The 56,721-nt window shown below is 69.0% G+C and carries 52 protein-coding genes and 5 pseudogenes (2 of these 57 running past the window's edge); 23 read left to right on the forward strand and 34 right to left on the reverse strand.

What is annotated here, in order from left to right:
• On the forward strand, positions 1–141 hold the 3' portion of the coding sequence (locus OG381_RS46890) for a hypothetical protein (protein ID WP_327722099.1). 129 nt of this gene lie to the left of the window's left edge; only the last 141 of its 270 coding nucleotides appear in the window; the start codon falls outside the window, past its left edge; its stop codon occupies positions 139–141.
• Positions 138–212 (forward strand): DUF6233 domain-containing protein, encoded by a 75-nt coding sequence (locus tag OG381_RS46895; protein WP_327722746.1) that lies wholly within the window; start codon positions 138–140, stop codon positions 210–212. The genes OG381_RS46890 and OG381_RS46895 overlap by 4 nt, the downstream gene beginning before the upstream one ends.
• Before the next feature lie 657 nt (positions 213–869).
• On the opposite strand, the gene OG381_RS46900 is transcribed toward OG381_RS46895, so the two are convergent.
• Positions 870–2,114 (reverse strand): IS256 family transposase, encoded by a 1,245-nt coding sequence (locus OG381_RS46900; RefSeq protein ID WP_327722100.1) that lies wholly within the window; start codon positions 2,112–2,114, stop codon positions 870–872.
• A 356-nt stretch (positions 2,115–2,470) separates the two neighbouring features.
• The gene (locus OG381_RS46905; protein WP_327722101.1) at positions 2,471–3,484 is read right to left on the reverse strand and encodes a LacI family DNA-binding transcriptional regulator; all 1,014 of its coding nucleotides are present in this window, start codon (positions 3,482–3,484) and stop codon (positions 2,471–2,473) included.
• A gap of 215 nt (positions 3,485–3,699) precedes the next feature.
• On the opposite strand from OG381_RS46905, the gene OG381_RS46910 reads away from it, so the two are divergent.
• Positions 3,700–4,665, forward strand: coding sequence for a glycoside hydrolase family 6 protein (locus tag OG381_RS46910; protein WP_327722102.1), 966 nt, complete (start codon positions 3,700–3,702; stop codon positions 4,663–4,665).
• Between the two features lie 123 nt (positions 4,666–4,788).
• On the opposite strand, the gene OG381_RS46915 is transcribed toward OG381_RS46910, so the two are convergent.
• From OG381_RS46915 to OG381_RS46955, 9 genes are all read right to left on the reverse strand, one after another.
• A complete protein-coding gene (locus tag OG381_RS46915) occupies positions 4,789–5,205 on the reverse strand; it encodes a hypothetical protein (protein WP_327722103.1) in 417 nt (138 codons plus the stop codon).
• Positions 5,206–5,799: 594 nt separating this feature from the next.
• On the reverse strand, positions 5,800–6,123 hold the full coding sequence (locus OG381_RS46920) for a 2Fe-2S iron-sulfur cluster-binding protein (protein ID WP_327722104.1): 324 nt from the start codon (positions 6,121–6,123) through the stop codon (positions 5,800–5,802).
• Position 6,124: 1 nt separating this feature from the next.
• A complete protein-coding gene (locus OG381_RS46925) occupies positions 6,125–7,432 on the reverse strand; it encodes an NAD(P)/FAD-dependent oxidoreductase (RefSeq protein ID WP_327722105.1) in 1,308 nt (435 codons plus the stop codon).
• On the reverse strand, positions 7,363–8,763 hold the full coding sequence (locus tag OG381_RS46930; RefSeq protein ID WP_327722106.1) for a cytochrome P450: 1,401 nt from the start codon (positions 8,761–8,763) through the stop codon (positions 7,363–7,365). Before OG381_RS46930 ends, OG381_RS46925 begins: the two co-directional genes overlap by 70 nt.
• Positions 8,699–10,042: a D-arabinono-1,4-lactone oxidase gene (locus tag OG381_RS46935; protein WP_443062006.1), complete on the reverse strand. Its 1,344-nt coding sequence runs from the start codon at positions 10,040–10,042 to the stop codon at positions 8,699–8,701. Before OG381_RS46935 ends, OG381_RS46930 begins: the two co-directional genes overlap by 65 nt.
• A gap of 46 nt (positions 10,043–10,088) precedes the next feature.
• Positions 10,089–11,360 carry an MFS transporter gene (locus tag OG381_RS46940; RefSeq protein WP_327722107.1) on the reverse strand — a complete coding sequence of 424 codons (1,272 nt, stop codon included), beginning with the start codon at positions 11,358–11,360 and terminating at the stop codon, positions 10,089–10,091.
• Positions 11,361–11,402: 42 nt separating this feature from the next.
• Positions 11,403–12,605, reverse strand: coding sequence for an amino acid deaminase/aldolase (locus OG381_RS46945; protein ID WP_327722748.1), 1,203 nt, complete (start codon positions 12,603–12,605; stop codon positions 11,403–11,405).
• Positions 12,606–12,717: 112 nt separating this feature from the next.
• Entirely contained in the window at positions 12,718–13,584 is an 867-nt protein-coding gene (locus tag OG381_RS46950) for an SDR family NAD(P)-dependent oxidoreductase (RefSeq protein ID WP_327722108.1), read from the reverse strand.
• A gap of 76 nt (positions 13,585–13,660) precedes the next feature.
• Positions 13,661–14,632: an SMP-30/gluconolactonase/LRE family protein gene (locus OG381_RS46955; RefSeq protein WP_327722109.1), complete on the reverse strand. Its 972-nt coding sequence runs from the start codon at positions 14,630–14,632 to the stop codon at positions 13,661–13,663.
• Between the two features lie 143 nt (positions 14,633–14,775).
• Here OG381_RS46955 and OG381_RS46960 point away from each other — a divergent pair, with 143 nt between their 5' ends.
• Both OG381_RS46960 and OG381_RS46965 read left to right on the forward strand, forming a co-directional pair.
• On the forward strand, positions 14,776–16,317 hold the full coding sequence (locus OG381_RS46960; protein ID WP_327722110.1) for an aldehyde dehydrogenase family protein: 1,542 nt from the start codon (positions 14,776–14,778) through the stop codon (positions 16,315–16,317).
• 40 nt (positions 16,318–16,357) lie between these two features.
• A complete protein-coding gene (locus OG381_RS46965; RefSeq protein WP_327722111.1) occupies positions 16,358–17,164 on the forward strand; it encodes a class II aldolase/adducin family protein in 807 nt (268 codons plus the stop codon).
• A gap of 140 nt (positions 17,165–17,304) precedes the next feature.
• On the opposite strand, the gene OG381_RS46970 is transcribed toward OG381_RS46965, so the two are convergent.
• Together OG381_RS46970 and OG381_RS46975 are read right to left on the reverse strand one after the other, a co-directional pair.
• On the reverse strand, positions 17,305–17,895 hold the full coding sequence (locus OG381_RS46970; protein WP_327722112.1) for a TetR/AcrR family transcriptional regulator: 591 nt from the start codon (positions 17,893–17,895) through the stop codon (positions 17,305–17,307).
• A 50-nt stretch (positions 17,896–17,945) separates the two neighbouring features.
• Complete coding sequence (locus tag OG381_RS46975; protein WP_327722113.1) at positions 17,946–18,074, reverse strand: hypothetical protein; 129 nt, start codon at positions 18,072–18,074, stop codon at positions 17,946–17,948.
• Positions 18,075–18,249: 175 nt separating this feature from the next.
• Here OG381_RS46975 and OG381_RS46980 point away from each other — a divergent pair, with 175 nt between their 5' ends.
• Positions 18,250–18,429 carry a hypothetical protein gene (locus OG381_RS46980; protein ID WP_327722779.1) on the forward strand — a complete coding sequence of 60 codons (180 nt, stop codon included), beginning with the start codon at positions 18,250–18,252 and terminating at the stop codon, positions 18,427–18,429.
• Positions 18,430–18,513: 84 nt separating this feature from the next.
• Here OG381_RS46980 and OG381_RS46985 read toward each other — a convergent pair.
• Positions 18,514–18,867 (reverse strand): annotated as a pseudogene (locus tag OG381_RS46985) (VOC family protein); the annotation flags it as partial.
• Positions 18,868–19,081: 214 nt separating this feature from the next.
• Between OG381_RS46985 and OG381_RS46990 the strand changes: the two are divergent.
• Complete coding sequence (locus OG381_RS46990; protein ID WP_327722114.1) at positions 19,082–20,698, forward strand: M48 family metalloprotease; 1,617 nt, start codon at positions 19,082–19,084, stop codon at positions 20,696–20,698.
• 87 nt (positions 20,699–20,785) lie between these two features.
• Positions 20,786–22,774 (forward strand): SMI1/KNR4 family protein, encoded by a 1,989-nt coding sequence (locus OG381_RS46995; protein ID WP_327722115.1) that lies wholly within the window; start codon positions 20,786–20,788, stop codon positions 22,772–22,774.
• 216 nt (positions 22,775–22,990) lie between these two features.
• Here the strand turns inward: OG381_RS46995 and OG381_RS47005 are convergent, their stop codons facing one another.
• The 3 genes from OG381_RS47005 to OG381_RS47015 form a co-directional block, all read right to left on the reverse strand.
• Entirely contained in the window at positions 22,991–23,356 is a 366-nt protein-coding gene (locus OG381_RS47005) for a hypothetical protein (RefSeq protein ID WP_327722116.1), read from the reverse strand.
• Complete coding sequence (locus OG381_RS47010; protein ID WP_327722117.1) at positions 23,353–23,616, reverse strand: hypothetical protein; 264 nt, start codon at positions 23,614–23,616, stop codon at positions 23,353–23,355. The genes OG381_RS47005 and OG381_RS47010 overlap by 4 nt, the downstream gene beginning before the upstream one ends.
• Before the next feature lie 452 nt (positions 23,617–24,068).
• Entirely contained in the window at positions 24,069–24,719 is a 651-nt protein-coding gene (locus OG381_RS47015) for a helix-turn-helix domain-containing protein (protein WP_327722118.1), read from the reverse strand.
• A gap of 138 nt (positions 24,720–24,857) precedes the next feature.
• Between OG381_RS47015 and OG381_RS47020 the strand changes: the two genes are divergently transcribed.
• Positions 24,858–25,844: an alpha/beta fold hydrolase gene (locus OG381_RS47020; protein WP_327722119.1), complete on the forward strand. Its 987-nt coding sequence runs from the start codon at positions 24,858–24,860 to the stop codon at positions 25,842–25,844.
• An 82-nt stretch (positions 25,845–25,926) separates the two neighbouring features.
• Here the strand turns inward: OG381_RS47020 and OG381_RS47025 are convergent, their stop codons facing one another.
• Positions 25,927–26,088 carry a hypothetical protein gene (locus tag OG381_RS47025; protein WP_327722120.1) on the reverse strand — a complete coding sequence of 54 codons (162 nt, stop codon included), beginning with the start codon at positions 26,086–26,088 and terminating at the stop codon, positions 25,927–25,929.
• A 500-nt stretch (positions 26,089–26,588) separates the two neighbouring features.
• On the opposite strand from OG381_RS47025, the gene OG381_RS47030 reads away from it, so the two are divergent.
• A complete protein-coding gene (locus OG381_RS47030) occupies positions 26,589–27,104 on the forward strand; it encodes a putative immunity protein (RefSeq protein WP_327722749.1) in 516 nt (171 codons plus the stop codon).
• A gap of 38 nt (positions 27,105–27,142) precedes the next feature.
• On the opposite strand, the gene OG381_RS47035 is transcribed toward OG381_RS47030, so the two are convergent.
• Both OG381_RS47035 and OG381_RS47040 read right to left on the reverse strand, forming a co-directional pair.
• A complete protein-coding gene (locus OG381_RS47035) occupies positions 27,143–27,334 on the reverse strand; it encodes a hypothetical protein (protein ID WP_327722121.1) in 192 nt (63 codons plus the stop codon).
• Between the two features lie 209 nt (positions 27,335–27,543).
• A complete protein-coding gene (locus OG381_RS47040; protein WP_327722122.1) occupies positions 27,544–28,752 on the reverse strand; it encodes an RNA-guided endonuclease InsQ/TnpB family protein in 1,209 nt (402 codons plus the stop codon).
• A gap of 322 nt (positions 28,753–29,074) precedes the next feature.
• Between OG381_RS47040 and OG381_RS47045 the strand changes: the two genes are divergently transcribed.
• The 8 genes and pseudogenes from OG381_RS47045 to OG381_RS47080 all read left to right on the forward strand — a co-directional run bounded on the left by OG381_RS47045 (position 29,075) and on the right by OG381_RS47080 (position 36,730).
• A complete protein-coding gene (locus OG381_RS47045; RefSeq protein WP_327722123.1) occupies positions 29,075–31,171 on the forward strand; it encodes a hypothetical protein in 2,097 nt (698 codons plus the stop codon).
• A 117-nt stretch (positions 31,172–31,288) separates the two neighbouring features.
• Complete coding sequence (locus tag OG381_RS47050; RefSeq protein WP_327722124.1) at positions 31,289–32,035, forward strand: hypothetical protein; 747 nt, start codon at positions 31,289–31,291, stop codon at positions 32,033–32,035.
• A gap of 686 nt (positions 32,036–32,721) precedes the next feature.
• Positions 32,722–33,186: a hypothetical protein gene (locus OG381_RS47055; RefSeq protein WP_327722781.1), complete on the forward strand. Its 465-nt coding sequence runs from the start codon at positions 32,722–32,724 to the stop codon at positions 33,184–33,186.
• A gap of 169 nt (positions 33,187–33,355) precedes the next feature.
• Positions 33,356–33,542, forward strand: a pseudogene (locus OG381_RS47060) (RNA polymerase sigma factor SigF); the annotation flags it as partial.
• 156 nt (positions 33,543–33,698) lie between these two features.
• Positions 33,699–34,922, forward strand: coding sequence for a phospholipase D-like domain-containing protein (locus tag OG381_RS47065; protein ID WP_327722125.1), 1,224 nt, complete (start codon positions 33,699–33,701; stop codon positions 34,920–34,922).
• Between the two features lie 539 nt (positions 34,923–35,461).
• A pseudogene (locus OG381_RS47070) lies at positions 35,462–35,575 on the forward strand (sigma factor-like helix-turn-helix DNA-binding protein); the annotation flags it as partial.
• A gap of 71 nt (positions 35,576–35,646) precedes the next feature.
• The gene (locus OG381_RS47075; protein ID WP_327722126.1) at positions 35,647–35,871 is read left to right on the forward strand and encodes a hypothetical protein; all 225 of its coding nucleotides are present in this window, start codon (positions 35,647–35,649) and stop codon (positions 35,869–35,871) included.
• 493 nt (positions 35,872–36,364) lie between these two features.
• The gene (locus OG381_RS47080; protein WP_327722127.1) at positions 36,365–36,730 is read left to right on the forward strand and encodes a VOC family protein; all 366 of its coding nucleotides are present in this window, start codon (positions 36,365–36,367) and stop codon (positions 36,728–36,730) included.
• Between the two features lie 722 nt (positions 36,731–37,452).
• Here the strand turns inward: OG381_RS47080 and OG381_RS47090 are convergent.
• Positions 37,453–38,355 (reverse strand): hypothetical protein, encoded by a 903-nt coding sequence (locus OG381_RS47090; RefSeq protein WP_327722128.1) that lies wholly within the window; start codon positions 38,353–38,355, stop codon positions 37,453–37,455.
• Between the two features lie 170 nt (positions 38,356–38,525).
• Between OG381_RS47090 and OG381_RS47095 the strand changes: the two genes are divergently transcribed.
• The gene (locus OG381_RS47095) at positions 38,526–38,681 is read left to right on the forward strand and encodes a hypothetical protein (protein ID WP_327722129.1); all 156 of its coding nucleotides are present in this window, start codon (positions 38,526–38,528) and stop codon (positions 38,679–38,681) included.
• Positions 38,682–38,692: 11 nt separating this feature from the next.
• Here OG381_RS47095 and OG381_RS47100 read toward each other — a convergent pair whose 3' ends face one another.
• The 6 genes from OG381_RS47100 to OG381_RS47125 form a co-directional block, all read right to left on the reverse strand.
• Positions 38,693–40,255: a carboxylesterase/lipase family protein gene (locus tag OG381_RS47100; RefSeq protein WP_327722130.1), complete on the reverse strand. Its 1,563-nt coding sequence runs from the start codon at positions 40,253–40,255 to the stop codon at positions 38,693–38,695.
• A gap of 14 nt (positions 40,256–40,269) precedes the next feature.
• A complete protein-coding gene (locus OG381_RS47105; protein WP_327722131.1) occupies positions 40,270–40,911 on the reverse strand; it encodes a GOLPH3/VPS74 family protein in 642 nt (213 codons plus the stop codon).
• Positions 40,912–41,036: 125 nt separating this feature from the next.
• The gene (locus tag OG381_RS47110; protein ID WP_327722132.1) at positions 41,037–41,696 is read right to left on the reverse strand and encodes a response regulator transcription factor; all 660 of its coding nucleotides are present in this window, start codon (positions 41,694–41,696) and stop codon (positions 41,037–41,039) included.
• Positions 41,696–42,862 (reverse strand): sensor histidine kinase, encoded by a 1,167-nt coding sequence (locus OG381_RS47115; protein ID WP_327722133.1) that lies wholly within the window; start codon positions 42,860–42,862, stop codon positions 41,696–41,698. The genes OG381_RS47110 and OG381_RS47115 overlap by 1 nt, the downstream gene beginning before the upstream one ends.
• Before the next feature lie 504 nt (positions 42,863–43,366).
• Entirely contained in the window at positions 43,367–44,326 is a 960-nt protein-coding gene (locus OG381_RS47120) for a hypothetical protein (protein WP_327722134.1), read from the reverse strand.
• Positions 44,323–44,943 (reverse strand): RNA polymerase sigma factor, encoded by a 621-nt coding sequence (locus OG381_RS47125; protein ID WP_327722135.1) that lies wholly within the window; start codon positions 44,941–44,943, stop codon positions 44,323–44,325. The genes OG381_RS47120 and OG381_RS47125 overlap by 4 nt, the downstream gene beginning before the upstream one ends.
• Before the next feature lie 391 nt (positions 44,944–45,334).
• On the opposite strand from OG381_RS47125, the pseudogene OG381_RS47130 reads away from it, so the two are divergent.
• Positions 45,335–46,822: pseudogene (locus OG381_RS47130) on the forward strand (ISL3 family transposase); the annotation flags it as partial.
• Between the two features lie 182 nt (positions 46,823–47,004).
• Here OG381_RS47130 and OG381_RS47135 read toward each other — a convergent pair.
• Complete coding sequence (locus tag OG381_RS47135; RefSeq protein ID WP_327722136.1) at positions 47,005–47,583, reverse strand: TetR/AcrR family transcriptional regulator; 579 nt, start codon at positions 47,581–47,583, stop codon at positions 47,005–47,007.
• A gap of 113 nt (positions 47,584–47,696) precedes the next feature.
• Here OG381_RS47135 and OG381_RS47140 point away from each other — a divergent pair, with 113 nt between their 5' ends.
• Positions 47,697–48,776: a Gfo/Idh/MocA family protein gene (locus tag OG381_RS47140; RefSeq protein WP_327722137.1), complete on the forward strand. Its 1,080-nt coding sequence runs from the start codon at positions 47,697–47,699 to the stop codon at positions 48,774–48,776.
• Between the two features lie 438 nt (positions 48,777–49,214).
• Here OG381_RS47140 and OG381_RS47145 read toward each other — a convergent pair.
• Positions 49,215–49,352, reverse strand: a pseudogene (locus tag OG381_RS47145) (IS5/IS1182 family transposase); the annotation flags it as partial.
• Between the two features lie 231 nt (positions 49,353–49,583).
• Positions 49,584–50,393: an alpha/beta hydrolase gene (locus tag OG381_RS47150; protein ID WP_327722138.1), complete on the reverse strand. Its 810-nt coding sequence runs from the start codon at positions 50,391–50,393 to the stop codon at positions 49,584–49,586.
• Between the two features lie 411 nt (positions 50,394–50,804).
• Between OG381_RS47150 and OG381_RS47155 the strand changes: the two genes are divergently transcribed.
• A complete protein-coding gene (locus tag OG381_RS47155; RefSeq protein ID WP_327722139.1) occupies positions 50,805–51,470 on the forward strand; it encodes a nucleic acid/nucleotide deaminase domain-containing protein in 666 nt (221 codons plus the stop codon).
• On the forward strand, positions 51,457–52,332 hold the full coding sequence (locus OG381_RS47160; RefSeq protein ID WP_327722140.1) for an NAD-dependent epimerase/dehydratase family protein: 876 nt from the start codon (positions 51,457–51,459) through the stop codon (positions 52,330–52,332). Before OG381_RS47155 ends, OG381_RS47160 begins: the two co-directional genes overlap by 14 nt.
• 75 nt (positions 52,333–52,407) lie before the next feature.
• On the opposite strand, the gene OG381_RS47165 is transcribed toward OG381_RS47160, so the two are convergent.
• The 4 genes from OG381_RS47165 to OG381_RS47180 form a co-directional block, all read right to left on the reverse strand.
• Positions 52,408–53,175 carry a transposase gene (locus OG381_RS47165; protein ID WP_327722141.1) on the reverse strand — a complete coding sequence of 256 codons (768 nt, stop codon included), beginning with the start codon at positions 53,173–53,175 and terminating at the stop codon, positions 52,408–52,410.
• A 594-nt stretch (positions 53,176–53,769) separates the two neighbouring features.
• On the reverse strand, positions 53,770–54,771 hold the full coding sequence (locus OG381_RS47170) for a helix-turn-helix domain-containing protein (protein ID WP_327722142.1): 1,002 nt from the start codon (positions 54,769–54,771) through the stop codon (positions 53,770–53,772).
• A 1,383-nt stretch (positions 54,772–56,154) separates the two neighbouring features.
• The gene (locus tag OG381_RS47175; RefSeq protein WP_327722143.1) at positions 56,155–56,547 is read right to left on the reverse strand and encodes a helicase associated domain-containing protein; all 393 of its coding nucleotides are present in this window, start codon (positions 56,545–56,547) and stop codon (positions 56,155–56,157) included.
• Positions 56,548–56,589: 42 nt separating this feature from the next.
• Positions 56,590–56,721, reverse strand: the final stretch of a protein-coding gene (locus tag OG381_RS47180) for an AlbA family DNA-binding domain-containing protein (RefSeq protein ID WP_327722144.1). It continues 1,371 nt past the right edge of the window; the window shows 132 of its 1,503 coding nt (coding positions 1,372–1,503); the start codon falls outside the window, past its right edge; its stop codon occupies positions 56,590–56,592.

Consider the following 56,721-nt stretch of genomic DNA (forward strand, 5'->3'; position numbering starts at 1 on the left):
AGCGTCGAGGCCCGGCCGCTGGTGCCGGGCTGGCTGGTCGAGCAGAGCATCGGCCATGACGCCCCGCCGGTGTACGTACTGTCGGCGGGTGTCACATGGCGGGCAGGCGGCCCTAGGGCGCGAGGCGCAAGCAGGCGGTGAGGGCGCTCGCGGACGGCGTGGATCCGTGCCCGCACTGCCGCCCCGATACCGACCTCGGCATCCTCGACTAGCCGCTGCCCGCAGGAAAGTTGAGGGCGTTCGCCTCCCCTCGAGGCTGACGAACATCGGAATGTTCGGGAACCGGCAGCTCACAGCCAGCAGGCGAAAACCCGACGCTGGCGGTGGCCAGCGTTCGTGCCCGCGCACTGCGTCAGGCCGGGGGGCGGTGCGGCATGGTCCGGCCTCCGGCAGCTGCCTCACCGCAGGCTGCGCAATCGACGGGCCGGACCTGCGCAATCGACACCGCGGCGACTGCGTAATCGGCAGTTGCGGCTGCGACGACTGTGCAGACTGTCCCGGCCAGCCGGGCCCGGGCCGTGCCGGTGAGGAGCGGTGGGCAGGCTGCGCAGCTGTGCGCGGTGGTGGCTGGCTCCGGTCGATGCGCCATGGCCGGCCGGTTGTGCAGCCATTGCGCATCGCCTGCGCCGGGCGTTGACCTGCGTGGTCGGGTTTGTGGCCGGGGGTGGAGGGGTGGATTCGAGGGGTCGTGGTCTCCCCTGTGGTTGGGCCTGACGTCGGTCGGTGTGGCCATGATCTGTTGCGCGGGGTGGTGACGGTCCGTCAGATGGGTGCGAAGGATGCTGAGGGAGGCGACCAGGATGGGCCCGGTGGCGTGGAAGCCGGCCTCGGTCAGTTCCGGCCGGGTCATGTCCCGCGGGGTGGTGTAGTCACGGCAGCTGTTTCGATTCCGGTTGCGGGGTGATCTGCGGCTCGGGTGGAGTGGGCTGGGTGGTGAGGAGTTCGGCCATGGAGGCTTCGGAGAGGTAGCGGCGGTCGAAGACCTGCCATTCGTCGTGGAGTTCGGCCAGGACCGCGGCGGCGAGCCGGTCCAGGGCGGCGGGGTTGGGGAAGACCTGGACGACGTCGGCCCGTCGTTTGATCTCCCGGTTCAGCCGTTCCAGCGGGTTGGTCGACCAGATCTTCTTCCAGTGCGTCGGAGGGAAGTCCGCGAACGCCGTGATGTCCGGTGCGGCGTCCAGCAGCATCTTCTTGACCTGCGGGAACTGTCGTCCGAGCATGTCGGCCACCACGTCCAGCTGGGTGCGCACCTGCTCGGCGGTGGTCTGCGCGAAGATGGTGCGTATGGTCGCTGCCACCATCTCGCCCGAGCCCTTTTCGATCACGCTGAAGACGTCCCGGACGAAGTGAACGCGGCACCTTTGCCAGGCCGCACCGAGGAAGACGGTGCGGATCGCGGCCACCAGCCCGCTGTGGCTGTCGGAGATCACCAGCTGGACGTTCTCCAGGCCGCGGGCCCGAAGCGAGCGCAGGAACTTCGTCCAGAACGGCTTCGATTCGCTGTCGCCGACCATCACGCCGAGGATCTCGCGGTGTCCGGTGGCGGAGATGCCGGTGGCGATGACCACGGCCTGCGAGGCGATCCGGTGGTTCACCCGGGCCTTGCAGTAGGTGGCGTCCAGGAAGACGTAGGGGAAGACGGTGTGATCCAGCGGCCGTTCCTTGAACGCGGTCAGTTCCTCGTCGAGTTCGCCGCAGATCCGCGAGACCTCGGACTTGGAGATCCCGGTGTCCGCACCGAGTGCTTTGACCAGGTCATCCACGCTGCGGGTGGAGACGCCGTGCACGTATGCCTCCATCACCACGGCGAACAGTGCCCGGTCGATGCGCCGCCGACGTTCCAGCAGCGAGGGGAAGAACGACCCGGTCCGCACCTTCGGGATCTTCAGGTCCAGGTCGCCGGCCTGGGTGGTCAGCAGACGGTCGCGGTGTCCGTTGCGCCAGGTCGTGCGCGACTCGGAGTGCTCACGCGGGGCGGCACCGATCACCTCGGTGGCCTCGGCCTCGATGAGCTCCTGCAGGATGCGCTCGCACACCACCCTGATTGCTTCAACTCCATCGGCCCGACGTAGTGACTCCAGCAGCCGCATCAGCTCAGACTGGGACAAGGCCATCGCGTGCTCCTCCGGTTGAACTGCCCGTTCACCAGGGAGACTTACGCGATGGCCTGCCCTTGTTCAGGGAGCATGCACGGTCAGCGGATGCACGCCCCGGGCAGACACCAGCGCGTTCCGCGGCCAAGCCCGGCTACACCACTTCAAGGGACGCCATCGCCGGCCGTCCTACGGCAGGCCGGTGGCAATGCCCGCCGCGGATCACCCCGCGCGCACCGTACGGAGCCACAGGGTCGTCAACCGGCTCGGTCGGACTGGCTCCGGGGGACGGTCTTTGCACCGGCACGTCGGCCCTCTGTCCGGTCGGACTGGCTGCGCGCGGTCGACCCTCCGCACCGCCACCGCCACCGCGGCCGTCAGGCGCTGGAGCGGACTACCAGGCGGGTCGGCAGGATCAGGGGGGTGGGGTCCAGGCCATTGACCACCGAGACGAGCATGCGCGCCATCTCCCGCCCCAGGGCCTGTATGGGCTGATGGACGGTGGTGAGCGGCGGTTCGGCGAACTGTGCGACGGTCAGGTCGTCGAAACCGACCACGGAGACATCGGCGGGGATCGTCCGGCCGGCCTCGCGCAGCGTACGCAGCGCACCCGCCGCCATGTTGTCGTTGGCGGCGAACACGGCGTCCACGTCAGGATGGTCCGCCAGCAACGCGGCCATGGCGGCGGCTCCGCTGGACTCGGTGAAGTCGCCCTCCTGCGGCGGGAGCGGTTCGAGGCCCGCGGCCAGAAGGGCATCCCGGTAGCCGCGGTAACGGGCGCGCCCGGCCTCGGTGTCCTGCCGTCCGCAGAGCGCGGCGATACGACGCCGACCCCGGGTGATCAGGTGCTCGGTCGCCTCGCGCGCCCCGCCGACGTTGTCGACGTCGACGTACCACCGGGGAGCCGCGCCCACCGGGCGCCCGCCGAACACCACGGGCATCTGCGCTTCCGCGGTCAGGGGGAACAGCGGGTCGTCCTCACGCAGCGCCATCAGCATGACGCCGTCGGCGCCTCTGGATCGAAGCAGTTCCGCAACCCGTTTGCGACCCCGGTCGGAAGCGGCCAGACACAGCATCAGATGCAGGTCGGCCTCTTCAAGGGCGGCCGACGCCCCGACGATGACCTGGGCGAAGAAGGGATCGGCGAAGATCGACGGATCTTCTCCCGAGATCACTAGGGCGGCCGCTCCCGTCTGCCGGGTGGCCAGAGCGCGGGCGCTCGGGTTGGGGACGTATCCGAGGTGCCGGACGGCCCGTTCGACGGCCTCACGCTTGGCGCGGCTGACGTGCGGGGCGTTGTTGAGCGCGCGGGAGGCCACGGAGCGGGAGACACCGGCGCGTTCGGCCACCTCGTCGAGCGTCGGCTGCCGACGTGGCGCATCTTCTGCCATGGATCGAGAGTCTTTCACAGATGAGAAGGCCCCCTGCGCGAATGTTGGGAGCGCTTCCAGTATTGCTTGGATCGCGTGTTCCCGTACTCGGAGCTGTGCCATCTATTGACACCTTAACAAGCCCACCTCACGATTGGGACCGCTTCCAGTGGGAGCGCTCCCAACTCCCGTTGCCCGTCCCCGAGATCCCCCTGCCAGGAAACCGAGGTCTTGTGATGAGCCGCAGACTCCGCACCCTGGCGGCAGCGCTCTTGGCCCTGCCGCTGGCGCTCGCCGCCGCACCGTCCGCACATGCCGCCGACCCCACCTCCATGACGAGCGGGTTCTACGTGGACCCCAACTCCACGGCGAAGCAGTGGGCGGCCGCCAACCCCGGCGACGGCCGGGCCTCCGCGATCAACTCCGCCATCGCCAGCACCCCGATGGCCCGCTGGTTCGGCTCCTGGAGCGGCACCATCGGCACCGCCGCGGGGGCGTACGTCGGCGCGGCGGACCGGGCCGACAAGCTGCCCCTCCTCGTCGCCTACAACGTCTACAACCGCGACTACTGCGGCGGCCACTCCGCCGGGGGAGCCTCCTCGCCGCCCGCCTACGCGAACTGGATCGCCCAGTTTGCCGGCGGGATCGCGAGCCGCCCGGCCGTCGTCATCCTGGAACCGGACTCCCTCGGGGACTACGGCTGCATGACCCAGGCCCAGATCGACGAACGTGAGGCCATGCTCAGCGGTGCCCTCGCCGAGTTCAGCCGCCAGGCGCCCAACACCTGGGTCTACATGGACGCGGGCAACCCGGGCTGGACGAACGCGGCGACCATGGCTCGCCGCCTCCACGAAGCCGGTCTCCGCCAGGCCCACGGTTTCTCGCTCAACGTCTCCAACTACTTCACGACCGCCCAGAACACCGCCTTCGGCGACGCCGTGAATCGTGAACTCGGCGCCCGCTACGGCTACACCAAGCCCTTCGTCGTGGACACCAGCCGCAACGGCAACGGCTCCAACGGCCAATGGTGCAACCCCTCCGGCCGCCGCACCGGCACGCCCACCCGAACAGGCGGAGGCGCCGAGATGCTCCTGTGGATCAAGACCCCGGGGGAGTCCGACGGCAACTGCGGCGTCGGGGCCGGCTCCAGCGCCGGTCAGTTCCTTCCCGAGGCGGCCTACAAGATGATCTACGGCTACTGACGGATCGGGGTGAGCCGGTACGGTCGCCGCACGACCGCACCCTCGGCCAGCGCGGGTCGCGCGCGGCCGTAGGTGCGGCGCGAAGCCACCGCTCCGACGGCGGCCATGCTGAACGCTCCCGGCCTACTCCTCGGGGATCAGGCAGACCCCGCGGCGCGCGGCGGCCTCGGCCATTTCCATGAACGCCAGGGCGGCCGGCGTCCTCTCCCACTCGGCCAGGGTCAGCAGCAGGATCACCTCGGCGCGGTCCCGTGAGGCGCAGTCCCGTGAGGCATCACAGGGCATCCCAGCCGTCTGCACAGCGGCCGGCAGGTCCGCGGTGGCCAGTTGACCGAGGCGTTCTGCTGTCTCCCGGTGCAGATCCTGCAGGCCCTGCTGGTACAGCTCGTTCGCCTCGCCCAGGAGCTGCACCAGGTCCTCGTCGTGGCTGGCCGATGCTGCTGCAGCGAGGTCGAGGATGCGCTGGGTCGTCATGGTCATCGAGTATCCCTCCCGGATGGAGGTGAGCGGCGGTGTGGCGGTCAGCTGCAGCCATCGCATCCGGCGGCACGGTGCAGCAGCTTGCCAGGCTCGGTACGGGCTTTGGCGTCCCACGTGGGCGGCCTGCGCAAGGCGGCGTGGACGTCGCGCTCCATCCGCTCGAAGTCCTCGCTCTTCGCCCGAGCCGCCATACGTGGCGGTGCGCGCCGCGGTGCCGTACGTTGCGGGCCCCGACCGCGACCAGGGCCTCGCGGAGCCAGACGGCCGGGTTGCACCCGGCCCGCGGAACCGGAGCCCCGAGCGCGATGAGCTGGGCTTCGGTGTACTGGTGGCCCTGCTCCTGGCGGCGGATCTTCTGCGCTGTGCGGTCGGAGACGCGCGCGTTCGCCGATTCTTGCAGTGGCCGACCTCTGAACCCGCGCGTTGTCCCCTGGTGGGTACAGGAACGGGGGCGGGTTCGTCCGTGCCTGCAGGGGATGAGGGCTCGTACGCGCCGGACTCTTCGGGGGCTGTATCGTCTTCTTGCTCGCCCTGTGACTCTTCGACTCTCCTGGTCGACGTCGGCGTGCCGCTCACCGAGCCGCTTAGTAAGCTCGGTGAGCCCGGCACCGAGCCTGCCCGAGCCACCCTGGCACTCAAGACATGGCCCGTCCCTTAGAACTGAGTGTCAGGAATGTGTACTTCCATCCCGGCCATGTCGGCTGTCACAGGGATTTGGCAGGTGAGGCGGCTGTTGGAGGTGCGTGACGCCGGTACCCCCTCGAGGATCATCTCCTCGTTTTCGTCAGCCGGAGGGAGGAGCGGCAGGTGCTTTTCGTCGATGTAGGCATGACAGGTTCCGCAGGAAGCGCAGCCGCCGCAGTCGCCGATGATGCCGGGCACGAGATGGTCGAGTGCCGCTTGCTTGAGGCTCTGGCCGACGATGGCCTCCACGGGGTGCGGTGTTCCGTCGGCCTCGATGAACTTGATCACTGGCACGTCAGGCACGCCTTTCTGCGGTGGATTGGTGTCGCTTCATCAGTTCGGACAGCGGGAGGTCTTCGGAGGCGGCTTCATCCCCGGTCATGGCGGCCCGCGCCGTGACGAGTTGCCGGGCGGCCGTGAAGTCCCGCGGCCGGTTGACCGCGTGCAGGCCGGTGATGATGCCGTTGCGCAGATACACCACGCTGAAGGAGTTCGATGACGGGTCGCCGCGGACGACATCTGTGTCGCCGGTCTGCGGCAGGCCGGCCATCTGGATCTTGTGGTCGTACTGATCGGACCAGAACCAGGGCGCCGTAAAACGCTCGGTCGGCTTTCCGCACAAGGTCCGGGCCGCGATTCTGGCCTGGTCAGTAGCGTTCTGAACGGATTCGAGGCGTACGCTGCGGCCGAGGAAACCGTGCCACTGTCGCGTGCAGTCGCCCGCAGCGACGATGTCGGGGTCCGCGGTCCGGGCCACGGCGTCGACCAGGACACCGTCGTCGACGGCCAGTCCCGCGGTGGCGGCGAGGGTGTCGTTCGGAGCGATCCCCACGCCAGTCAGGATCAGGTCGGCTCTGACCACGGTGTCATCGCTGAGCTCCGCAAGGAGGGCTCCGTCGCGCCGGGCGACGCTGCGCACGGACACGCCTGTGCGCAGATCGACACCGTGATTGCGGTGCTCGCGATCGACGAAGGCGGAGACGGCCGGTGGGCACGTCCGGGCCAGGACTCGTGGCTGGGCCTCTACGAGCGTCACCGCGATCCCCATGTCGGTCGCGGCGGCCGCCGTCTCCAGGCCGATGAATCCGCCACCGACGATCAGCAGGGTGCCACCGGACTGCAGTTCCTGCCGCAGCGCGATCGCGTCGTCGAGGTGATGCAGAGTCCTGCCTGGGACGTGGCCGGAGCCGAATCGGAGAGGACGCGGACTGCCACCGGTGGTGAGAGCCAGCTTGTCGTAGCGCAGCGTGCGCCCGTCGGCCAAGGCGACGGATCGTGTCCGGCGGTCAATCCCGACCGCGGCAGTGTCGAGTTCGACCTCGATGCCGGCGTTGGTGTAGGCGTCCAGGGCGCGAATCCGCAGTGCCACCTGATCGACTTTGCCGTGCAGGAACGCCTTGGACAGCGGCGGGCGCTGGTAGGGCAGGTGGGGTTCGGCCCCGACGAGCAGGATCCGGTCGCTGAAACCGTTCTGCCGCAGTGCCACAGCCAGTTCCGAGCCGGCCTGTCCCGCACCGACGATGACGACGGTCTTCACCGGTGCACCCGTCGGATGGTGACCGGCAACGCCGTCAGCTGCCGCATCAGGGAGTGGGCCGCCCATTCGTGATCGTCCCCGACCAGTGCGATACCGACATCGGGCGCGGTCAGCGCGGTCACGGCGATCTCAGTGAGCATCCGGGCCACGTTCCTGCCTGGGCACAGATGGGCACCGCCGCCGAAGGTCGCGCCGTGCTGGATCTGCCGGGTCAGCCGGTAGCTGTCGGGGTCGTCGAAGACCTCGGGATCGCGATTGGCCGCGGCCCACATCATGAGGACCGGTGTGCCGGCGGGGACAAAGACGCCGTTGTACTCGACGTCCTGCAGCGTCAGTCGCTGACTGAGCATCAGCGGGGACTCCAGACGTGTGCCCTCGTAGAAGGCACTGGTGACCAACGCCGGGTCGGCACGGACCTGTTCCAGGGCCGTTCCGTCGCTCAGCATCCGGAAGACCACGTTCTCGATCGCCACACCGATCGTGTGGAAGCCGTCGAAGAAGTTCGAGGCCACCAACGAGCCGATGTCCTCCGGCTTGCCCTCCATGTCGATCGTGGTGAGTTCGGCCGCCATGTCGTCGAGAAGCGCGTTGCCTCCGTCCGACCAGGCCTTTAGAACGGCTTCTCCGACCACGTCCATGTACGTCGCCGCAGCAGAGAACAGGCGCTGCGACTGCTCGGGCGTGCGGGTGAGCAGGAACGTCAGGCTCATCTCCTCCATGAGGTGCTGGACGTGCGCCGCCTGGTCGCTGCTCAGCCCAAGTTGCTCGGCCCAGAAGCGGGTGACGAACCGCCCGGCGAACTCCCGGGAGAAGTCGGTCCGGTCGCGCCCGGCGCACTCCTCGACAAGTTCCTGTGCGAGGCGTGCGGCGGCGGGAGCGAAACGGAGGATGTTCCGGGGCAGCAGTTGCCGGACCAGGAGATTACGGTACGGCTGATGCAGCGGAGGGTTGGAGGTGAACACCTGGTTCCGCAGGAACCTGCCGTACCCCTCGGTCTGTTCGGGATCCGGTTTGGTCACGGGCCCGGAGCCGAGATCCGCTTCGGTGGCCATCCACAAGACGATGTCCGCGGGCACGTTGCCCAACGCCGGATTTGCCGCAAGCGTTCTGGCGTCTTTGTTACGGAGCACGACGAGACTGTTCATCGGGCCCCGGAGAAAGTCGGTTCCTTCTCGGCCCCGCAACCCCCATGCCGCTTCTACGAAGTTGCGTGAGAAATTGTCGAATGTGATGAAGTCCTCAATGGCGGGAAGATCTGCCACCGAAGTCAGCTGTGTGGAGGACATGGGTTTGACTACCACCTTTCTGTAATGAGCTGTGGACAGGGCCGGGTCAGTCGCCCAGGACTCGTCGAAGGTATGCGTTGCCGAAGCGCCGATCCGGATCGAGGCGGTCACGCAGTGCGGTGAATTCACCGAAGCGTGGATACGCCGCCGCGAAGTAGTCGGCGTCACGTGTGTGCAGCTTGCCCCAGTGCGGGCGTCCGCCGTGCGCGGTGAAGATGCGCTCCGCCGCGGCGAAGTACTCACGGAAGGGCATGCCCTGGTAGGTGTGGACGGCGATGTATCCGCTCTCACGGCCCGACGCCGTGGAGAGGGTGATGTCGTCCGCGGGTGCCGTACGCACTTCGACGGGAAAGCTGATCCGCAGATCCGAACGGTCAACCATGGCCTTCAACTCGCGCAGGGCGTCGATCAGTGCCTCGCGCGGGAGGGCGTACTCCATCTCGATCATCTTCACCCGGCGGGGGGATGTGAAGACCTTGTACGGGATGTCTGTGTAGCTGCGGGCGGAAAGAGCCCGGCTCGACACCCTCGCTATGGCCGGGACGGCGGCGGGCACGGCCCGCCCCAGCGTGTTGGCTGCCTGGAAAACACCGTTGGAGAGAAATTCGTCCTCGAACCAGCCTTTGAAACGGCCCATCGGGGCGAGCGGACCTGTGCTGCGGTTGTTTCGCAGGGTGTTGCAGTTTCCGGTGTGCGGGAACCAGTAGAATTCGAAGTGATCGTTGGCCGCGTGGAGTTCGTCGAAGGTCGCGGTGACCGTGTCGAACGTCATCGGTTCGTCGTGCGCGGTGAGAAGGAACAGTGGTTCCACGGCGAACGTGATGGCACTGACAACCCCGAGCGCGCCCAGCCCGATGCGTGCAGCGGCGAACACGTCCGGGTTCTTTTTCTCGGAGCACGTGAGCAACGAGCCGTCCGCCGTCACCAGTTCAAGGCCGCGTATCTGGGCCGCGATCGCTGCCGAGCTGCGGCCCGTGCCATGGGTGCCCGTACTGGTCGCGCCGGCGACGGTCTGCTCCATGATGTCGCCCATGTTGGTGAGCGACAGACCTTCCCGGGCCAGGGCGACGTTCAGGTCCCTGAGCCGTGTGCCCGCTTCCACGGTCACGGTTCCGGCCTCCCGGTCGATGGCGCGAATGCCGGTCAGGCGGTCAGGCCGTATCAGCACGCCCTCGGTCGCGGCAGCGGAGGTGAACGAGTGGCCGCTGCCGACGGGCTTCACCGGCAGGCCGTCCTCGGCCGCCTCGCGCACAACGGCGCAGAGCTCATCGACCGAGGTGGGTGCGACGTCCCTCACTGGGCGGGCCGTGACGTTCCCGGCCCAGTTCCGCCACACACTCCTGTTCGCGCGGTTCTTGCCCGTGTGCGCGCTGTAGCGGGTCGTTGCCACGTCCTACTCCTCCTCGGTGAGCTGGGCGGTGGTGCCACGCGCGTATCTAGCGGACGGAACGGATGCGGTACACAAGAAGCGCTCCGACGGCGGCGGCCGCACCCACGAGCGCGAAGAGAAGCGGGTAGCCGTGTTGCGAACTGATGATCGCTCCGGCGATCAACGGGGCGATTGCCGGGGGAACGACCGAGCCGATGTTCATGATGCCGAGGTCCTTGGCCCGGCTCTCGGCGTCGGGGAGCACTTGTGTGATGAGAGCCTGGTCGACGGCCATGTACGCACCGAAGCCGCCGCCCATGAGAGCGGATGCCACCATCATGACGGTGAGGCTCGGGGCGCTCGCCAGCAGGAAGCCGGAAGCAGCCTGGAGCAGCGCCGCCAAGGCGACGAAGATCCGTCGTCGGCCGAGGCGGTCGGACAGCACACCGGCGGCGGCGGTGGCCACAAGGCCGGCCAGGAGATAGAGAACGGTGCAGACCAGCAGGCTGCCGGCCGGATCGGTGACGTTGAGATCGTCGGTGAGGAAGTAGAGCGTGTAACACGTGCCCAGTGAGTTCGCCAGATTGACCAGGAGGCGTCCGCCGAAGGCCCAGGCGAATTCCCGGTTCCTGAGCGAGCTGCCCATCGATGCGAGCAGTTCCCCGATGCTGAGCGGCGTCTCGGCGTTGAAGGCGATGTCGCGATGGGCGGCCAGGAACGGCACCAGGCAGACGATCAGCAGGACCGCGATGACGGCGAACCCGGACATGGGGGAGAGTCCGAAAGCCGATACGAGGGCGATGCCGACGACCACGCCGAGGGCCTGGGGACCGTAGATGGCGCTGGAGATCATGCCGCGTTGGTCTTCGGGTACGCGGTCGGCGATGATGGCGGTGAGCCCGGCGGTGGCTGCGCTGAGACCGATCATGCTGGCCGCCCACGCCACGACCACACCGGTCACGGTGGTCTGCGCGCCGGTGACGATCAGCCCGACGGCGAAGGCGACAGCGCCCGCCGTGAGCCAGAGTCTGCGCCGGCCGAAGCGGCTGCGGGAGCGGTCGCACAGGGCGCCGCACAGGGGCAGGGCGACGAGTGCGACCAGCCCGGAGACACCGTTGACGACGGCGAAGTCGTAGACCTTCGAGGCCGGATCGATCGCCTCCAGCTGCTGGGGGAGCAGCAGTTGGAGGGGGACGAGGTTTGCCATCCAGAAGCCGAACCACACCAGGCCGTACAGACTGGTCCAGCGGCGCGAGACGGGCTCGGCCGGTCCTTGGCCGGTGGCCGGGCCGAGGGGGCTTGCAAGGGCAGGAGCGGGGGAGTTGAAGTCGGGGAGCATCGGGCTTCCGGGAGAAGGTGGGCCGCGGATGGGGCAGATGGGTCAGAGGAAGGCGTGTCCTTCACCCCGGTACGTGGGGGCCTGGCCGACGATTTCGCTGCCGGACACCAGGTGGAGGGTGTTCACCCGCTCGCACAGTTCGCCGGCTTTGGCGTGCCGGAACCACACGTGGTCGCCGAGGCGCAGTCCGTGAGCTGCCGGACCGAGCACCGGTGTCTGCACTTCCCCCGCTCCTTCCAGCGGGTTCATCCGCAGGCCCCGGGGCCAGCTGAGAGTGGGCAGACGGTCGCGGCCGGGCGGGCCGGAGGCGACCCAGCCGCCCCCGAGTACGGTGGCGATCTTGTCCGTGGGACGGCGTACGACCGACATGACGAAGTAGGCGGCGGGCCGGGGACGGAAGCGTCGGTAGAAGTCGAACAACCCCGGTCCGTACAGGCCCGAACCCGCGCCGATCTCGGTGATGACGTGCTCGGCCGAGGTCTGCTCCACGGAGCCGGTGCCGCCGCCGTTGACGAACTCCAGGGGGGCGACGGTCTGGACTGCGGCGATCGCGGCGGCGCGCCGGTCGGCCAGTTCACGTGCCGACAGACGCTGCATGGCACGGAGCGCCGCGCGCTTGAGAGGGGATCCGGGCTGGTTGTCGCCCATGCCGGCGATCTGTCCTTCGTAGGACATGACCCCGGCCAGGTGGAACCCCTGATGGCTCTGGATCGCCCGGGCAAGCGTGGCGGCCTGGTGCGGGGTGTGCACGGGGGAGCGGTAGGGGCCCAGGTGGATGCGCCCGTCGGCCAGTTCCAGGGAGGCGTCCAGATCGATGCACAGCCGCAGAGGGGGGCGGGTGGCACCGACGGCCTCGTCGATGAAGTCCAGCTGGGCGACGGAGTCGATCATGAGGGTGATGCGTGAGGCCGCTCGCTCGTCCTTGGCCAGCTGCTGCAACGCGGTGCGGTCCGCGGTCGGGTAGCCGATGACCACGTCCTCGTGGTCCTCGGCCAGCCACAGGGCTTCGGGCAGGGTGAAGGCGAGGATGCCCCGGTAGCCCTGGTGCTGGAGGACGCGCTGGATCAGGTGGCGGCTGCGGACCGACTTGCTGGCCAGGCGGATGGTGGCGCTGCCGCCCGTGCGGTGTATGAGATCGCCGGCGTTGGCGTCGAAGGCGTCGAGGTCCACCACGGCGAACGGCGGGTCCAAGTGCTGGGTGGCCCGCTCCAGTTGGGCCATCCGGACCTCGCTGAAGCCGGCCATGGTGGAGGCGGCCGATTTCACGTCCGGCCAGGACGCCACATGTGCGCTCACATCCGCACCCTTTCTCGGTAGTTCAGTGGACCGGCCTGGTAAGCGGCGGCCGGGAACCGCGTCAGATGGTCGAGCGGTCCGAAGGCCGCGCCGCATCGGACCGGCGGCGGCCCGTGGGGGTGATGATCCGCTCTCGTTGCTTTCTTCCCTTGGCCTCGGCGAGCGGGATCACCCATCGCATCAGGCGGGGGAAGACGCCGGCGATCCGCTGGACGCGTCCGCCCAGGGGAGGGAACACGACCTCGACCGGCTTGGAGACGATCGCGTCGACGACGGTCTTGGCGATCTCCTCTGGTGCGTAGGACTTCTCGGCGAAGGAGATGGCGCAAGCGGGGTCGGCCAGTTCCTGCTCAAGCATGTCCGTGCGCGTGGACGGGGGATGAATGATCGTGAAGTCCAGTGGCCCGTCGCGTTCCTCCAGGGCCACGCTGTGATGGAAGGCCCGCAGCCCGTGCTTCGAGCCGCAGTACGTCGCGTATCCGGGCAGCGGGAGGAACGACGTCATGCTGCAGACTGTGATGATGTGGCCGCGGCCCTGCACGGTCATCCGCTCGATCGCCGTGCAGGTGCCGGTGATGGCGCCGAGCAGGTTGACCTCCAGGATGTCGCGGTGCTGTTGGGGGCCGAGGTCACTTGCGTGACCGGTGTGGGTGATGCCGGCGTTGTTGACCAGCACGTCGACGGCTCCGAACGCGGCCTCCGTTGCTTCGAAGGCTTTGACCCAAGCCGCCGGATTCCGGATGTCCAGGACACAGCCGGCGGCCCGGCTGCCCAGGCTGAGCGCCCTGGCCCGTACCGCCTGCTCGTTGACATCGGACAGCATCACGCGGTGCCCGCGTGCGACCGCCGACTGCGCGATCGCGGCCCCGATGCCGGAGGCTGCGCCGGTGACGAGAAGGACCCGGCTGTTTTCAGACACTTCGCTCATGGCCAACAGAGTCTCCTGGTCGTATGTCCAAGTCAACTGTCCGATACGAGATTGTCCTCGGTTGTTACTTGGGGATTCACAGCCGGAGCATCTCGATGCGGCCACCGTTCAGCTCTGCGGCACGGACGGGATCGTCGGTCGGCACGGTCGCGGCGAACAGGGTGCGCCCGTCTTGACCTGCGACCAGGCAGCTCAGGGTGTTCTGGCTCGTCGTGACCCGGTCGAGGACGCGGCCGCCCTCGGCCACGCGCACGCATTCGCCGCGCAGTGCGTTCGCGATCCACATCGTCTCGCCGTCGCTGTGCCAGGCGATGCCGTCGGGGGCGATCGGTGAGGCGGAGCGCTTGGCGATGGCCGGGTGGTCCAAGAGCGCCGAGATCCTTCGGGCGATCCGGCCGAGAAGCCCCGGATGGTTCACCGCATGCCACAGGAACGGTGAGATCAGCGGGGCCCAGGGGCGCGGCTCCCCGAGTGTGCCGTCGGGGAGCACGGGGAAGGCGGTGAGCCGCATGGCCAGGGTTTCGGCCGCCACCATGGTGGTGCCGTTGCCCGTCAGGACGCAGCCGTTGGGGAAGAGCACCGGCTCGGTCACCCCGAGCAGGGTCCCGTCCGCAGCCAGGCACGCGATCGGCGCCTTCGTCGGGCCGGGCGGCGCGTAGAGCATGGCGTTCGCGTGCTCGCGGGCGAACGCGTGGTAGTCAAAGCCGAAGTTGCCCACGTATGCACGCCCGTGCGGGTCGACGAGCATGTCGTTGACCGGGCCGCCGACAAGGTGCCGCAGATCCGCGTGCTCGACGAGCTCGCCGTCTGCTTCCAGTCGGTACACGACGCCTCCGTCCATGGAGGCGACGAGCATGCGCCCGTCCGGAAGCCAGCCGAGTCCGCCGGCCCGGCCGGGAACCTTGAGGACCGTCTCGGCCTCTCCCGTGCCGTCCCAGCGGTGCACCGTGCCGTGTGCCAGGTCGGAGAACCACAGGGCTCCCTGATGCCAGCGCAGTGACTCGGGAACGCCGAAGCCGCTCAACGCGACTGATGTCGTCCGCTTCATTCCAGCAGCTCCTTGGTGACGGGCCTTGGGCGTGGTGTCTCTGCCGCACAATAAGTTGGTCATCTGTACAAGACGCTTGACTTGTACGGGTGACCGTCTCATTCTGGGCAGACCGAAGTCAACGTTCCGGCAGGAGTTTTTCCGTGGCTCAGACTCGATCGCTCACGCCCGACGGCGCCCGGGCGGACGCACACATCGCAGTGGACAACCCGGCCACCGGAGCAGTGGTCGGCCACGTCGCAGACGCGTCGGCGCAGGAGGTGGCGCAAGCGGTTGCACGAGCCCGGCGGGCGCAGCCGGGCTGGGCTGAACTGAGCGCCCGAAGCCGTGCGGAATTCTTTACACGCGGTCGTCGGTGGCTGCTGACTCACCGGCAGGAGATCATCGACTCCATCGTCGCGGAGAACGGCAAGGCGGAAGAGGACGCGATCGTCGAGATCGTCTACTGCGTCAGCGCCTTCGCTTACTGGGCCAAGCGGGCACGGCACTTCCTCGCCGAGACGAAGATCCGCTCGCTCTCGCCGTTCGTGCTCGGGCGCAGCATGTACACCCGGCGGGTCCCCCTCGGTGTCGTCGGAGTCATCGGCCCCTGGAACAACCCGTTGATCAACTCCTTCGGTGACGCCATCCCGGCCCTGGCCGCCGGCAACGCCGTCGTCCTCAAACCCTCGGAGTACACACCGCTGACCGCGCTGCTCATGGAGAAGATGACCCGTGAGTGCGGCTGGCCCAAGGACGTCTTCCAGGTCGTGACCGGCGCCGGCGCCACCGGCCAGGCCCTGGTCGACACCGCCGACTTCGTGATGTTCACCGGATCCACGAAGACCGGCCGGGCCGTCGCCGCGCGGGCGGGCGAGCGGCTCGTCCCGTGCTCACTCGAACTCGGCGGCAAGGACGCTCTGATCGTGCTGGCCGATGCCTCGCTGGAGCGGGCGGTGAACGTCACCCTGCACGGTGCTCTGTGCAACGGGGGGCAGATGTGCACCTCGGTGGAGCGCGTCTATGTCGAGGAGCCGGTGTACGACGCGTTCGTCGCCAGGCTGCGCCAGCGGTTCGAGGAGGTCACCTCCGGCAGGCCGGCAGGGCTGGGCAGCACCGATGTGGGCGCCATGACCTTCCCGCCTCAGATGCCGATCGTCGAGGACCACGTCAAGGACGCCGTGAGCCGAGGAGCGCGCGTCCTTGTAGGGGGCCACGCCGCCCCCGGCCCGGGCCGGTTCTTCGAACCCACGCTGCTCGTCGACGTCGACCACACCATGAAATGCATGCGTGAGGAGACCTTCGGACCCACGCTGCCCGTGATGAAGGTCGCAAGTGCCGAGGAGGCCGTCCGGCTCGTCAACGACAGCACCTACGGCCTGCAGGCCTCCATCATCAGCTCGAACATGAAGCGTGCCCGACACCTCGCCGAGCGTCTCGAGGCAGGCTGCGTCACCATCAACGACGCCCAGACCAACTACATGGCCTTCGGCCTGCCCATGGGCGGCTGGAAGGAGTCGGGCCTCGGCGTACGGCACGGCGCCGAAGGAATCCGCAAGTACACCAGGCTCCAGGCCGTCAGCGTGAACCGCTTCCCGACCCGCCGCGACCTTCACATGATCCCGTTCGACCCCTCGGCCTACCGGTCCATCCTGCGCCTGGTGGACCTCATGTACGGCAACCGCCTGCGCCGCCGGAGCAAGTAACCGCGCCACCGCCCACCAGATCACGAAAGGCCAGATCCCGATGACCACGACACCCGCCGCCCCGCACATGTCCGTCGGCGCCATGCCCGAGGGCGTCACCCTGCCGCTGCCCCAGCAGAACCTGAGCACCGAGGAGGAGCGTCAGGTCCGCAAGCAGGAACTCGCGGCCGCCTTCCGCCTGTTCGCTCGCTTCGGCTTCTCCGAGGGCGTGGCCGGACACATCACGGCCCGCGATCCGGAGAACCCCTCGGCCTTCTGGGTCAACCCCTTCGGGATGTCGTTCAGCCAGATCCGCGTCTCCGACCTGATCCTCGTCGACCATGACGGCAAGCTCCTGGAGGGCAAACGCCCGGTCAACAACGCCGCGTTCTGTATCCACTCCGAGGTGCACCGGGCCAGGCCGGATACGGTCGCTGCCGCACACACCCACTCCCTGCACGGCAAGGCCTTCTCCAGCCTCAGCGTCCCGCTCGAGCCGATCACCCAGGACGCCTGTGCCTTCTTCGAGGACCACGGCATCTACTCCGACTACCGCGGAGTGGTGAACGACACCGAGGAAGGCCGACGGATCGGTGTGGCGCTGGGCAAGGGAAAGGCCGTCGTTCTGCAGAACCACGGGCTGCTCACGGTCGGGGCCTCCGTCGCCGAGGCGGCCTGGTACTTCATCACCATGGAACGCTCCTGCCAGGCGCAGCTGCTGGCCATGGCCGCGGGTGAACCGAAGCTCATCGATGCGGAAACAGCGCGGATGGTGAGGGACCAGATCTCCGGCCCCCTCCCGGGCTGGTTCCAGTTCCGCCCCCTGTGGGACCAGATCACCGCAGACCAGCCCGACCTGTTCGACTGACATGACGCGCTGATCCTAGGAAGCCAAGTCGGGTGGGTGCGGCGGCTGCGGCCGCCGCACCCACCCGACTTTTTGGTGTGGCCGCCATGCGACGAGGGGGTGGCCAGAGCCGGTGAGCGTGCGCTCACCGGCGACTCACCTCACGCGTCCTTGGCGGCGAGGCTCATGAGGTGCTCGCCGGTCAGGCGGAGCACCGCGCGGGTGTTCTCGCTGTTACGGTCGGCCAGCCAGCACAGCGTGACACCGTCCAGCACCGCGTTGAGGTAGCGGGCCAGAACGGGAAGGGGCACCGTCCACTTGATGCCCGCGCTCGCGGCAGCTTCAGCGAGGAGCTGCTCATGGACTTCCAGGTAATGCTCGTACTGCCGGCGGGCCAGATCCTCAAAGCCCTCCTGACGCAACGCGTAATGGGCGAGTTCGTACCCCACCTGATGCTCTCCCGGGCTGAGCTCAACTCCCTCCCAGAAGGCGAAGAGGCTCCTGGCGATGCGTGCGCCGAGGTCGCCCTCTCCCTCGAACACGTTCCGGGCCTTTGCCACGCCGCTGTCCGTGATACGGGTGATGACTTCCTGGAGGAGTTCCTCACGTGAGTTGAAGCAGTAGTGGAAAACGCCCAGCGGCATCTTCGCCTCGTTGACGACAGCGCGTGTCGTGGTCTTGACGACTCCGTCGCGGACCATGACGCGGAACGCCGCGGCGATGAGTTCTTCCCGTCGATCCTTCGCTGCCATGCGAGACATTCGGTCCACCGTTTCATCAAGAGTGAAATGCTCACTCCATGCTAACCGGCGTCTTGGACGATCGACCAACTGTGATTTCGGTCGTCGGAGTCGATGGCGTACATCTCGTCCGTGGGCTTCAGCCAGTAGCCGGTGTGGGCCTGGTCATCGATGTCGATGCCCTCGTCCACGAGCCCACGAAGTACTCGTCCTTGCTGATGCCGATCCGGTGGCCATCAGCTCCGTGGAGTAGCAGTCCTTGCCGGAGATGCCCGGGTAGCCGTCGGGCCGGGGCCCTGGAGTGGGCTTCACCACCATCGGGACCGTGCCGTCGGTCCGGACCAACTGTTCGTCGGTGGTGTCGAGATGGACGCAGACCTGTACGGCCTCCCGGTCGGCGTCGAGGTAGGCGAGCACCAGGATGCCGGCGATGTCGAGCAGGGCAGGCCCTCATCGTCCGGCCGGTCCGTCGGGTGGAAGTGTGCCGGGCTGTTCGCCGCCGCGCAGGCGTCGGCGAGGTTGAGGGTGAGGGGCGTGCGCACGTGACGGGAGATGTCGCCGGGGTACGGCGTGTAGCCTGCGTCGCCGTGGTTCTGGTCCGGCCTGTAGTAGAGGTCGACGGCCCTCTGGTCGTCGACGCACCGCGCCGAGGGCGACCAGGCGCGCGCACTCGGCCTCGAGGGCGGCGACACGCTCCTCACCCACGAGCCCGGTGCCGACCCGCACATCAATATGAACCCGGTTGACGACCTTGCTCTCGGGAACGCGCTGGAAGAACAGTCGCGGACCCGCGCCCTCCGGGTCCATGCAGGCGAACGCCGCTCCCTGACGCTCAGGTGGCAGTGAGCGATCGAAGTCGTCCCAGGAAGCGAAGCCCTTCGGCGGCGGCGGTAGGACGTACCCCAACACCTCGCACCAGAGACGAGCCACACGCTCAGGCTCGGCACAGTCGAAGGTGACCTGGATCTTCTTGATCGATGCCATCGGATCACCATGGTGGCGCGCGCGGTCCACCGAGCCTGCGGGACCCACAGCGGCCTCGGGACCGCCCCGCCGCGGGCGCCTCTCATCGCACTCCTGTGGCCGGACGGTGTCTGCCCGGCCCACGCGGCGCAGGCGGGTCGGCGGGCTGCAGGTAGTATCCCGAGCGCTTCCGGCCCGTTCGGGCTGGTGAACCAGGTGGGTGGGGAATTCCTCGATGACGTTTCGGCTGCGCGCAGTCCGCGCGTTCGCGCTGCTGCTCGGCTTCTTCCTCATGAGCCTGGCACTGCTGTCGGCCATGGCCGTGCTCGACTGGCTGGTGCTGACCCACCCGGTCACCGAGAGGGCGGCGTGGATCGGGGGCACGGTGCTGACGGTCACCGTGCTGCTGGCAGCGGCGATTGTGCGTGGCTTGTTCACGTTCCTACGAGCCGGCCGGCTGGGACCGGTCCCGGAGGGGGTGCCGGTCACCCCCGAGGACCAGCCCGCGCTGTGGGAGCAGGTACGGGCGGCAGCCGAGGTGACGGGACAGCGGCCGCCCGACGAGCTCTACCTCGTCGCCGAGGTCAACGCGGCCGTCGCCGAACAGAGCCGCATGCTCGGACTGCTGCACGGACGACGCCGGATGTATCTGGGGCTCCCGCTGCTCGCCGGACTGACCGTCCCACAGTTGCGCGCCGTCCTCGCCCACGAGTTCGGGCACTACGGCAACCTCGACACCCGGCTCGGAGGCGTCACCATGCGCGGCCGCGCGGCGCTCCTGCACACGGTGGAGGCGTTCCAGGAGGGCAGCACTGAGTTCCATCAGGCGATCGGTGCCCTGTACGTCGGCTACGCGCGGCTGTATCTGCGGACCACCCAGTCCGTGGCTCGCCACCAGGAGCTCGCCGCGGACCGGATGGCGGCCAGGCACGCCGGTCGCGACACGACGGTCGCCGCGCTACGCGCCATCCCGGTGCTCGCCGACGCCCACACCCACTACCTGGACACCTACGCCGCGAGGGGCATCTCGCTGGGTGCGCTCCCGCCGGTGGGCGAAGTGCACGGCGGTTTTTGCCGGTTGCTCGCCGCACGCACCGGGGAACGACTCGCCGCCCTCCGCGCCGGACAGCGCCCGCCGCGACCGCACCCGTACGACTCGCACCCCCCGACAGCCGAACGCATCGCCCGCCTCGAACAACTCCCGGCAGACGACCGGTCAGAGGACCCCACCGACCAGACCACCGGCCTCGCCCTGTTGCGCGACACCGACCGGCTGTTCACCGCGCTGGAGGCGCGCACGCTGGCTGGGGAGTCGGCGCAGTTGCGGCGCGTGAGCTGGGACGAACTCGTCATGGCCCGCGCCATCGCCGACGCCGAGGGCTGGTCCCGACCACTGCGGGTCGCCGTGGCCAGGACACTTCGATCCTCGGCGCGGGGAGCGGGCGGCGCGGTGACCGATGCCGTACGCCGGGAAGGCACGACCGGCGAGGTGAGCGGCGACCTCTTGCCCGGCTTGGAGGAGATACTCGACGCGTTCGACCGCGGCCTGCTCTGGCCGGAGGTCGCCGACCGCATGCCCAAGCCGGACCAGGCGACCCGACTGGTCGGGCAGGCCGCGCGCAACTTCATTCGGCCAAGGATCTTCGACGGCCTCGCGGGCCTGATCCACCTGCGCCTGGCCGAGTCCGGGCAGGCCAAGCCGGACGTCGGCTGGTCGGAGCAGCCCGGACTGTTGCTCCCCGAGTCGTGGGAGAAGACCATGGACGACGCCATCGACGCCGCCGTCGCCGACACACCCGACACCCGATCCCTGCGCGCCCTGCTCACCGCGTCCCACCACGCGCCGGCGTGAACGGGCTTGTGGACAGCGCCGGTTGCTAGTGCCGCAGCACACTAGCGGGCGCCCTGGTTGTCAGTGGTGGGTGGCAGCATCGACGGCATGACGGACACCGCGGTATTCGACTGGCGCTCCTTCCTGCTCCGGTGGAGCGGGGAGTGGGCGGATTCCCTCTCCGACGACGAGACGCGCGGCGCGGACGACGAGGCCGCGCGGGAGGCGCGGTGGCTGGGGTTCCCGCCCGCCTCCGAGGAGCGCATCGCGGCCATGGAGGAGCGCCTGGGTCGACGGATGCCCCCGTCGTACCGGGAGTTCCTCAAGGTCAGCGACGGGTGGCGGCATGCGGGCGGGTTCGTGTGGCGGCTGGCGGGGACCGAAAGGGTGCACTGGCACGAGAACGAGTCAGGGCTCGCCGACGTGTTCGAGGAGTACCTGGACGAGGACGCGGACCCTGAGGAGCAACGGGAGGCGGAGCTGTGGCGGCGCGGGCTCCAGCTGGACGTCGAGTCCGACTCCACCTATGTACTCCTGGACCCCGATGACGTGGACGAGGACGGCGAGTGGGCCGTCTACACATGGGCGAGCTGGCGGGCCGCCTCACCCGAACGGCAGGCGAGCTTCCTGGAGTTCATGCAGGAGATGTACCGCGAGTTCCACCGCCTGCGGTCCCACCGCGGCGAGGGGCAGCCGGTGTTCGTCAACGACACCACGCGCGAGCTGGACGACCTGGTGGACGCGGCCCGGCTGGAGGCGCTGCGCGGCAACTGGGAACGGGCCGTGCAGCAGTTGGACGAGGCCAAGGCGTACGGCCGACCGCGGGCTGTCGGGTTGGGCGACCAGATCCGACGCCTGCTCGGACAGACCTCCATGTACTTCGACGGCCTGGCGACGGACCCGCGGTACGCGGCCGAGCTGTTGCCGTCGCTGGTCGCCGAGCACGCGGCACACTCGTACCGCGACGACTCCATGCTGATGTTCCATCTCCGCGGCGCCGACGAGACCCTGGTGGCAACGGCGTACGCGACCCTGGAGCAGGTGCGCGAGGGCACGTACCGGTACGCGCCGGCAGGACCGTTCGGTGAGGCGGTCGAGCAGGCACGGGAGCTGGCGCGGTGGGGCGACACCGACGGGGCGTGGCGGACACTGACGGCGGCGCTGCCCCTGTGGGAGCCATTGGGGCCCGATCATCTGGCACCGCTGGGATGGGTGGCCGACCCCGTGCTCGGACCGTTGCTGACCCCGGAGCGGGGGCGCCAGCTGTTGTCCACACCGAGAGCGGGCCAGGCCGGTGGCCCGCCGAGTCCGACGGACGGCCTCGACTCGAGCGGCATGGCATGGCTCGCCGTGCCGGACCCGGGCAACAGCCGCACGTCCTACCGGTTCGTCCTGGTGGAGGGGGTGGATCCGCAGGAGTTGGCAAAACGCCTGGCGGACGGGCGCGACCACGACCGTGGCCAGGAAGACGAGCACGAGCACAGGAGCGTGCTGGACTCGCCCATGACCCTGTGGGAAGCGCGCCGCAGGTCGGTCAGCGACCAGAGGGAGTTCTCCTCCTTAGACGACAAGGCCCTCATGGCGGTCGGCCGCGCCGGCGCCGGCTGGAGCTTCGCGTTCGACGGCCAACCCGCGCAGTTCAACCGGCAGAGGTTCATCTCCCCTGCCGAGTGCTCCAGTTCGGGCACCCGCGCGGTGGTGGTGTGGAGCGGCCTCAGGGAACCGCACCGGGAGCCGTTCTTCCACCTGTCCGTGGCGCAGGACGGTGCCGAGCAGTACGCGTTCACCTACACGGACGGCGAACTCCGGCAAAGCGGAGAGATACCCCGCCTCCTGGACCCGACCCGGTTCTTCGGAGCCGCGGAGGTGGAGGGTGCCGAGGTGGAGCGGTCACTGTTGGAAGCCGTTGCCGAGGAGTTCGGCGCGTCTCTGCCCCGTCACGCCCTCGTGAGCGGACGGCTGCACACGTTCACCACCCGTTCCTGGACGCGTCCGCCCGAGAGCGGCGAGGCGTACGCGGTGATCCGGTTGAGCTGGGGAGACACACCCTCGGTGGAGGACGCGGGGGCGGGGGAGGACGGGCCGGGAAGCGGGTGAGGTCAGTGCCAGAGCCCGGTTGTCCCGGCCGTCTGCCATCTGGTCGAGCCATCGTTCGTACCAGGCGAGGAAGTCCGGGGCGGAGGAGACGTTCGGGCCCCAGAGGCTGTCGGCGTTGGCGACGCGCCCGAACCGGCTGATGTTCCAGAAGACGAAGGCTCCCGTGGCAAAGGCCCAGCCCAGGACGGCAGTCTCTTGTGCTCAGTCAGAGATGATTCAGCCGGTCCACGTCTTGATCTGGGCCGCGACCTCGCGTGCCGGGAGTCCGTCTCGGGCGGCCCGGGCCAGGGGGATGACGGTGTTGAGACCGGGGCTGACCGGCAGCCCGCACGCGGTCAGATATGCGGCGGTCACGGTGGCAGCGAACAGCAGGTTGCGGACCTCCAGGCTTGGCTGCCGCGCCAGCTCGCACAGCAGGGCTGCGGCCTTGTGGTGCGGCTCGGGGTAGACCTCCTGGCCCAGGATCTCCGCACGGTGGCGGGCCTCGGCGGCGACCGGCACGCCGTAGTCGACGACCTGGGGATCCCCTGGGATCTGCTGCGCCACCGCCAGGATCCACGCGAGGTCGACCTTCAGGTTCACGCGGCGTCCCGCGGCGCGTCCTTCGCCAGCCCGTCCGGGAGCCCTGGGTAGCGGTCCTCCCCAAGCTCCGCCTCGAACCGCTCCGCGTAGGAGGCCAGGAAGCCGGCGGCACCGGCCATGAACGCAGACCGGGACTCGTTCACGTCCTGCTCGATCAGATCGGCGACGTACCCCTGCAGGCTCAGCCCGCGCCGCTTGGCCCGCTCCTCGGCCGCCGCCCGCACGGCCTCGTCCAGCCGGATGTTGGTCTGCTTACTCATAGGCCCCAGCCTAGCTAACAGCTGATACCAGTGGCTAGCATCTTGCGGGAGTCAACCGGACGGCTCGGACCAAAGACTCCCGCCCCCAGTTCGACGCCCTGGTCCGTACCCGGCGGTGGATCATCGATGAGGAACGCCGTGATCTGTTCACGCTCGCGCCGGCTTCGGTGAGCCGCCATACGTAGCGGTGCGCGCCGCGGTGTCGTACGTTGCGGGCTCCGACTGCGACCAGGGCCTCCCGAGGCCGGACGGCCGGGTTGCGCCCGGCCCGCGGCGCCGGAGCCCGAGCGCGATGAGTCGGGTGTCGGCGCACCGGTGGCCCTGCTCCTAGCGGCGGATCTTGTGTGCTGTGCGGCCGGTAGCGCGCGAGTTCCAGGAATCTGGGCAGCCCTTGGCCGCGAACCTCCGTGCAGGTCGTGATTTCGCTGTCGTGTCGGCGCGGGTTCCGGAGCCTACGACTGTTCTTCTCGGCCGGCCTGGGCGCGATTCGGATGGCGGCTCCCGCGACCAGCGGCTGGAGGGGTGCGCGGCCGCAGGCGCTCGCCCTGCGGTCCGAACATGATCAGGTACTCGACCGGACCGCCGGGGCTGGCGTTCGCCACCCCGTGCGGGGTGCGGGTGTCGAACTCGGCGACGTCCCCGGGGGTCAGGACGAGGTCTTGGTCGCCGAGCGCGAGCCACAGCCGCCCGTACAGGACGCACAACCACTCGTAGCCCTCGTGGCAGACCCGCCGCGGCCGCGCGGGCGGACCCTCGATGGCGGGCAGGACGTGCTTGTGGGCGTGCAGGCCGCCGACGTACCGGGTCAACGGCAGCACCGCTTTGTCATCCCCGAAGCTCAGCGGCGCCGCAGCGCGCGGCTCGGCCGCGGGGGCGGGCGCGGTGCCGGCCAGCTCGTCCAGGGAGACGCCGTACTCCTTCGACAGCTGCAGCAGCACCTCCAGCGTGGGCTTGCGCCGGCCGGTCTCGATCCGCGACAGGGTGCTGGTCGAGATGCCGGTCGCGCAGCTGACACCGGCGAGCGTCGCGCCATGCTGCTCGCGCGCGGCCCGCAGCCGGGGCCCCATCGCGGCCAGCGTGCCGTCCACGTCGTCGACTGCCACCTTTCCCGCTCCTTCCCGTGCCACTCCGCCGCTCTGTCCTGCGAGTTTGCCAGAATGGCAAGGCTGATCGCGACGGGCGGGTGCCGCGCCGCATGATCGATGGGTAGCCGCGTCCGCCCGCGAATCGAGGAGAAGCCCATGCAGCCCGAGCCGACCGCCGAGCTCCGCCACCGCACCGTCGAGGCCCCGGCCGGGCGCCTGCACCTGGTCGAGCAGGGCGCCGGCCCGCTGGTCCTGCTCGTCCACGGCTTCCCCGAGTCCTGGTACTCCTGGCGCCGCCAGCTCCCGGCCCTCGCCGCGGCCGGCCACCGGGCGGTGGCGATCGACGTGCGCGGCTACGGCCGCTCCTCCAAGCCGCAGACGCCCGACGCCTACCGGATGCTCGACCTGGTGGAGGACAACGTCGCCGTCGTGCGCGCCCTCGGCGAGGAGAACGCAGTGGTCGTCGGCCACGACTGGGGCTCCAACATCGCCGCCGCCTGCGCCCTGCTGCACCCGGAGGTCTTCCGCGCCGTCGGCCTGCTGAGCGTTCCCTACGCGCCGCCCGGAGGGCCCCGCCCCACCGACATCTTCGGCCAGATGGGCGGCCCGGAGCAGGAGTTCTACGTCTCCTACTTCCAAGAGCCCGGCCGCGCCGAGGCGGAGATCGAGCCCGACGTCCGGGGCTGGCTCGCGGGCTTCTACACGGCCCTGTCCGCCGACACCATGCCCGCCCAGGGCGAGCCCGACCCGCACTTCGTCACCCGCGGCGGCCGGTTGCGCGACCGCTTCCCCACGGGTGTCCTCCCGGCCTGGCTGAGCGAGGAGGACCTGGACGTCTACGCCGGGGAGTTCGAGCGCACAGGGATCACCGGCGCCCTCAACCGCTACCGCAACATGGACCGGGACTGGGAAGACCTCGCCCCGCACCGCGGAGCCCCGATCAAGCAGCCGTCCCTGTTCATCGGCGGCGCCCTGGACGCCTCCACCACCTGGATGTCCGACGCCATCAAGGCCTACCCCACCACCCTCCCAGGCCTGTCGGCCTCCCACCTCTTGAACGGCTGCGGCCACTGGATCCAGCAGGAGCGCCCCGACGAGGTCAACCGCCTGCTGACCGACTGGCTCGCCACCCTCCAGGGCTGAACCAGGCGGGCAACCTGGGCAGCTTGCGACGGTGTCCAGGCCATCGGTGGTGCTCAGGCCGGGCAGCGGCGGCGTATAGGTCCTACGGATACGGCGGCTCTGACTCCTCGAGGGGCGGGTCGGTCAGCCGCTGGGCGGAGACAACGAGCAGGAGGTCGTCGGCGGACCACGGGCCGCAGGCCAACCAGGCATCGCCCCGGGAGAGCACCACCAACTCGCCGGGCGCGGTGACGAGACAGCACACGCCGCAGCCGCACGACGGGTCGAAGGGTTCGGGTGGGCGATGCAGGGGGTGGTGAAGTAGTCGGCTCCGTGCTCCCCGACCGCAGCCAGGACCAGGTCGCCGTCCGCGACGTCGCCGGCGCGGGCGACGCGCGCGTGCGGCACAGCGAGCGCGAGACGGGTCTGCGGGCTGTTCACGGCGAGCTGCCCATCGAGCAGGCAGGCGTTGCCGCTGGAGCGGGCATCGCCGGTGGCGGGTGCGGCGAGCAGGGCCCGGTGGAAGTCGACGGCCGTCTGGGCCGCGTGCCTTGCCCTGACGTGGTCCAGGGCCTTGATGAGGCCGCCGCCCGCGCGTTCGCGAGCGACGGGTCGGCGACTGAGAACTCATCTCGTCCGGCCGGAAATCGGCAGCCAAACTTGCGGACCGGCCACCGCGTTTGCAGGCTTCGCTCCGGGGTGCACACGGTCGCGGATGCGCATCCTCGGATGTGGGGCGGATACCGGCAGGAAGGAAGGCCAACCATGATCCTCCCGAAGGTCAGAGACCCCCGCTTCGTGACGATCCGCCGCGGTGGGACCCTCACCGATTCGGATCACCGCCTCCTCGCCCTGTGGGCGGCAGCCTGCGCGGAGCACGTCCTTGACCTCTTCGAGTCGGCTCAGCCTGAAGACCCACGACCGCGCCAGGCGATCGAGCACGCCCGCGCCTGGGTGCATGGCGAGGTGAAGATGATGCAGGCCCGCACGGCGGGCGGCCATGCAATGGGCGCCGCTCGAGACCTGCGGGGCGCAGCGCGGCATGCCGCTTACGCCGCCGGCCAGGCCGCAGTCGTCGCACACGTCGCCGCGCACGAACTCGGGGCAGCCGCCTACGCGATCAAGGCCGCACGCGCTGCCGCGCCACAAGACGAGAGTGAGGCCGCAGGACGACTCGAGTGCCAGTGGCAGCGCGACCAGCTCCCGGAGGCGATTCGCGAACTCGTCCTTGACGACCAGCGATTGCGCAACGACATCTGCTGGTCGGTGTTTGCCTGCTGAGGCTGATCCACCGGCACCGTGCCGAAGAGAACGACACCTCACCGGCGACGGCCTCGCCGGAACACCAGCCGGCGGGGCCGTCGCCGCCAGAGTTCGTCGGCATCGTGAACGCTGCCCTCGTCGGCATTTTCAACGCCGGGCAACAGGGTGTACTCGGCGAGGTGGCCGGGGGCGAAGTGGGCGGCGAGCGCGGCGCGTGCGGCTCGTTCGGACAGGGAGTGTGCGGGCATGCAGGGGTGGGCCTTTCGGGCAGGGCGCGGCACCGGCAGGCGGTCCGGTGCCGCGGCGGGGCGGGCGAAGGGGGACGTGGCCAGGGACGACGGGAAGGGGAGTGCTGTCGGTACGCAGGACCCGCGCCGATCCAACTCGGCCGTGACGGGCTGCCGTTCTCGTGCGGTCCTGTGTCGCGGGCTTGTACGACGTTGACTTCCTCCCCCGCCTAAAGGCGGGGGATTCCAGCGGTCGCCCGCTGGGGTTCCTGTTTCACCGACGACTGCCCCGTCCGGGAGGACTCCCGTTGAGGTCTTACACCATCTCCACAGGCAGATGCCGCCAGCTCGGCGGTCAGGATGTTGCGTGCCGCGTTGATGTCGCGGTCATGCACGACGCCGCAGGCGCACGTCCATTCGCGGACGTTCAGCGGCATCTTCGCCGCGACCGTCCCGCAGTCCCCGCACAGCTTGCTGCTGGGGAACCATCGGTCGACCACCACGAGCTCGCGCCCGTACCAGGCGCACTTGTACTCCAGCAGGGAGCGCAGTTGCGTCCAGGCCGCATCGCTGATGGCGCGTGCGAGCGTGCCGTTCTTCAGCAGGTTCCGGACGCTCAGGTCTTCGATCACGACCGTTTGGTTCTCGCGGACGAGTCGAGTCGACAGCTTGTGCAGGACGTCGCGGCGCCGGTCGGCGATCCGCGCATGCACACGGGCCACCTTGCGGCGGGCCTTCTCCCGGTTCGCCGAGCCCTTCGCCTTGCGCGACAACTCCCGCTGCGCCTTCGCCAGGCGGGCACGGTCACGCCTCTCATGCCTCGGGTCGGCGACCTTTTCCCCGGTGGACAGGGTCACCAGGGAGGTGATCCCGGCGTCCAGGCCCACCGCGTTCGTGGTGGCCGGGGCCGGGGCGATGGTGTCCTGGCACAGCAGGGACACGAACCAGCGCCCCGCCGCGTCTCGGGACACCGTCACCGTGCTCGGCTCCGTCCCCTCGGGCAGGGGGCGCGACCAGCGGATGTCCAGAGGATCGGCCATCTTGGCCAAGGTCAGCTGTCCGTCGCGCCAGGTGAAGGCGCTGCGGGTGTACTCGGCCGACGCGCGGGACTTCTTGCGGGACTTGTAGCGCGGGTACTTCGCACGCTGGGCGAAGAAGTTCCCGAACGCCGTCTGCAGATGGCGCAGCGCCTGCTGCAACGGAACCGAGGACACCTCCGCCAGAAAAGCGAGTTCCTCGGTCTTCTTCCACTGCGTCAGCGCGGCGGAGGACTGCACGTAGGAGATGCGGCGCTGCTCGCCGTACCAGGCCCGTGTGCGTTCCTCTAGGGCCTTGTTGTAGACGAGGCGGACACAGCCGAACGTGCGCGACAGCTCAGCCGCCTGCACGCCGGTGGGGTAGAAGCGGTACTTGAACGCCCGCTTGACCTGCCGCGTCACGTCTCACACTTTATCAACTTCCGTATGGGCAGCGGGTGTCGTCCGGTGGACGGCGCACGCCGGTCCGTCTGGGCGGCGAACCGGCTTCCCCTGCCCTGCTCCGCAGGAGCTTCGATTCCTCCCCGGCCTGAAGGCCGGGGTATCCACGAAGGACAGACCCGATGAGCGATCTGTCGCCGGGCGGTCTGAGTGAGCGCGGCCAGCCACCGGGACCGGCCGGTGGTCGGCCGCTGGTCCTCAGCCGAGTGTGGTGCGCCGCGGTGCGGCGGTAGCGTGGCGAGGCGGGCAGAGGTGCGGACGGGCGGGGTGGATTTTCATGCGGATGCGGTACGAAGCCGGGGCCGGAGAGGAGTTCGAGGCGGCGTGCGGGCTGTTGATCGACCGGTTGGTCCGGTGGGCGGGGGAGCAGGGTCTATCGGCGGACGGGTTCCTGGTGGAGGCGGCGTTGGACTACCGGCACCGGGCGACCGCCGACGGTCGGCTCGGGTTGTGGGAGGCGCGGCATGTGGAGGAGTTGCTGCTGTCCTGGCTTCCTCAACAGGTCACTGAGCTTCCCGGGGAGGAACGAGCCGATGGTCCGGGCACGTTGCGTACTCTCCTGCGCTTTCTGCACGCCGTGCGGTTGGCGGACCCACGTGGTCCCGCCCTCGATGACTCCCTGGGTGCGGTGGACGCGGCCGCGGAGCGGTATCCGGCGGCAATGGCGGACCGTACCCGCTGGGGTCTGGCGAAGTTCTGGGCCGTAACTGGTGCTGAGCAGGGGGTGGACGTCATGGACGGGGCGGCGTTTCAGCGGTTCGCGGAGCGCGCTCAGCGTGGGGACGTCGCCTTTGACCAGCGGACCCTTGACGCGATCATGGACCGGCGGTTGAACGGCCGCGGGTTGGCGGATGGGGCCCGGGCCGAGCCGCAGTTGCCTGTGGTGTTGCCTTCGGACGGTGAACTGCGACGACGGGCCGAGGCGTCGACGATTGTGGTGCAGTTGCGTGGGCTTGCGGAGTGGGTGGGGCGTGAGGGGCGGGTGGTGACGGCCGCGGGGCGGCTGCGGATGGCCGACGCCCGCGAGCTGGTGGACGGTTTGGGCACCGGCGACAGGACCGAGGGGGTGCGCTCTTCGAGCGACCTGCCGCGGCTGGGACTGCTGGTGGAGTGGGCGAAGAAGGCGCGGCTGGTCCGGGTGGCCAAGGGCCGGTTGCACGCGGTGGCCAAGGCCCGGCCGGTGCTGGCCGACCCGCTTCAGCTCTGGTCGCGCGCCTTCGACGCTCTCTTCGAACTGCGGCAGGCTCTGATCGGGGCGCGCAGCGGCTGGCACGTCGAGTCGATGCTCTTCGACATCTACGACGAGATGCTGGAGGACGTGCTGAACACGCTCTACAGCCTGCCGTACCCGATGCCCTGGCCTCGTCTGCGTGACTCCGTGCACGTGGGTTATCGGGCACGCTTTCGCCTGGACGCCGGCCCGGATTTCCAGCACCGGATGTGGTTCCAGCACGCCGACCGGGACCTGCGCGCGGTGCTGGACGCGCTGGAGGACCTGGGTGCGGTCGAGCGTGAGCAGGGGATGGCCGATCCGGTGTTCCTGGAGGCCGATCTCTTCGATCTCGAAGATTCCGGCCCTGAACTGAGCGCGGGCATGCCGCAGGAGCTCGGGGAGTTGCTGGGAGTCATGGGGACGGCAGCGGACCCGGCGGCGGCTCGGGACCGTAACCGCCTGTTGCGCGAGGAATTGACGGCCGGGCCCGTCGAACTCATCCGCCTCACCGAGCTGGGCACCCGGGCTGTACGGCAGCGGCTGCTGGCGGCCGGCCGGGACGCACCGCTGGTTGGTGAGCTGGTCCAGGCGCCAGCGGCCGGTCTGCTGGGGGTGCTGGCGGAGGACTACGACCCGGATACCGCCCGTATCGAACTGGGCGGCTGGATCTCGGCCCACGGGGAGCGGGATGCCGCACTGCGGCAACTGACCGACGCCGTACGGACCATGGCGGATACGGCCTTCCGAACGCGTGCACTGGCGATGCTCGATGTGCTGGCGGCGGCGTTACCCGACGGCGACGGCGAGCGGCTGCTGCGGGCGCTGCGCGGCGACGACGTAATGGCACCGCTCGCGCTGAGCGCGCTGACACACCGTGAACTGCTGTCCCCCGCGGACATGACCGACGCCGAACATCTGCTGATGCTCGCCGAGAGCCTGCTCCAGCTCGTGGAGCTGTCCGGCGGCTCAGGCAGCGCCGAGGAGGCGCTGCGTGCCCAGGGCCCCGAGGCCAGAGACGCGGTCGCCGCCGCGCTGGCCTCCGCGCACCCGGATCGGCCTGGACTTGAGGAACTCCGGCACCTGGGTGCCCGGGCCTGGCGTACGTCGCCCGTTCGCCGCGGGCGCGGGCCTTCCATGGGCCGGGGCGGGCGCAAGCGGCGCCGGTGACCGGGTGACACCGATCGGTTCCGCGGGCGCAGAGACGAGAACCTGCGGGGGTGTGGAGTGGGAATCTGGCGGTGCTTGGTGCTGTGCGGATCGGGGACGCGCGTTAGCGTCGAGGTCATGGCCGAGGGATGGGACGAGGACGGGCTGCGGGCCGTGCGCGGCGCGCTGCACGGGCCGGACGGGACGGCGCTGCTTGCCGCACTGCGCCACGGACCCGTGAATGAGGTGCTGCAGCTGGCCGGTGACGGTGTGGCTGGAGCCGCTGCTCTGGGTCTACCGGGCGCCGTCCGGATGGCGGCCACGTTCCTCGGAGCACTGCGGGAACGCGGTTTCGGGGGCGATGAGGAGCTGGCGGACCTGTTGGGGGTGTCGGTAGGGCACGCGGTGACCCCCGTCCCTCGTCCGCTCGCAGTCGATCTGGAGATGCTCGCCATGCTGCTGGAGGGCGATCCGGCCGAGTCCGGGGGGCGGCTCGATCTGTCCACTGGAGAATGCTGGCCTGTCTTCACCGATGAGCTGGAGACCGGGTTCGAGGAGGCAGAGGCTCCCGACCGATGGCTGTCTGTGCCGACTCTGGGGCCTCGGTACGGCTACCGGGACATGGAGCTGTTCATCGAAGGGCTCGATGACGCCGTCCTTGCCGATCGGCTGCGGACCGCTGTGCGTGGCCGAGGCGCCTTCCGGCGGTTCAAGGATGTCCTCGCCCGTGACGAGCTCGCCTGGCGCCGGTTTCACCGGTTCAGCGAGGAGCGACAGCTCGGTCGAGCCCGCGCCTGGCTGGCCGAAGAGGGCTATCGTCCGAGACTTCCGTACCGCGCCGTCGGACAGGGCGGCCACCCCAACCGCGCACGAAGCGTGCCGTGAGCCGCTGGCCCACACGTCCTGTGCGGGCCTCTGGGCGGCCCGATAGACGATGTTCCGTTCATGCCCGCAGAGTGGTCGAGGGAGCGGCGTCAAGAGCGCGGCCGACACAGAGATATGACGGACGCTGTTCCGCCACCTCCGCAACGCACAGGGGTCTGCGGCGTGGCCGCCCAGGTGAGTGACGGCGTGGGACACCGTGTTCTGACCAGGCCCCTCCCGGAAGCCTGTCGTGGGCACCGGATGCCCGCGGCCGGCGAGTTCCTCGCATAACTCGATGATGGTGATCTTGCCGTCGGTCTTGTCGATGCGCCGCTGCAGGTAGGGCTGGTGCATGTCGAGTCGGCTGGCGCGGGAAATGCGTCCGCCAGCGCTTCCCGCTCCCGGGGTCGCACGACCAAGATGGCGTACACGCAGTGGGACACGGGCATGATCCAACCTCCCTGACCCAGGGGCCTGTTCGGCGTGCGGGGGCGGGCGCGGCCGGCCGGGCGGCGGTGAGCTCCTGGATGGCGGCTTGTTGGCGGGGATGACGTGGGGGCCCAGGTCGCGAAGCGTGTCGGCGGTGTCGTCTGTCCTCGGACACCGAACCTGGATGATTTGTCAGGGAAGTTGGGCCACTGCTGTGTACAAGTCGGCCGTCCTCGCCGGAAGCTAGGTGATCCGAAGCGCCGCGAACGGGGGGTGTCATGGCTTCAGCAGGCATGGTCGTCACGGTGATCGTTGTTCTGATCGCGCTGGCCTGGGTCGTCACCACGGTGCACAGTCGCCGATGGCGTGGCCGTGAGCAGGCCTACGCAGACCATCTCCGACGCCGCATACAGGCGCGCGAGCAGGGAGAGTACCCGGTCGGTGGATCGCGTCCCGGTATAGCTGTGTCGACGCCCGCATCGCCCGCGACGGCCGGCGGCTCGCTGGACGCCCGTACCAGCCAGCTCCTGTCCGAACTGTGTGCGATTGGCCTGAGCAGGGACTTCTTGACGACGCAAGGGGAGAGAGACCCGCGAACCCGGGAGATCGGTGCTGAACTGGACCGAATGGGCGGTATGCGAAAGATGCTCGATGTGCACAGCATGGTGAGGGCCGAGATCGGCCAACTACATGCACGCCATCTGGAGGTGGCTTGGGACAGGATCGGATCGTGGCTGGGTTAGCTGTGCCGAAAGACGCCCCCGGAGACCACCCAGGACTCGCGGTTCATCGGCGGACAGCCAACATCACGGATCAGCTCCAGGGCGACTTGCGACCTCCTGGGTCAGGCGTGGAAGCACTCGCGGATCAGGAAAGGCGCGTGCCGCAGGAGATATAGGACATCGTCCACGCGGCATGATCGGCCTGACCAAGGCCATCGACCGGTTCGAGCTGACCCGCGAAGTCGAGTTCACCTCCTTCGCCGTGCGTACATTGTCGGAGAACTGAAGCGGCTCTTCCGGACACCTTGTGGGCGGTGCATGTGTCGCGGCGGCCTCAGGAGGCGCGGGTACAACTGGCCCGCGCCACTGAGGAACTGTGGTGAGACGTGTCTGGCGCCTGCCCCGCCAGTCACGGCGCATGCGCCAGGTCCGGTGCCAGGGGCCCCGGGTACAGTCGGCTCGCTGCTCAGCCCGCGCCGGACCGGGCATCGCGGCCCGAAGGCATCCTCGTCGTGTTCCGGCAAGGAAATGCCATGACCAGTGTCCAGGAACCGCCCGAGTCGGCCGTGCCCCTCACCGGAGCGCCAGGTGAAGCCTCCGCCGAGGACCGCGTGGCGCGGATACGCAGACGTCTGGAGCGGCTCATCGGGATCGCCGCGACCGAGGGCAATGCGTTGACTGTGCTGCGCAACGGGGACGAGATATTCCCAGCGATGCTGACCGCGATCCGGTCCGCCGAGCACACAGTCGACATGATGACCTTCGTTTACTGGAAGGGCGACATCGCTCGCGAGTTCGCCCAGGCGCTCGCCGAGCGCGCCCGTGCCGGGCTCAGGGTGCGACTGCTGCTGGACGGATTCGGCAGCCGGCTGATCGAGACGGATCAGCTTGAGGCGATGGAGCGGGCAGGGGTGCAGGTGGCGTGGTTCCGCAGGCCGCTCTACCTCTCTCCGCTCAAGCAGAACCACCGCTGTCACCGAAAGGTCCTCGTCGTCGACGAGGAGACCGCCTTCACCGGCGGGGTGGGGATCGCCGAGGAGTGGTGCGGAAACGCCCGCAACCCGCAGGAGTGGCGCGACACCCACGTCGAGGTCCGCGGGCCGGCGGTGGACGGCATCGCCGCCGCGTTCGCGCAGAACTGGGCCGAGTGCCACGACGAACTCTTCAACGAGAGGGACCGGTTCATCGGCCACCGCCCGCAGGGGGATGCGATCGTGCAGGTGGTGCGCGGCTCAGCCAGCTTCGGCTGGCAGGACATGCAGACCCTCATACACGTGATGCTGGCGTCGGCTGAGGAACGCTTCCGCCTGGCCACCGCCTACTTCTCCCCGGACTCGTACTTCATCGAGCTGCTGTGCGCCGCCGCGCGGCGCGGCGTCGAGGTGGAGATCGTGCTGCCCGGGCCGCACACTGACAAGCGGGTCTGCCAGCTCGCCGGGCAGCACTTTTACGAGAACCTCACCGCGTGCGGGGTGAAGATCTACCAGTACCAGCCGACGATGATGCACACCAAGGTCATCACCGTCGACCGCGTCGCCGCCCTCATCGGCTCGACGAACTTCAACCGCCGCTCCCTCGACCACGACGAAGAGGTCATGCTCGCCGTCCTGGACCCGGAGTTCACCGCGACCCTGGACGAGCACTTCGACGCTGACGCGGCGGCCAGTGAACTGATCCGGGCGGGCCGGTGGAAGAGACGCTCTGTCCTCCAGCGGGCTCGTGAAGTGGCCGTCCAGCCCATCCGCCGGTTCCTGTGACATCCCGCAGGCTCTTGCTGCCAGGTCAGCGCGGCGCCGAGCGAATTCCCGCATAAGAATCCTTAAACGAGCAGGCTTTCGGGGCATGACGGAATTCTGGCAGGGAAGGCGAGACGGCCAGTCTCGCCCGTCAGGGTGGCTGGCCGTCGAGGATAGGAGTAGTGGCAGAGGTCACCGGAAGGGAGACCGGGGGCGGTTCATGCCACGTATGGAATTCGTTTATGGCGCCATGTCCCGCAGATCCGGACGGTTCCTGGGCAGTCCGGATCCCGCCATCTCTTTTTTCTCGTAGGCTAGGAAGTCCAGAGTGCGGTAGAACGCGCGGTTGCGCTTACTCTCCGGTGACGACTCGAGGTTGGTGGCAGGAGGAAGTCCCACACGGTCACTTCCGCCATCACGCCGGACAGCCGCGACTCCATCAGCACCGCCCGGGAGCGTACTTGCGGGCGGTGCTGATGAACTCGCTGACCACCAGCTGGGTCAGGTCGCTCGCACGCACGGATACCGGTAGGCCATGCTCCGCCTGGCACCGGCAAGGGGAAGCGACCCAGGCCCAGATCGGCGAACGGCTCGGCGTCTCCCAGATGCACGTCTCCCGGCTGCTGTCACGCACCCTGGCCCAGCTCCGCGCGGGCATGCTCACCACCCACTGACCCCGCCACCTCGTGGCCGTGGCCGTGGCCGTGGTTCGCCGCACGGCCCTGGCCGGAGGACGCTGGGAGGCGTGAGCAGCGCGCCGATCGTCGTCCACCGCCCGTCCCGCACCGGCGGCCGTGGTGTCTCCGTGCGCTCGCACGGCCGGGCTGAGATCCTCGGCACCGCTTACAGCGATCACGACCTGGTGGTGTTCCTCGAAGCCGCGGGCGTCGACGAGCCCGAGGGTGTGCTGGATGATCCGCGGTGGGTGGAATGGCGCGGAGGTGGCCCCCACGAGTGGAGCGCGCCTTGAGTGTCTGATGCGGGCTGCTCGGAAAGGACCGCGCGCAGGGTGGCGTCGGGGTACCGAATCGGCTGCACGGTCATCAGGGCGGCGCGGGACTCCGGGGGATGGGTTGTATGTCGCTCCGTCCGTCGGCGTCGAACTGCCCCCGCCCTCTGGCGTGCGACACGGGTGTCGATGCCGCTCAAGGTCACGCAGGCAGCCCGACCCGCACGGCACCGCTCTCGCGGTCCACCTGTACGGCATGACTGGCTTGCGTGAGGATCGCCAGCAGCGCCGACCGCAGAGCAGCGCGAATTCCCTCAAAACTCGGCATCCTCCCGGCCCGCAGGATCCAATTCGCTGCCGGGCACCCGTCCCATGTAGTCGCCAAGATGCAAGCGCGTCGGGAGACGACCCGGCTCGGTTTGAAGCCGGAGGACTGGTCGGCCTGGGTCACTGCGGTCCGGCTCTTCCGGTAAGTTGACCTATCACTACAGTGGCATTCATGCATCGATCACGAATGTACGCGCTGATCGTGGACGCTCCTGAGCGGGAAGCTTCGGCAGCAGCCCGGTTCTGGTCGTCGGCTCTGGGCGTGCCCGCCCGTGTCGACTCGGCGGAGCCCCAGTTCACGTCGCTGGTCGGTGCTGTGGACGGACTGGCTACGGTGGTCCAGTCCGTTGCTGATACTCCCCGTATGCACATCGATATCGAAACCGACGATGTTGATGCCGAAGTCGACCGCCTTGTGGGGCTCGGTGCCACCGAGGTGTCTTGTTGGCTTCAGTGCCATGTGCTGCGGGCACCGGGCGGACACCTGCTGTGCGTCATCCCCGTCCACAGCGATCCGGATCTCTTCGCGGCGACCGCCCAGACCTGGAGGTGACCCGTCCACCGCTGCCTCGTCTGCTGCCCTGGTGGAGATGAAGGGCGCGCTCGTCCGATCGGGAGGGAGCCGCAGCCGGTGACAACTGTCGTGCTGTCCGAACCGGTGGTGACAAGCAGCTTGCTGACCTGGTGATAGCCACCGTGCCTCGACGCCGACAATCGGCAGATCAGCCGCTCTGGTCAGTGACGACTGTCGTGCTTCGGCTCAAGCGCATGCATCACCTGGCCCTCGTCCGCATGCCGTCCGCCGGTACGCCCTGGCCGCGCCGGGCTGTTCGGGATCGCTCGGTGGTGTTCGCCGAACAGCACCGGACATCGCTGAATACAGCCGAGGGGACCGCGAGCGCCGCGCGGGGGAAAGCGATGAAGCGGCTCGTTTTCCAAGGCCTACTGCGGGGGCTCGTACAGGAACCCGTCACCCGGAGGCCGCAGAGCCAGCCTGACAGCAACTCGGCCCGTTCCCCATCGACACCCGTGCCGTCCTGACGTCCCAGCACGGCAACGCCGGCCTGGCCTGAGCGCCGTTGGAGGCGACTCGGCGTCTGCTCCAGGGTGCGGACCACGACCTCTTCCACCTGGGCATCGGTGATGGTCCGCGGCACCCCGGGCCGCGACTCGTCGGCGAGTCCGTCCAGTCGTCGGGCAAGGCTGGCGTGCGCGAACGGCTGGAACAACACCGTGGTCGCCGCGCCACTCGGTGTCGGCAGAGAGGCGCCGTTCCTAGCGCATCAGCAGTCCCTGCATCCCCAGCCCGTAGTGCACGCGCAGCCGGTGCAGCTCCCACAGGCCCACCGCTGTGACGGAGAGCGGGGCGCCCAGGATGAACACGTACCGGATCACCGTCGGCACGCCCTCGTGGGCGCCGGTGAACATGTCGATCAGTGCCATCTCCCACGCCAACGCCATGATCAGCAGCGGCGGTACCGTCTCGTGGATGTCCGCGGTGCGGAACACGTGCTGGACGGCGAGTCCCACGCCCCAGACGACGAACGGTGTCACCCAGAAGAGGACGAAGAGGGTGAACGCGAGGATGAGGCCCTTCGTCACGGTGAAGTGGCCCTCCACGAGGGGTTCCTGGCCCTCGAAGAACCCTGAGAGCACGGTGATCGGGAAGACGGAGGCCGCTGCCATCATGGCCGCGATCGCGCCGAAGCACCGCCCCGCCCGGCGCAGCAGGTCCCGTCGCGCCGCCGGAGCGGCCAGGCCGTACAGGACGCCGACGACGACCGGGAGGGTCGCCGCCAGCACCAGGGCGCTGGTCCACGACTTGTCGACCTGATCGTCCGCCGCATCGCTGAGCTTGGGGGCGAGCTTGTAGGCGTAGGACATCCACAGGAACGCGCCCACGCCGACCAGGGTCCTGATCTTTCGCATCCGCGCCACCTCAGGATCCGAGACGATGCCCGGCCGTGACGGGGTGAAGACCCTGCGCGCGGTGTGGATGGGGCCGATCCGCCGCCGCAGCTGGGTGATCGGTCCGTCCGGTGGCGGCACCGGCGGCCCCGGGTAGGGCGGCTGGGGCTGTGGCGGCACGTAGGGCTGGGGCGGATAGGGCTGAGGTGGCTGCGGCTGGTAGGGCTGCGGTCCCTGGGGCGTCTGTCCGCCCGGGTTCCAGTTGCTCATCGTTCGTCCCCCGATATGCGAGTGTGCGCCATGGTGGGCGCGATCGCCGAGTGTATTGAGCACGTAGGGTCCGCGCAGCTCTCGCCCCGGGCCGTGCACCGAACGGCCACAATTACGCAAGCATGCTTGCTTGTTTTCTTCGGCGCTGCCATGTCCGAGGGGAGCGTCGCGTGTCCGATCCGACGCTCGTGTTCGACCTGGGCGAGGAGAGCTTGGAACTCGACCGGCTGGTGGGGGAGTTGGGAGTGCCGGAAGGCCAGCCCGGCCATCCGGGATTCCTGACGAAGTCAAGTCAAGGGTCCGCCGGCCTGGTCGGCGGACCCTGACCTGTCCGTGGTCATTCGAGGGGGTTCCAGAACATGCAGTGGTGGCGGGAGTGCGCCGTGCGGGTGGGGACGATGTGGTCCGGCGCCAGGGACAGCACCGTCTGGCGGGGCCAGTGCGGGGACGACGGGCCGTTGGGGTCGGCGGTGCGGGCGAAGCGGGTCCAGTAGTCGATCATGGTGTCGGCCAGCCGGTGCTGTGCCGCGGTCAGGTCGCGGGGGCGGCCGCCCAGGTCGAACAGGTAGGGCAGTTCGCTGGCGTGCGGTGCACCGAGCGGGAACGGTGGTGTGCCCGGGGTGAGCGGCGGGGCGTCCTCGTCGGCGAACTCGTAGCGCCAGACGGGCACATGGGCGGCGAGCAGGCCGTCGGTGCGCGCCGTCGGGCAGGCGAAGTCGGCGTCGCCGATGACCGCGCCGAGCACCGGGCCCCCGTCGGTGCGATGTACCGGGTACTCGCGGACGATTGCCTTGGCCTGCCCCGGGGAGGGGAAGAAGGAGGCCGCGACGTCGGGCCAGGTGTCGGGAGTGACAGGATGGCCGGCCTGGATGATCCCGGCGGCCCAGCCGTTGCCCTCGTCGTGGTTGTTGCCGATGAGCACGGGGACGCGGTGAAAGCGGCCGGCCGTGATCGCCGCTGCTGGGTCACGGGGCAGCAGCGGGGTGGCGTACGCGGGCTGTTGATCGATGTCCTGAGACGCGAGCAGACGCGAGACGTCCACACGCCGCAGGCAGGCCATCACGTCGCGGGCCATGCCGCAGCCGACTTTCGCCGTGAGGCCCGCGCCTGCGGAGCGCGCCGCGGACAGGGGAACGGAGGACGGGGCGAAGGGCCGGTCGGGGCGGCCTGTGCATGGGCCGCTCTCGATGATCGCCCGGTCGAAGAGCCCCGCGGCGGCGGGCGAGGCGAGTTGGGCGCAAACGCTGTAGCCGCCCGCCGACTCGCCGGCCAGCGTCACGTTGTGCGCGTCGCCGCCGAAGGCGCCGATCTCGGCGCGGACCCAGCGCAGCGCCGCCTGCTGGTCGGCCAGGCCGAAGGTGCCGGAGCCGGGCAGCCCGCTGTGCGCGAGGAAGCCCAGGGCCCCGAGGCGGTAGTTGACGGTGACGACCACGACGTCGCTGCGGGTGGCCATGCGGTGGGCGTCGTAGGAGCTGCCCGCTCCGGTGGTGAAGCCGCCGCCGTGCAGCCATACGATCACCGGCCGGGGGCGCGCGGGTCCCGCGTCGTCGGGCGTGGTGACGTTCAGGTGGAGGCAGTCCTCGTCGGTGCTGCCGCCGGGCACCTCGCCGGCCGGTTGCGAGCAGGCGCTCGCGGGCCGGGTCGCGTCCTGTGTTCCGGGCCAGGGGGCCGGGCGACGCGGGGGCTCCCAGCGCAGCCTGCCGATCGGCGGCGCCGCGTAGGGGATGCCCTCGAAGGTCCGGTAGCCGGCGTGGGCGGCGCCCCGAACCAGGCCGTCGTGGATACGTACCGTCGAGGCGGGTGGCCGGGCGGGCTGGGTCGGTGGCGCTGCGGACCAGGCCGTTGCGAGCACGGCGGTCAAGGCGCAGCCCAGGGTGGTCAGGACGCGGTGCATGCTCATGGTCCCCCCGTGGGTCAGCTGCCGCCCATGCCGCCCTGCGCGGCGATCATGGTCGTCGGCAGAGTGCGTACCGCTTGCTCCAGGCCCGGCGCGAAGGTGGCGAGATGCCTTGTGCAGCCGTCGATACGGGCCCGGAAGGTCTTGTGGTCCCGCCGTGAGACAACCGACCGGATGCCGCCCGCCGCGGCCAGTGCCAACAGCGCGGCGTCGGCGGCGGGGATCTCGGTCACGGGGCCGTCCCCGTGCAGTGCCACAACGACGCGGGCCCGCAGTGCGGCGGGCACGGCGGGGTCGCTCACGGTCAGCCGGCGTGTGCCGAAGCGGGTGCGGGGCGCCTTCACGGTGAGAACTCCCGCCGCGGCGAGCCGGTCCTCCACCTGGGGCAGGGTCTGCTTGCGGTGGCGGCGCACGAGGCGCTTCCAGCCGTGCCCGGCGGCGGCATCGCGCAGCACGCCGTCCAGGACCGGGTCACCGGTCGGTTGTGCGCCGGACACCGTGACCGTGCCGCCGCCATCCTCCTTCAGCCGGCCGCGCCAGGCGAGGTCGATCAGGGCGGCGGTCCGGACCAGCAGCTGGGTGCGGGAACGGTCGTAGGGGCCTTCGGCCGCGTCGTCGTAGGCGAGCAGATACATGAGGCAGGCCAGGTCGTCGTTCACACCTCGACGCTATGGCCGGGCACCCCGGCCCCGGATCGGCCACGGGAACGGAATGGCACTGGGAACGCAGGAGGACCGTGGCCCGGTCTCCTCCTTGAGGAGGAGGCTGTGAGGAGGCGGCGTTGTCAGGGGCGGCGCGGCTGCACGAGGCCGTGGTCGTAGGCGGCGACGACGGCCTGGATGCGATCGCGCAGACCCAGTTTGCGCAGCACCGCGGTGACATGGTTCTTGACGGTGGCCTCCGACAGACGCAGCCGCTCGGCGATCTCCGCGTTCGACAGCGCCTGGCCGATCAGGGTGAGCACCTCCCGCTCGCGTCCGGAGAGGTCCCGCAGGGAGGGCGGCGGCGCCGCGTCGGGCGTGGTGCGCAGGAACCGGTCGAGGACGCGGCTGAGCACGGCCGGCGCCAGCAGCGCGTCGCCGCGCGCGGTGAGGCGGATCGCGTCGACGAGTTCGGTGGGGCGCATGTCCTTGAGCAGGAAGCCGCTCGCCCCGGCCCGCAGCGCGGCGACCACGTGCGCGTCCACGTCCCAGGTGGTCAGCACAAGCACCCGGGCTCCACTACCCGACTCCGCGATCTGCCGGGTTGCCTCGATGCCGTCCACGACGGGCATGCGTACGTCCATCAGCACCACGTCGGGCGCCAGTTCCCGCGTCAGCCGCACCGCCTCCCGGCCGTCGGATGCCTCACCGACCACCTCAAGATCGTCCCGGGCGTCGATGATCATGCGGAATCCGGTACGGACCAGGGCATGGTCGTCGGCCACCACCACGCGCAGCGTCATCACGCGCCCTCCACCGGCAGCCGCGCAGCCACCTCGAACCCGCCTTGGGGCAGCGGACCGGCGCGCAGGCTGCCGCCCACGAGCCGTGCGCGCTCCTTCATCCCCACCAGACCTCGTCCGGCCCCCGCTGCGGCCGAACGGCTTTGCGGCGTACAGCCGTTGTCGACCACCGTGACCTTCACGCACTCCCCTTCGACTGTCACGCGCACGCTCACCTTGTCGGCGCCGACCGCGTGACGCAGCGTGTTGGTGAGGGCCTCCTGGACGATCCGGTACGCCGCCAGATCCACCGCGGCCGGCAGCCCGCCGGTGGCGCCCTCGCGGTGCAGGTGCACGGTCATCCCGGTCGCGCGCACGATGTCCGCCAACTCGTCAAGGCGCGCGAGCGAGGGCCCCGGCTCGCGCTGCTCCCCGGCTCCGTCCTCCCCTGCGTCGGGCCGGAACGCACGCAGCAGCAGGCGCAGCTCGCCCAGCGCCGAGCGGGCGCCCGTCTCGATGGCCCGCAGCGCCTGACGGGCCTGTTCGGGCTGCTGGGTGAACACGTCGTCCGCAGCGCCTGCCTGAATGACCATCACCGACAGAGTGTGCGCCACGACGTCATGCACCTCGCGCGCGATCCGCGCGCGCTCCTCCGCCACAGCCCGGCGCATCTCCGCCCTCATCCGCGCCTGCTGCGCCCTGCGCCACTGCCCCGCGGTCCACGCCAAAATTACCGTCAGCAGATAGACCGTCAGACCCGCGGGACCACCCGCCCCGAACGCCGGTGGCGCCAGCAGGCACAGCGCCGCCAGCGCCCCCACCGACGCCCTCCGCGGCCTGGTGGCCGACAACACGCACAACGAGACCTGCGCCGCGAGCAGCGCTCCTGTCAAGGTCACCGCAGGCAGCAACGCCCACACCGCGAGCCCCGTCGCCGCGTTCACGGCCAGCACGGCAACCGGGGCACACGCCTGCCACCGCAGCGCACAGACCTGCACAAGAACCATGGCCACGGCCACGAACAGTCGCCAGCCGCGCTCCGCCCCGGCGACGAGCACGGAGGTGCCCAGGACAGCGAGCACCAGACCGGCCGACCCCCACCAGAGGGCCCGGGCAGCCCGGGCCGACACCTCCCCCCGCGCTTCCCCGGCGAAGACGTCGTCCGACTGTCTGTTGCAGCGATACACGCCCCGACCCTAACCAGGCTCGTGGGCCTGGCCGCCCAGCCGTGGGCCAGACCCACGAAATGTGGAACAGGCACCGAGCGTCACACCCTCCACATGGAGGGCCCCAAGCGTTCAGCTGTGGGCAACGGACAGCATCAAACCCTGTCGATGGCTTGGGCTGCGCCGCCCACCCTGCAGGCAGCGCGGGGTTGTTGACCGGCACGGCGTGCATCGGCTCGGGCAGCGAGCCGGGTGACGGTGAGGGCATGGTCGAATTCTTCCGCCCCGCGGCCGCGGCGCTGCACGCCGTCTGCCAGACGGCCGAGAAATGCGCTCGCCCGCGCGAGGGTTGGAGACCGTCGCGCACTCCGCTGCCACCGGCCGGCTCGGGGCTTGGGGGCTGTCCTCAGCGTGACGACCATGCACGCCGCCGCCGTCAAGCAGGAACAACTGACCGAGGGCGCCTGGGGCGCTGTACGCCCCGGGCGCCTTCGGTCGTTCGAGGACCTCCCCGCCAGTGCGGTGTCAGCCGATCTTGTCCGTGAAGCCCACCGACAGGTATGTCTGATGGGTGGCCTTGCCCTTGCTGGCTCCCGCCGTCCAGGTGAAGGTGTACTCCAGAATGGAGCTCGTCTTTGGGTCGACGATCACCCGGCCGACGCTCTTGGCCTCCGCGAACTCCAGGGCGGTCCCGCCGCGCCCGGTGCTGTCCTTGACGGTCCCGACGAGTTTGACGCCCTTCAGCCCTGCCATCGCTTTGAACAGCCCTGCCCGTAGTTTCGGGCTCGCCGGGGACCCGCCGAGCAGGGTGACCGCCTGGTCGAAGGGGGAGATGCTCTTGGGCCTCGGAGGAGTCTGGAGCAGCTGGAGCAGCTTCGCCGGGTCCGTGGTCAGCTGGTCAAGGCCCTTCCAGTCGAGGTCCTTCGGCCCGAACTGCCAGTCGGGCTGGCGCCCCTTCTTGTAGGCCTTGCCGCCGTTGACGACGTAGAAGTCCATGGACTGCGAGAGGTAGGAGTCGCCGACCGTCAGATGCGTCTTCCAGTACTTGCCCGAGGAGAGCGACTGGGTGGCGGCCACCGTGGCAATGTCGTTGAGGAAGACGGACGCGGTGTTCGCGCGTGCCTCGCTCCGCGTGCCCGTGGGTGTCACAGTGTTCGCGTACGTCACCACGCCGGCCGCGACCGCGGCGGCGGTGAACAGGCCGACGAGGGCCCGGCGGCGCCCGGACATCCCCCGCAGCGGTGCGCTCCCCACAGCACCCTTCTTGCGCCCGGCGGCGTGCCCGGCCTCCTGCGTGGCCACCGCCGCCTCGATCCCCGCCAGCGCCCTGGCCAGCGCCTGTGCCGACGGCGGCTCGACCCGCCCTGCGGCCACCAGTTCATCGGCGCCGGGGAAGTCCAGCAACTCCGCCCGCTCGGTCATACCGGTCTCCTCCACGTCCTGCGTACTCATGCCGGTCCGCTCCACGTCGTCGTAGGTACTCATGCCACGTCTCCCGTCACGCTCAGGTGCCGTCCGGCCGGGCGGGTTGGTGCGAGCCGGTCGCGCAGCCGGCCCCGTGCCCGGTGCAGCCGCGAGCGGGCGGTGCCCGCCGGGATGCCCACGGCGGCGGCCGCCTCGGCGGGGGTGAGCTGTTCCCAGCTGACAAGCAGCAGCACCTCCCGCTCCTCGACGGGCAGTTCGGCCAGCGCCCGGCGCAGCGCGGGGGCCAGCGCGGCCGCGTCGAGCCGCTGGTCCACCGCCTGCCAGGGATCGGTGATCTCCACTCCCGGTACGGCCTCCTGCCGCCCCGCCCGCCGCAGGTGTTGGGCCAGTACGTTGCGGGCCACCCCGAACAGCCAGCCCCGCGCCGAGCCGCGCGAGGGGTCGAACGTGCGCCGCGCGGCGAACGCCTGCAACCACGCCTCGGCCAGCAGATCGTCCGCCGCGCCGGGCATGCGCCGGGCGAAGTAGCCGTGCAGGGCGGGCGAGTACGCCTCGACCAGCGGGGTGAACGCCGCCGCGTCCCCCGTCGCCGACCGTGTCAGCTGGGCGTCGCTGTCGCCGTCACGGTTGGGGGCGCCGTCGCTGCGCTCCTCGTGTTGCCGGGTATCCGGTTTCACGTATCTCCGTCTCCGACCGCCGGACGACGGTCTCACCCTGTACTTGTCATCAAGTCGCGGATCCGTTCGCACCCCCTGCCAGAGTGGCTCCCCGTCGGAGTGGCCTCGTCTTTTGTTGGCGCGGCTCGAACGCGTGCATCATTGCTCAGCCGTTGTCAATGAAGCTGGCGAATGACGGATGGCGCGGCTTGCTGGCGACGGCGATGCCCCGTGCAGGCGCTCTGAACCCGCAGTCTGGGCGCGACACCTCCGCCACGTGGTGCCGACAGACGGCATACCGATAGCGGCGGTCCACCTTCGATGAGGCCAACTCACGTGTGACGGCGGGAATGCCCTACTCATATGGGATCTGTTCGTGCTGAAGGACGTACTGTTCTCGAACTCCGTGGGGATGGTGCTGGACCGGTTGACCGAGGTGGGCGGGGTGGTTGTGGCCGAAGCCCACAGCGCCGTACCTGAGTTGAGGTGCCCGGACTGCGCAACCGCCTCACATCGGGTGTACAGCCGGTACGGGCGGCGGCTCGCCGAGTACCCAGTCGGCGGGCGCCGCGTGGTGGTGAAGTTGGAGGTCCGGCGGTTCTTCTGCGACGCACCCGATTGCGGGCGGCGCACGTTCGTCGAGCAGGTCGAGGGTCTGACCACGCGTTATGCCCGTGCCGGGCCCGGCGTGAAGACGCTGTGGCGGTCTGTCGCGCTGACAGCAGGCGGCCGACCGGGTATGCGGCTGTGCCGCTCGCTGGCCGTGCCCACCGGCCGGGCCCGGCTGCTCGGCCAGCTGCACGCGCCCGACGTTCCCGCCCACAGCCCGCGGGTGCTGGGTGTCGACGACTTCGCTTTTCGCCGCTCGCGCACCTACGGGACCATCCTGCTCGACGTCGAGACCTCCACCCCCATCGACCTGCTGGCCGACCGCACCAGCGAGACGCTCGCCGCCTGGCTCACCGCACACCCAGGCGCCGAGATCGTCTGCCGGGACCGCGACAGCGGTTACAGCCGTGCGATCAAACAGGCGGCACCGGACGCGACCGAGGTGGCCGACCGCTGGCACATGCTTCAGAATCTGTCGGCCGCGATCGAGAGGACCTGCCACCAACACCGCGCCTGCCTGCACAAATACGCCCTGGACGACGTGGGCGCACCCCCGTCGGCGACCGCACCGCCAACGGCACTGCTGCCGCTGGCGCCGCCACTCGACAACATCCCCGCCACCCCGCTCATGCAGCGGGTGACGGAACGGCATGCGGCAATCCACCGATTACGGGAGGCGACGTGGACGATCAGCGCCATCGCCCGCCGGTTCGGACTGGGCCGTGAGACCGTCCGCCGCTACCTGACCACCGATCTCGACGTGCTGATCGCCTCGGACCGCGACCGCCGCCCCCGCGAACTCGACCCCTACCGCCCCTACATCCAGCAGCGGTTCACCGACGGCTGCACCAACGCCGCCCAGCTCTACCGCGAGCTCCACGAGCACGGCTACCGCGGCAACCATCAGGCCGTCCGCCTCTGCATCCGCTCCATGCGCGGCGGCACCGCCGCGGCCGAGCCTCCCCGTCCCATCCCCACACCGCGCAAGATCACCTCATGGATCATGAGACCGCGCGACGGGCTCAGCCGTGAGGAACAAGACCAGCTCGACGAGGTGCGCATCGCCTGCCCGGACATCGCCACCGCCTGCGACCTGGCCCGCGTCTTCACCGGCCTAGTCCGCGACCGGCGAGGACATCTCCTGGCCACCTGGGTCCGCGAGGCCGAGACCACCGGGCCCGGGCCCGTGCGGGGCTTCGCCGGATTCCTCCGCCAGGACTGGGACGCCGTCCTCGCCGGCATGACTCTCGACTACAGCTCCGGAGTCGTCGAGGGACACGTCAACCGTTTAAGACGATCAAGCGGCAGATGTACGGCCGAGGCTTCTTCCGGCTCCTTCGCACGCGTGTCCTGCTGCGATCGTGACCGTCACGAAATTCCGACCAGACCCTTGAAAATCCCCAGGGCCGCTAATCTTCTGCACTTGGTTGATGTGGTAACCAGCACGGATTCGTCGCCAGTCGGCCGGGATGGTCAGCCGAGCAGCGCGTGCAGCGCCGTCTCTGCGACTTGGCTCAGTTCGTCGCGGGTGCGCCCCGCGGCGGCCTGGACGGCGATGCCGTCGGAGATCGTGTGGACGAGGGCGGCGAGGTCGGCTGGCGTGTAGCCGGGCGGCAGGTCGTGTGCCTGCTCCAGGCGGCGGCGCAGGGCCATCTCCCCGGCCTTGCGCACCGCGATCGCATCTTGCCGTACCGACTGTGCGTCGGTTCCTCCGGCCTGGACTGTCTTGACGCACAGGCATCCGTGCGACGCGTCGTGGGTTGTGGTGAGGTCGACGGCGCCGTGGATCAGGAGCCGGACGACCTCGTGGGCGGTGGGCGCGTCCAGCGCGGCGGCGGCGTAGCCGCCGGGCCCTTCGACGTAGCGGGCGAGGACTTTGCCGAAAAGTTCTTCCTTGTTGCCGAAGGCGGCGTAGAGGCTGGGTCTGTTGATGCCCATGGCGGTGGTCAGGTCGGTCAGCGTGGTGCCTTCGTAGCCCTGGCGCCAGAAGACATCGAGGGCGCGGTCGAGCGCGGTGTCGGCGTCGAATGAGCGCGGGCGTCCGCCGGGCATGGTGTCCTCCGTTTCCCCCCACAGTTTTTTACCTATCGGTACGGTACCCCTTGCCCCCGACCCCGCCCCACTCCTAGTTTCATACCGACAGGTATACAACTAGGGAGCGGCACATGATCCGAGTCGGAGTTGTCGGGGCGAGTGGATGGGCTGACGGGTCGCACCTGCCCGCGCTGACCAGGCTGCCCGCGTACGAGGTGACCGCGGTCGCGACGACCAAGCAGGCCAGCGCGGACGGCGTGGCCGCGGCGTACGGCGTCCGGCACGCCTTCGCGGACGCCGCCGAGCTCGCCGCCCACCCCGACGTCGACCTGATCGTCGTCTCGGTGCGGGTGACCGGGCACGCCGCGGTGATCCGCGCTGCACTAGACGCGGGCAAGCACGTCGTGTCCGAGTGGCCGCTAGCCGTCGACGAAGGCGAGGCGCGCGAACTGGCCGAGGCTGCCACGGCGTCGGGCGTACACCACGCGGTCGTCCTCCAGGGCCGCCATTCCCCGAGCGCCCGATTCGTCGCCGACCTGCTCGCCGCGGGCCGCATCGGCACGCTCCAGTCCGCCGTGCTCGTCGCCGCAGGCGACCCCTTCGGAGGGGACAGCATCCCCGCCGAACTCGCCTGGAGCCTCGACCCCGCCGCAGGCAACTCAATCCTCACGATCATGGCCGGCCACTTCCTCGCGACGCTGGAACGCGTGGCTGGCCGCTTCACCGAAGTCTCCGCGCGACTGCCCCGCGTACACGAACGCGTCCGGATCGGCGACACCGACCGCACCGAGGCCAACACAACCCCCGACCAGGTACTGGTGCATGGACTGCTCGAGGGCGGCGCCACCGCGTCGGTGACCATCCACGGCGGCAACGGGCGCACTCCGGACGGGTTCCTGCTCAAGCTCGCGGGTAGCACCGGCACCCTCACCGCCACCCCCGCGGACCAGGGGCCGTTCATCCACTGGAGCGACTGGGAGATCCGCGTCGACGGCGAACTCCTGACGGTGCCCGACTCCTACGGGACCATACCCATCGGCATCCCCGCCGGCCCACCCGCCAACATCGCCGCCCTCTACCAAGAGGTCGCCGCCGCCATCACCGAAGGACGCCGGCCCGACCCCGACTTCGAGGCCGCCCTGCGGCATCACCGGCTCCTCACCGCCATCGAACGCGCGGCGGCCACCACGACCCCACAGCAAATCCCCTAACCCCTGCCGCAGCACATGCCCACTGTCAGTGCGCGCGGCGGGCAATGAGCCTGCCGCCACTGCCCTGCCATCGGGTGAATCCGAAGCCATGAGGATCCGTGCCTGATCGACGTGGACGGGGTGGGGACCTTCGGCGAGCATCTCTGGTCAGACCCCGAGCAGGGGGTAGGGAGATTCAAATATCCCCATCAGGTGCCCCCTGACAGGGGCCCTGCGGTGCCGGCACCCGGGCCAGATCGCTGCCATCACGACTCGCACGGCAACACGGCCATCTGCTCACCGTCCGTCCAGCGCACGGCAGCCATCTCACTCGGGCTGCGCCACCCACCCATGCGATTCCGCTCCCCTTCCCGGCTCTTCCCGGGTGGCATCCATCCCCGTCATGCTCTTTGCAGAGGCAGCGGGGGAGGGGACACGCATGGCAGACGGGGGAGCACCGAGGCAGACGAGATTGCGCCTGGCTCGGCACAGGCGCCGCGATCGGGTGCCGAGGGCTCGCCGGTGTTCCCTCAGGCTGGCGGCGAGGAAGCGGAGGGGAGAGTTGGACACGTCGGCGCCGGACGGGTCGACAAGCATGCGAAGCCTCTGGCGGAGACGGTTCTCTTGGTCGAAAACCCATCTATCAGGGCTTCATCCGTTTGTCAGGCCAACTGCCCAGTCGACGCGTGAGGTTAGAAGAGGCTCCTTGTCTTGCGGACGGTCGATGTGACGGTGGAGTCCGGCTGCTCGGCGAGAATGGAGACCGGGGCCTACGAGGGGGTTTCGGTCCGGCAGACGACTCGTCTCGCACTGCTGCTGTGGATCTGCTCATCCGATGCTTCGGGTGGTGAAGGGGTACAGCGTGCGCAGGCCCTCGTTCAACGCGTACGACAACGCCGACCCGTGGGTCTGCCTGGGGTACAGGCGGGAGGTGAGCTCCAGGGACGGGTAGTTGCGCAGCCGTAGCAGCTGCGACATGCGGGTCATCGACCCAACGATGTCGGCGGCGGCCAGGTAGGGATCGGTGAGCTCCGCCTCGCCCGCGCCGAGGAACACCTTCGCCGCCAGGTCGTCGTGGGTCGTGGCGTAGTCGGCCTCCAGCGTGAACAGCAGATCCTCACATCCGCTGAGGGCAGGGCTACTGGCCAAATAGCGGCCGAAGGCCGCCGGCCGGGTGAGCAGGGCGAAGCCGACGAAGTGTCCGCCGCCGGAGAATCCCACGAGACCGTGGTCGTCGTTGAACCGGAACTCAGTCGCCAACCGCGGGCGCAACTCGTCGACCAGGAACGACAGCAGTGCATCGGCGCCACCGCCGCCCGTCGCCATTTCGCTGGACAGTGCTTCCATACGCGCGCCGCCGGGCCCTGCATTGACCCATCTCGGCATCGGATAGAAGTCGTGTGTTCGACGCGCGCCGAACTCGGCGGGATCGCTCTCGTCGGGAGCGCCGACGCCGACCACGATGAGCTCGGCGATCTCCTGCACGGTGTGGAGCCAGTTCATCAGGCCGACGGCGAGCGGGAAGCTGAGGGACGCGTCTGTCACCCAGAGGACGGGGTAGCTGCGGTCACCGTGCTCGTACGACGGGGGGAGCGCGATGTGCACGTCGTGCGGCCAGGGCACATCGGTCCCCTGCATCCGTCTAGTGGGCAGAACCTGATATGTGTGCCGGGGCAGTGACACAACTACCTCCCGCTGAAGCCAAGGATTGTTCGGACATTCGATCAGGGGTTCTTCACGTGTCGGAGAGCGCTCTGGTCAGCCGACGGCCGAGGTGTTGCACACCAAGGGGCCCACTGCAGGGACTCTCACTCCGGCGACGAACGGGCCACGGGCACGTTCGAAGTTGAGCCTATTCCAACCTGCCCCGCGGGCGCGGCCGCTGTCCCGTCATGTTCCGCCGACACGTGTGCCGCTGTCGGCAAGTGGCAACAGACGCACAGGTGAGCGAGCCACTGCCTGGCACAGACGAGTCGGCCCACCCCCCCTTGACCAGCAACAACGCCAGGTTGAAAAGGGCTCACTGGCGGCCGCACCTTCAACCAGCGCATGCCGAGGGCATCGAGATTCACAGGCAACTGGGGCTGGAACAACAACTGCCACAAGGAAGACCGCGACACCGCCACCAAGCCCCCCGCGGTCCAAGCGGTCAAGCACCTCTCCGACAAGGTCACGAACGGCGCGATCGAGGTCACCGGTCAGGCCAGCCTGGGGTTCCTCGACGGCCTGACTTTCGGCACCTTCAGCTATGCCAGTGGCGGACAGATCACCTGCCCCACGGCCTACAACTCCGCGCTCTATGCGACCATGGTTCCCTTTCCTCTCGAATGGGATGCCTGGGCTGCAAAAACCGCCATAGCCAACCCCCGGCATGGGCAGATTGCGTATGGGGAAGGTCGCCTGAGCCAAGCGGTGCAACTCCAGCGCCTCATCGACAAGAAAAAGACAGGCAACTACGCGGCAGCACTCCTCAAGAGTGGCGAGGTCATTGTTGCGTCCGCCAACAAAGACTTTCATGCTGAAGAAAAGCTCCTCAACCAAGCAGGCAAGGACATCGTTGCAATCTACTCAGAGCGTCAACCCTGCAACGGCACACATAACTGCGCGGGAAAAATTCTGACTGCCGGTATCAAGTACGTCAGTTGGTCATTCCCTTGGAGCACAGACAAGGCTTCTGTTGGCTCCCCACCCGTTGGGCGTCGTGACCAGCGATGAGATGATCACTGTCTGTCCGGATCAGGACGTTGCTGTGGTCGAACGGTGGAGGTGTGCAGTGGGGCTGGGAACAGTGGTCGTCACCGGGGCAGCAGGGAACATTGGCTCGGTCGTGCGCCGGGCGTTGCGCAGTGAGGTGAGCCGCTTGGTCTTGCTCGACCGCGTTCCGCTCCAGGTCGAGGCCGCGAACGAGGTGGTCCATAGCGTCGATCTTCGGGACGCGACCGCCGTCGAGGCTGCGCTCTCGGGTGCGGACGCTGTGCTCCATCTGGGCGGCTTGCCGGACGAGGCACCGCTTGAGCATCTTCTGGACGCCAATGTGTTGGGCACTCACCATGTCCTGGAAGCTGCCCGACGTGCGGCGATTCCACGGGTCGTGCTGGCCAGCAGCAACCGCGTGAGCGGATTTTATCCCACGGCCCATCACACTGGCCCACAGGAGCCGGTGCGCCCCGACGGCCTGTACGGGGTGAGTAAGGCGGCTGTCGAGGCCCTGGGGCGGCTGTATGCGGACAAGTTCGATGTTTCCGTGATCTGCCTGCGTATCGGCAGCTTCGAGGAAGCGCCCACCGAGTCACGCCACCTGGCGACTTGGCTCAGCCCGCGTGATGCCGTCGGCTTTTGCCGCGCCGCACTTACTGCCCCGCTCTCCACGCGCTTTGCCACGGCGTACGCCGTCTCTGCCAACACCCGCCGCTTCTGGGAACTCCCCACGGAATCCGAACTGGCCTACACGCCCATCGACGACGCCGAAACACATGCGTCGCACATCACTGACGCCGATGTCCCTGCCGATCCTGAAGCCCCACAGGCCGGCCCGTATGCCCTGCCCGAGTTCACGTTGAAACACATCCGGCCCTGACTCGCCCTTGGCCCGCTGTTCGGGCGTTCCGGTGCTCTCCGAAGTGAGGAGCCAGCGCCCACGATGGGGCGTGAGTCATCCGGTGAGGGCGAGGTTGTGCAGTCGGGCGATGCCGAGCATCGCGGTGTGAATGCCGTCGCCCTTCAGACGGCAGTCGCGGAGGATCTTCCAGGTCTTCATTCGGGCAAAGACGTGCTCGACTCGTGCACGGACCTGCTTGTGTGAGCGGTTGTGCTCCCGCTTCCAGCGGGGTAGTTCCTCCCCATGGGTGCGGCGGTGCGGCATGATCAACCCAGTCCCTGGATAGCCGCCATCAGCTATTACGGTCGTCCGGCCGACCGCAGCCTTGGCTCCCGATTCCACCCACGCCTTGCAGTCGTTCCGGTTGCCCGGCAGTGGCCGTCCGACCACAACGACCAAGCGTGTGTCGGCGTCGATGACGACCTGGTGGTTGGTGGAGTATCGATAGTTCTTCGACTGCTCGGCCACCGTGTGATCGCGGGTGGGCACCAACGTCCCGTCGGCGATCAGCACCGTGCCTCTCGCGAACCGGCGTCGAGACGGCAATGCCAGCAATGGGCCGATGTGGCCGATGATCCGATCGGCCGCCGACTTCGAAATCCCGAACAGCAGGGCCAGCTGGCGCATCGTCAAGTTCGTGCGCCAGTAGGCTGCGACCAGGAGAATGCGGTCCTCAAGCGGCAGCCCCCACGGACGCCCCAGTCGTGGTTCGGCTGCACTCTCACGCTGCACCGTGGTCACCAACTTGCCGAAGCTGCGCGGGCTCAGCCCGGTGAACGGACCTATCCAAGACGGCTCCGACGCCGTGATCACACCAGCCACACCAAGATCATCACAGTCGTGGCCAGTGGTTACGGGACAACCTTTAGCTAACGACAAACATGCATTTGCATGCCAGTGGGCCCTATGCCGTGCCAGTCGCCCAACCGTCACAAGTAAGGTTGACTGTGCCTTCAGTTACGCAAACCTTCACGGACACATCTGTTCCCTCCGTAATGTCGTGCGGTACTGAATAAGTATTCCCGCTACCCTTTGTGTTCACGTACTTGAAGTCGTAGGAGTTCTGATCTGATCGAAATGGCGCCACGTCGGCATAGATGGTTACTGAATGGCCATCCGCACACAAATCTGTGGTTTCAAACGAGTCCCCGTTGGCGACAAATCGGCCATAGCCGCCATAGGCGCAGTTAGAGCCAGATGCCGCCGCCGGATAGAGCAAAATACTGTTACTGCCTGCGAATGCCGTGCCGGTGCTGGCCACGACACCCATCAGGAGGCAGCCAGTGAGGGCCAACGTGGAACTTTTCCTCATGTCAATCCCTATGCCTTGGATGCGGTGAGATGGTCAGACCAGTGTGAGTGGTGAGTATTGGGCCTGTCGTTGTCTACGCGTCCACGGTTGCGTTGTCGCTGCGTCTACTCCGGCCCCTGCCCGGTCTCCGCCTGTACCTGTACGCGGTACTCGATGGGCGAGACCCCGTACGCTCTGCGGAACGCGCGCGTGAAGTCGGGGGCGCGGACCAGGCCCCAGCGGGTGGCGATGGTGTGGACGGGTGTGGAGCTGAGGTTGGGGTTCGCCAGGTCGCGGCGGGTGCCTTCGAGGCGCTGGGCGCGGATCCAGGCCGCGACCGTCTCACCGGGGGTGTCTTCTTTGAAGATCCGGTGCAGGTAGCTCAGTGAGATGTGATGCGCGTCCGCTATCACGGCCGGTGACAGCTCGGGGTCGTGCAGGTTCTGGCGAACGAACGCCTGGATGCGTGTCGTCAGTGCCCGTTGGCGGGTCTCCGGCGGCAGCGCGTCCTCCGCCTCCAGCATCTGCGCGAACCAGGCGGACAACAGGTCGACCAGGGCGGTGCCGAGGCGGGGCGCGTCGGACGGCGTAAGGACGTCGGCCTGCTGCTCCAGCCCGGTCAGGAATCCCGTCAGCAGGGCGCCCACTCCCTCCCGCCCCGACAGCCGCCGCCCCAGCAGCTGTTGGACACGGGAGGGGGCCAGCGGCAACAGCGCCTTGGGGAAGTCCACGCCCACCCCGGTGAGCACCTGACGGCCCAGGCCGGCCGGCACGTGCACTTCGTAGGGCCGCGACGTGTCACTAACCCACAGATCCCTTGGCCCGTACGCCTCGGCCCGCCCCACATGCTCGAACCCCAAGTCGCCGCCGAGGACCAGCGACAGGTGGTACATCTCCGGATCGGACTGCCGCACCAGCTTCTCGGTACGCCGAAACGCCGTGGGCAGGTACGACGTCGGCCACACCAGCACCGGGCCCAGCTCCAGCAGCCGCTGTTGCGCCCAGAAGTCATCGGCGAACAGGCTGCTCATGTGACTGGGGGCGATCGCCCGGTGCATCAACTCGCACCAGTACTCGAACCGGTGCTCCTTGGGCACGTCGTCGCTCCGGAAAACCGTTCCGATCATGCCGGGGTCAGCCCTGAGCGGTGGCCGGGCGAAGTCCGCCCAAGCGGGAGGAGAGAGGTGAGTTGGGGGTGGTGTTCCTGGAGTCCAGGATGCGCTGCGTCCGGTGGTGCCCCCGCATTGGTATCGCGCACGTCCACATCGAGGACCAGGGCGAAAGGCCCGGTCTCCTGCTCGTCGAAGTCAACAACGGCGGAGAACACGCCCCGCCCCTCCTCAGACTTCCGTCATGACACACAACCGCCACTACGATACCGCTCGCCAGCTGATCGACCCCGCCATCGACTACGTCGGCCACGTCCGCGCCGACACCGGATGGCGATGGCTGGGTCCATGGCGTGCCATCCTGCTTGAACGAAGGTGGGGACGGGCGGGCGCCGCCTCGGGGGATCGGTGCGCTGCCCGGCTGTGCTCGCAGCGGCGGGATCTCCGCTCAGACTGCCGCTTACGAGGGCACGGGCGGGCCAGCACCGAGGTACTCGCGCTGAGTAGGCCAGACAGCGACGTCCACAGCACGGGGGTTGTCCGCCAGCGTCCAGTGCCCATGTCGCTGAGGCACCGGCTCCAACGGACGACCCTGGAGTTCGACTTTCACATGATCAACAACACCGTGAGCGGCTGAGCCGAAAACGGTCAGGGTGATGAAGGCACCTACAGGAGGCGCGCCTTGTCCATAGTCATCGGCCCATTCAGAGACGGGTTTTCCTGCTGCCCACTCGAATAGGGCTGTCTCGCCAGGGCGCAGCACATGCTCTCGAAGGAGGTAACTACTGCGTGCTCCACCGACCGACTGCGGACGGCTGATCGAAACACCTGGCAGCAGCGGTGAGTCACCGCCAATGAAACGGCCCTCTCCATCAATACGGATCCGAGCTCTAGAGCGCCCCTCATTGGTCACAATTCCGCGTACCACGAACCACATCAACTGGTGTGTGTCCTGCGGGAAGATGAGGTCCTCTGGCCCAACCAGTGATGATGCGTGCACAGTGAGGGAGTCGAACAAACGCTGATCGCCTGCTTGAGGCATGCCAGCCAAGCCCGGATTTCTCAACGGAGGCCACTCGGGGGCCTCACTCAACACCACTACCCGGTGGGCCTGCTCGTCCAGCCTCGTCCGCATGGTCTCCACTACCGCGCTGCAGGCAGCCTCCGCAGCGGTAACGGCAGCGTCTGTCGCCTGCCTGCCCATTTCAAGCTGACGTTTCAGAGCGGCGAGCTGATAGACACCGAAACCCACCAACACACACGTGGCTATTGCCGCCAACGTCGTACTGAGATCTGCTGCGTCCTGAAGATTCACGCTCGCACATTGCCACAAGTCAGTACTAAGCCACTCCCAGCAGACCTCTGCCCGGGCACGCCATGGCTTGTGCCCGGGCAGCCCCTCTACCAGCGCATGCCGAGGGCGTCGAGATCCGCACGCTGCTCTGCCGGCAGCTTCGCGGCGCGGCGGCGGGTGTTGTCCAGGAACGACCCGAGCCTGATCTCCTCGCCGTCGACGAGCTCCACGTGCTTGCGCGCCGGCTGCAAGTGCCCTTCCCGGGCGTGGAGCTGGCGTGCGGCCGCGAGGTTGGTTGCCCATCGGTCGCTCTGCGAACGCCGTACCGGCACCGCCACGGTCTCGGCCTCCGGATCGACACCGATGGTCTCCAGCAGGTACTGCTGGACGGGCACGAGCCGGTCCCACCCGGCCACCTGCCCGGCGATCCACACCCCGAGGTCCTCGCCCTGGACGACGACGTCCCCCGGCCCGGCCGGGAGCGCCCCGGCCGCCTGCACATGCGCGAGACCAGCCGATACGCGGGTGTTCAGCCGCTCTCCTCAGTCTTCCGGCGGCGGCAGCACCGTGGTGTGACAGACCGGGACTTGGAGGGCCTTTTCCTGCCTGCCGTTGAGGTTGGTACAGGTTGCGGTCCATCGGATGGCTGTGCTGTCCGCCGGGATGTCTCGCCC

The organism is Streptomyces sp. NBC_00490, assembly GCF_036013645.1.
GTDB classification, from domain to species: domain Bacteria; phylum Actinomycetota; class Actinomycetes; order Streptomycetales; family Streptomycetaceae; genus Streptomyces; species Streptomyces canus_F.

What these genes read in the sequence shown, in the direction of transcription:
- OG381_RS47135 (WP_327722136.1), bottom strand. Translation starts at nt 47,583, where the DNA reads ATGCCCGGCGGACGCCCGCGCTCATTCGACGCCGACACCGCGCTCGAC.
- OG381_RS46925 (WP_327722105.1), bottom strand. Translation starts at nt 7,432, where the DNA reads ATGGGCGGCCCACTCCCTGATGCGGCAGCTGACGGCGTTGCCGGTCAC.
- OG381_RS47120 (WP_327722134.1), bottom strand. Translation starts at nt 44,326, where the DNA reads ATGAGTACCTACGACGACGTGGAGCGGACCGGCATGAGTACGCAGGAC.
- OG381_RS46910 (WP_327722102.1), top strand. Translation starts at nt 3,700, where the DNA reads ATGAGCCGCAGACTCCGCACCCTGGCGGCAGCGCTCTTGGCCCTGCCG.
- OG381_RS47100 (WP_327722130.1), bottom strand. Translation starts at nt 40,255, where the DNA reads ATGAGCATGCACCGCGTCCTGACCACCCTGGGCTGCGCCTTGACCGCC.
- OG381_RS47055 (WP_327722781.1), top strand. Translation starts at nt 32,722, where the DNA reads ATGGCTTCAGCAGGCATGGTCGTCACGGTGATCGTTGTTCTGATCGCG.
- OG381_RS46900 (WP_327722100.1), bottom strand. Translation starts at nt 2,114, where the DNA reads ATGGCCTTGTCCCAGTCTGAGCTGATGCGGCTGCTGGAGTCACTACGT.
- OG381_RS47170 (WP_327722142.1), bottom strand. Translation starts at nt 54,771, where the DNA reads ATGATCGGAACGGTTTTCCGGAGCGACGACGTGCCCAAGGAGCACCGG.
- OG381_RS46905 (WP_327722101.1), bottom strand. Translation starts at nt 3,484, where the DNA reads ATGGCAGAAGATGCGCCACGTCGGCAGCCGACGCTCGACGAGGTGGCC.
- OG381_RS47155 (WP_327722139.1), top strand. Translation starts at nt 50,805, where the DNA reads ATGCCGAGGGCATCGAGATTCACAGGCAACTGGGGCTGGAACAACAAC.
- OG381_RS47030 (WP_327722749.1), top strand. Translation starts at nt 26,589, where the DNA reads ATGATCCTCCCGAAGGTCAGAGACCCCCGCTTCGTGACGATCCGCCGC.
- OG381_RS46970 (WP_327722112.1), bottom strand. Translation starts at nt 17,895, where the DNA reads ATGGCAGCGAAGGATCGACGGGAAGAACTCATCGCCGCGGCGTTCCGC.
- OG381_RS47080 (WP_327722127.1), top strand. Translation starts at nt 36,365, where the DNA reads ATGTACGCGCTGATCGTGGACGCTCCTGAGCGGGAAGCTTCGGCAGCA.
- OG381_RS46950 (WP_327722108.1), bottom strand. Translation starts at nt 13,584, where the DNA reads ATGAGCGAAGTGTCTGAAAACAGCCGGGTCCTTCTCGTCACCGGCGCA.
- OG381_RS46990 (WP_327722114.1), top strand. Translation starts at nt 19,082, where the DNA reads ATGACGTTTCGGCTGCGCGCAGTCCGCGCGTTCGCGCTGCTGCTCGGC.
- OG381_RS46980 (WP_327722779.1), top strand. Translation starts at nt 18,250, where the DNA reads ATGGACGCAGACCTGTACGGCCTCCCGGTCGGCGTCGAGGTAGGCGAG.
- OG381_RS47110 (WP_327722132.1), bottom strand. Translation starts at nt 41,696, where the DNA reads ATGACGCTGCGCGTGGTGGTGGCCGACGACCATGCCCTGGTCCGTACC.
- OG381_RS47035 (WP_327722121.1), bottom strand. Translation starts at nt 27,334, where the DNA reads ATGCCCGCACACTCCCTGTCCGAACGAGCCGCACGCGCCGCGCTCGCC.
- OG381_RS47045 (WP_327722123.1), top strand. Translation starts at nt 29,075, where the DNA reads ATGCGGTACGAAGCCGGGGCCGGAGAGGAGTTCGAGGCGGCGTGCGGG.
- OG381_RS46945 (WP_327722748.1), bottom strand. Translation starts at nt 12,605, where the DNA reads ATGGCCGGCTTCAGCGAGGTCCGGATGGCCCAACTGGAGCGGGCCACC.
- OG381_RS47140 (WP_327722137.1), top strand. Translation starts at nt 47,697, where the DNA reads ATGATCCGAGTCGGAGTTGTCGGGGCGAGTGGATGGGCTGACGGGTCG.
- OG381_RS46940 (WP_327722107.1), bottom strand. Translation starts at nt 11,360, where the DNA reads ATGCTCCCCGACTTCAACTCCCCCGCTCCTGCCCTTGCAAGCCCCCTC.
- OG381_RS46965 (WP_327722111.1), top strand. Translation starts at nt 16,358, where the DNA reads ATGACCACGACACCCGCCGCCCCGCACATGTCCGTCGGCGCCATGCCC.
- OG381_RS47050 (WP_327722124.1), top strand. Translation starts at nt 31,289, where the DNA reads ATGGCCGAGGGATGGGACGAGGACGGGCTGCGGGCCGTGCGCGGCGCG.
- OG381_RS47020 (WP_327722119.1), top strand. Translation starts at nt 24,858, where the DNA reads ATGCAGCCCGAGCCGACCGCCGAGCTCCGCCACCGCACCGTCGAGGCC.
- OG381_RS47010 (WP_327722117.1), bottom strand. Translation starts at nt 23,616, where the DNA reads ATGAGTAAGCAGACCAACATCCGGCTGGACGAGGCCGTGCGGGCGGCG.
- OG381_RS46995 (WP_327722115.1), top strand. Translation starts at nt 20,786, where the DNA reads ATGACGGACACCGCGGTATTCGACTGGCGCTCCTTCCTGCTCCGGTGG.
- OG381_RS47150 (WP_327722138.1), bottom strand. Translation starts at nt 50,393, where the DNA reads ATGCAGGGGACCGATGTGCCCTGGCCGCACGACGTGCACATCGCGCTC.
- OG381_RS47065 (WP_327722125.1), top strand. Translation starts at nt 33,699, where the DNA reads ATGACCAGTGTCCAGGAACCGCCCGAGTCGGCCGTGCCCCTCACCGGA.
- OG381_RS47090 (WP_327722128.1), bottom strand. Translation starts at nt 38,355, where the DNA reads ATGAGCAACTGGAACCCGGGCGGACAGACGCCCCAGGGACCGCAGCCC.
- OG381_RS46955 (WP_327722109.1), bottom strand. Translation starts at nt 14,632, where the DNA reads ATGAAGCGGACGACATCAGTCGCGTTGAGCGGCTTCGGCGTTCCCGAG.
- OG381_RS46915 (WP_327722103.1), bottom strand. Translation starts at nt 5,205, where the DNA reads ATGCGATGGCTGCAGCTGACCGCCACACCGCCGCTCACCTCCATCCGG.